Raw genomic sequence first — 56,527 nt, 5'->3', positions numbered from 1 at the left:
ACGCCGCCGACGTACTTGCCTTCCTGCATGGGCATGCCCTCGACGATCGCACCGAGGATCAGGCCCTGGGCGAAGGCGCAGAACACCGAGCCCAGCGCGAACGCCGCGCCCCAGGCCGGCTTGGCGCGCCGCGCCTTGAAGCGGAACTCGAAGGCGACGCCGCGGAACACCAGCGCGATCAGCATCAACAGCACCGGCAAATACAACGCCGACAGCACCAGCGCATACGCCTTCGGGAATGCGGCGAGCAGGCCCGCACCGCCGAGCACCAGCCAGGTTTCGTTGCCGTCCCAGATCGGCGCGGCGGTGTTCATCATGTGATCGAGCTGGCCCTCGTCCTCGGCGAACGGCGCCAGGATGCCGAGGCCGAGCACGAAACCGTCGAGCAACACGTACATCAGCACGCCGAAGCCGATCACGCCGAACCAGATCACGGGCAGCCAGTATTCCATCGTCCTACTCCATCGTGCTTGCATGAGCGCGCACGGCCTCGGCCGCCGCGCGCCGGATCGTGCCGTTCGCGCCTAAGCGCCGGCTTCGCTGGATTCGTCGGGCAGCGACAGCGGCCGCGCCGGGGTCTTCTCGCCCTGCTCGCTGCGCGGTGGCGGTTCGTGCGGATGCGGGCCCTTGCGGATCAGCTTGACCAGATAGCCGATGCCGGCGCCGAACACGACGAAGTAGACCACCGCGAACACGATCAACGAGGTCATCACGCTGGCGGCCGCGATCGGGCTGACCGCATCGGCGGTGCGCAGCAGGCCGTAGATCACGTAGGGCTGGCGGCCGATCTCGACCACGTACCAACCCGACAGCAAGGCGACGAAACCGCTCAGGGTCAGCACCCGCCAGCCCCACAGCGCCGCGCGCGATTCGTACAAACGCCCGCGCCACCACTGCCACAGCGAGAACAGCACCAGCAGCAGCATCGCCACGCCGAGCCCGACCATGACGCGGAAGGCGTAGAACACCGGCTTGACCGGAGGCCGCTCGCTGGCCGGAACCGACTTGAGCGGTTGGATGTCGCCGTCGAGGCTGTGGGTAAGGATCAGGCTGCCAAGCTTCGGCACCGCGACCTCGTAATCGTTGCGCTCGGCCTTTTCGTTCGGCACCGCGAACAGGATCAGCGGCACGCCTTCGCCGGGCGCGCCCGACTCCCAGTGCGCTTCCATCGCCGCGACCTTGATCGGTTGGTGCTCGCGCACGTTCAAACCGTGCAGGTCGCCGACGAAGACCTGCGCCGGCACCGTGATCGCGGCGAAGATCACCGCTGCCTTGAGCATGCGCTTGCCGGCTTCGACGTGCACGCCGCGCAGCAGGTAGGACGCGGCGACGCCGCCGATCACGAAACACGTGGTGATGAAGGCCGCCAGCACCATGTGCGCGAGGCGATACGGGAACGAGGGATTGAACACGATGGCCCACCAACTGTCGGGCTCGAACACGCCTTCGACGATCTTGTAGCCGGCCGGCGTCTGCATCCAACTGTTGGCCGAGATGATCCAGAACGTCGAGATCAGCGTGCCCAGCGCGACCATGCAGGTGGCGAGGAAATGCATGCGTTCCTTGACCCGGCTCCATCCGAACAGCATCACGCCGAGGAAGGTCGCTTCGAGGAAGAACGCGGTCAGCACCTCGTAGGACAGCAGCGGCCCGAGAATGTTGCCGGCCTGTTCGCTGAGCACCGCCCAATTGGTGCCGAACTGGAAGCTCATGACGATGCCCGAGACCACGCCCATGCCGAACGAGACGGCGAAGACCTTGGTCCAGAAGAAATACAGATCGCGCCAGAGCGTGTCGCGGGTGCGCAGCCAGCGCCATTCGACGAACGCCAGCCAGCTGGCCAAGCCGATGGTGAAGGCTGGAAACAGGATATGAAACGAGATCACGAAGCCGAACTGGATACGCGACAGCAACAGGGCGTCCACGTGTATTGCCTCCACGGCGCCACAGTGCGCCGGCCTGTTCATCTTGCGCCGCAGCCTGGGCGCGGTAAACGCGGATTACGGCGATTTCGTCGAATCACATAAACCGCAAAGGCGTGATCGCGACGTGTTCATACGGCGCGAAAACGGCACCCTTGCGACCGGCGACACCGGCAAGAACGCGTCGCCTCAAGGCCTGGATGAGATCGCGAACGCACCGGTCCGGCCCGGGAATGCATCACGAAACCGCCCGAAGCCGGCCGGCCTCGTGCGACAAAATGCGACACGAACCCGAACCGGGCGCGCAACGCCTGCGAGAGGCGATTTGCGCCGGCCCGGCGACGCGCGTGAGGCCGGTTTCGGCAAAGCCGACGCGCCGGCCCGGACAGGTCGCCGATTCATCCGCCGTGCCCCTCGCCGCAGCGGGCGATCATCGGCCTGGGGCATGACCAACGGCCGGCCCGGCGGGCGCTATCGGGCTGCTACCCTGCGCGGACTTTTGTCCCAGAGCCCGCTCGATGCGCCTTTCCTTCGTCACGCTCGCCGCACTGCCCTGCGCGCTGCTCGCTTCCACCGCCTTCGCCCAGGCCGCCGCGCCGCTGACCCTGGCCGACACCATGGCCAACCCGGACTGGATCGGAGCGCCGGTCGAACGCGCCTGGTGGAGTTGGGACGGCCAGCGCGTGCAGTACCAGCTCAAGCGCGACGATTCGATCATCCGCGACACCTGGCAGGTCGGCGTCGCCGGCGGCGCGGCGCAGCGCCTCGACGGTGCCGCACGCAACGACCTCGACGGCCCCACCCCGGCCTACGATGCCCAGCGCACGCGCATGGCCTTCGTGCGCAACGGCGACATCTTCGTGCGCGACCTGCGCAGCGGTGCGCTGACCCAGGTCACCCGCAGCAACGACGCCGAGTCGCGGCCGCAGTGGAGCCGCGACGGCAACCTGGTGTTCCGCGTCGACAACCAGTGGTACCAGTGGCGCGCCGGCCAGGGCCTCAGCCAGGCCGCCCAGGTCCGCGCCGAGAACGACCCGGCCAAGGCGCCGAAAGCCGACGACCTGCGCGAACGCCAGCTCGCCATGCTGCAGACCCTGCGCGAGGACCGCGCCCAGCGCGACGCCGCACGCGAGCAGGACGAGGCCTGGCGCCGCAGCGACGGCAGCCGCGCGCCCAAGCCGACCTATCTCGGCGACGACGTCGAGATCGTCGACAGCGCGCTCTCGCCCGATGCGCGCTGGCTGCTCGTCGTCACCCAGGCCAAGAAGGGCGATGCCGGCGCCGCCGGCAAGATGCCCAAGTACGTGACCGAATCGGGCTACGAGGAATTCGAGGAAGTCCGCACCCGCGTCGGCCGCAACGAACCGCTGCCGCAGAAGCTGTGGCTGGTCGAGGTGGCCAACGCCAAGGCCAGCGAACTCAAGTTCGGCGGCCTGCCCGGCATCGGCGAGGACCCGCTCGCCGCGCTGCGCAAGGCGGCCAAGAAAGACCCGCTGAAGGGCGAACGCCCGGTCCGCATCGAGACCGACGGCGACGGCAGCGGCGTCTCGATCCGCTGGAGCGACGACGGCCGCCAGGCCGCGGTGCTGGTGCGCGCGATCGACAACAAGGACCGCTGGCTGGCCTCGGTCGACCTCGGCAAGGCCGCGCTGCAGACCCGCCACCGCCTGACCGACGCGGCCTGGATCGGCTGGAACTTCAACGATTTCGGCTGGCTGCCCGACTCCGGCAAGGGCGAGAGCGAGCTGTGGCTGCTGTCGGAACAGAGCGGCTACTCGCACCTGTACGTCGCCAGCGGTAACGGCGCGCCGCGCGCGATCACCTCCGGCCGCTGGGAAGCCTCCGAGCCGGAACTGAGCGCCGACGGCAAGACCTTCTTCTTCCTGTGCAACCGCAAGTGGCCCGGCGACTACGAAGTCTGCGCGGTCGACCGCAACGGCGGCGCGGTGCGCGAAGTGACCGCGCTCGACGGCGTCGAGAACTTCATGCTCTCGCCCGACGGCCGCAAGGTACTGGTGCGCCATTCCGACAGTTACACCCCGCCGCAGCTCGCCGTGGTCGACAGCAGCGGCGAAAACACCGTCGCCCTGACCGACACCCGCAAGCCGGGCTTCCGCGCGCGCGAGTGGATCCAGCCCGAGTACGTGCAGGTGCCGTCCAAGCACGGCGCCGGCACGGTCTGGGGCAAGTTCTACGGGCCGAAGAATTACGAACCGGGCAAGAAGTATCCGATCGTGATGTTCGTGCACGGCGCCGGTTATCTGCAGAACGTCAGCGCGCGTTACCCGAACTACTTCCGCGAGCAGATGTTCCACAACCTGCTGGTCCAGGAAGGCTATGTCGTGCTCGACCTCGATTACCGCGCCTCCGAAGGCTACGGCCGCGACTGGCGCACCGCGATCTACCGGCAGATGGGCCATCCGGAACTCGAGGATTACCTGGACGGCCTGGAGTGGCTGGTCGCCAACAAGCAGGGCGACCGCGACCATGCCGGCATCTATGGCGGCTCCTACGGCGGCTTCATGACCTTCATGGCCCTGTTCCGCGAACCCGGCACCTTCAAGGCCGGCGCCGCGCTGCGCCCGGTCGCCGACTGGTCGCAGTACAACCACGAATACACCTCGAACATCCTCAACACCCCCGAGCTCGACCCGGAGGCCTACAAGAAGTCCTCGCCGATCGAATACGCCGGCGGCCTCAAGGATCACCTGCTGATCGCCCACGGCATGATCGACGACAACGTGTTCTTCAAGGACTCGGTGATGCTGAGCCAACGCCTGATCGAGCTGCGCAAGGACAAGTGGGAACTCGCGCCCTACCCGATGGAGCGCCACAGCTTCGTGCGGCCGGATTCGTGGTACGACGAGTACCGGCGTATCCATGAGTTGTTCGGTCGGACGTTGAAGTGAGCCGGAGCTAGGAACCCGTAACGCGTACGGAGGAACGAGGAACGAGTGGAGCCGGGCGCCCGCGACTGGTTTCTCGTTCCTAATTACTACTTGCTAGCTCCTCGTTCCTAAACCGCCTGCGGCCTGACGCCGCACGTGCCGGCCGACTCAGATCGAATCCGCACCCGGCAACGCCGTTAGAATGTCGCCATGAACGATTTCGACCGCGTACGCGACTATCTCTCCGGCCTGCAGGACCGCCTGTGCGCCGCCATCGAACAGGCCGACGGCGGCGCGCGTTTCGCCGAGGACCTGTGGCAACGCGCCGAGGGCGGCGGCGGACGCACCCGCATCCTGCGCGGCGGCAACGTATTCGAGCAGGCCGGGATCGGCTTTTCCGACGTCTCCGGCACGACCTTGCCGCCGTCGGCGACCGCGGCGCGGCCGGAACTCGCCGGCGCCTCGTGGCGCGCGGTCGGGGTGTCGCTGGTGTTCCATCCGCACAACCCCTACCTGCCGACCACCCACGCCAACGTGCGCCACTTCCGCGCCATGCGCGACGGCGAGACCGTGGCCTGGTGGTTCGGCGGCGGGTTCGACCTGACCCCGTTCTACCCTTTCGACGAAGACGTACGCCATTGGCACGGCACGGCGCGCGGGCTGTGCGAACCCTTCGGCGGCGACGAACGCTACCAGGCGCACAAGCGCTGGTGCGACGAGTACTTCTTCCTCAAGCACCGTAACGAGACCCGCGGCGTCGGCGGCCTGTTCTTCGACGACCTGCACGGCGACTTCGAACGCGACTTCGCCTATCAGCGCGCAGTCGGCGACGGCTTCCTCGACGCCTACCTGCCGCTGGTCGAACGCCGCAAGGACATGCCCTACGGCGAGCGCGAGCGACAGTTCCAGCTGTATCGCCGCGGCCGCTACGTCGAGTTCAACCTGGTGTTCGACCGCGGCACCTTGTTCGGCCTGCAGTCGGGCGGACGCACCGAGTCGATCCTGATGAGCCTGCCGCCGTTGGTGCGTTGGGAATATGGCTTCCAGCCCGAACCCGACAGCGACGAAGCGCGGCTGGCCGGGTATCTGGTGCCGCGCGATTGGCTGGGCGAAGCCGGCGCCTGATCCGACCGCTGTAGGAGCGGCGTGAGCGACCGGGATATTCGGCTTGCTGGCAATAGGCAGCCGTCGCCGCAACCGTAATTCGCGGTCGCGGCAGTCAAGGTACCGCGGACTCCTGCGGCTTGTGCAGAATCGTGATGTGGCCATTGGTCTCCAGCATCGCCACCGCGATGTCGTCGATTTCGGCGCAATCGTTCTCGCGCATCGCCTTGTCGAAATCGGCGCGACTGACCAGCTCGCGGCGCAGCACGTCGCGAAACACGTGGCCGTCGCGCGCGAGCACCACCGGCACGCCTTCGAGCACGCGTTCGATGCGGTCGTTGCGCGCGGCGAGATAGCCCACGCCCCAGTTCAACAACATCAGGGTCGCGGCCAGGATCAGGCCGCCGCCGACCGAGGTGTCGGTCCCGAGCAAGGCGTTCTGCACCGCGTTGCCGAGCAGCACGATCAGCAGCATGTCGAACGAGGTGAACTGGCCCATCGTGCGCTTGCCCGACAGCCGGATCATCGCCAGCAAGACGAAATAGACGATGCAGGCGCGCACCAGGTACTGCCACCACGGCATCGACAGATCGAAGGCGTCGGACATGGACAGGGCTCCGGAAGGCGAGGCCCGATTGTGGCCCGCCGGGCCGTGCATCGGGCGTCATCGCCTGGCGCGAGATGCGATAGCCGTCGCGGATCGGCGCTTGTTGATCATGATTCGCATTTGCATCCTTGGGACGAGGACCGCAGAATGCGCAGGCTTCGCCCGCCCGGGGTCCTCTAGCCAGCGCGAAGCCTTCCCTGCCCAGCGTCCGTCTGCGCCGTTCCGGCCGCAGGCGTTTGCGCGCCCAATCCGAAGGAACGCCGCCTCATGTCCGCCCCGTCTTCGCGTTTGCTGTCCGGTCTGGCCCTGCTGGCCTGCGCCCCGCTCGCTTACTCCGCCGAGGCCGGCGACGACGCACGCACCCTGGATTCGATCACCGTGGTCGCCGAACGCGAGCCGGGTAATTTCGATCTCGACCGCGGCGAGATCGAGCTGACTCAGGCCTCCGACCTCAGCGACCTGCTGTCCAACGAATCCGGCGTCGCCGTCGGCGGCGGCTCGCCGGTCGCGCAGAAGATCTACGTGCGCGGCTTCGAAGACACCCTGCTCAACGTCACCATCGACGGCGCCCAGGAACCGGCCGAGCTCTATCACCACCAGACCCGGGTCCAGATCGAACCGGAGTTCGTCAAGTCGATCGAACTCGACGCCGGCGCCGGCGCGGCCACCGGCGGCGCCGGCGCGCTGACCGGCGCGCTGCGCGTGCGCACCCGCGATGCCTTCGACCTGCTGCGCCCGGGCCAGGACGCCGGCTTCCTGGTCAAGGCCGCGGCCGGCCTCAACGGCGGCAACAGCTACAAGGGCGTGCTGGCCGGCTACGGCCGATTGTCCGAAGGCCTCGGCGTGCTCGCCACCTACGTCTATCAGGACGGCGGCGATTACGACGACGGCCACGGCGACCGGGTCAAGCCGACCGCGTACCGACACGAGCGCGCCCAGTTCAAGCTCAGCGGCCTGTTCGATGCGCACAGCTTCGACCTGTCGGCCGAGCACCTCGACGACACCGGCACGTATTACGAACGCCCGCACATGACCAACTTCAGCGGCCGCTTCGTCCTGTCCGACCACCAGATGCGCCGCGACACGGTGTCCTACGAGCACCGCTACGACCCCGACAGCGACGCGCTCGACCTGCGCCTCAACGCCTACCGCACCCGCAGCGAGTACCAGAATCGCCGCAACACCACCGGCCTGCTCTACAGCGCCGGCGAACAGACCAGCACCGGCCTGGACCTGCGCAATACCGCGCTGCGGCAGTCGTTGTCGCTGACCTACGGCCTGGACTACCGCAGCGACCGCCTGCATGCGCGCCAGCAGGCCACGCCGCCGCCGTTCTGGGGCCGCACCGAACAGACCGCCCGCGTGTTCGGCGTCTACGCCCAGGGCGACTGGGACGTGTCGCCGCAGTGGAAGCTGTCGGCCGGCCTGCGCTACGACGATTACCGCCACAAGGGCGTGTCCGGCGTCAGCGCCGGCGCCTCCAACGACGAGTCCAAGCTCAGCCCGAATCTGTCGATCGCGTGGACGCCGATCGAGCCGTTGAGCTTCCGCCTGGCCTATTCGGAAGCCTTCCGCGGCGTGACCATCCGCGAAGCCTTCTTCAGCGCGCTCTACACCCACCGCGGCGATCTCGAAGGCGAACGCGCCGACAACCTCGAATTCGGCGTGTCCTGGGAACGCAACGGCTACTTCGCCCGCGCCACCGCCTTCCGCCAGAACATCGAGCACTACATCTCGGCGGTGTACTCGGGCCAGGCGGCCTGGGGCTACTGGGAGAATATCGGCGACGCCAAGGTCGAAGGCTACGAGGCCGAGATCGGCAAGCGCTGGCAACGCACGGGCGTAAGCGTCGGCGTGTGGCAGTCGGACAATACCTTCGACGACCGTCCGCTCAACGACGCCGACCTCGGCCTGGGCACCGGCATCGGCCGCACCTGGACCGCGCGCTACGACTGGCAGCCCGTGTCCGGGCAAGCCAACTACGCGGTGCGCGCGCGCCTGGTCGAGGACGAGCGCAACAGCATCGCCGCCGATGCGCCCGACAAACCGGGCTACGCGGTGGTCGACCTGATGGCGAACTGGAATCTGCTCGGCGACGATCGTCTGAAACTCGGCGCCGCGGTCAACAATCTGTTCGATCGTTTTTATTACGACCACGGCAGTTACGGTTATCAGGCCGGTTCGAAAAGTTATATCGGTTTCCCGTCGCCGGGTCGCGAACTGTCGTTGTCGCTGACGTATCGATTCTGAGGATGCATCGATTCCGAGACGGCGCGCTTGCGTACGCATCGGCGATTAATAGCGCAGCTCTCGACGACGCCTTGCGGGGCGCGCTTAACGCAGGCCTGGCCTGCGTTAAGCGTATTCAGTAAACTTTCTGCCGCACAATAAAAAGCCCCGCAGGCAGGGGGGGCCGGCGGGGCTGGTGGAGCGTGACCTGGGGAGGGGTCGTTCGCTCCGGGGGATCACTCCAGGGGAGGGAGAGATCAGCGACAGACGTTGCATCTGTCGCGACCTATATGACCACTCCGCACATGGATAGTTCGTGAAGATGGGAGTTAATAAATTGTTGGATTCAGGACTGATTCATTAAACCAATTCCAGCAAAATCAATGGTTTCCGCATAATCAATGCGCTTCATCCCAATTAATTCCAACCCCGCTGTCGACGACCAACGGTACCCGCAGGCTGGCCGCCCCGGCCATCCGGCGTGAAGCCTCGCCGACCAGGGTCTCGACGAAATCGGCATCGACCTCGAACACCAGTTCGTCGTGGACCTGCAGGATCATCTTCGCCCGGCTCGCATGCGCGGCCAGCCAGGCGTCGATGTCGATCATCGCGCGCTTGATGATGTCGGCCGCGGTGCCCTGCATCGGCGCGTTGATCGCGGCGCGTTCGGCGCCCGCGCGCAGGCCCTGGTTGCTGGCCTTGATGTTCTCCAGATACAGGCGCCGGCCGAACACCGTCTCGACGTAGCCGCGATCGCGCGCATCCTGGCGGGTGCGTTCCATGAAATCGCGCACGCCGGGATAGCGGCTGAAATACAGCGCGATGTAGTCCTGCGCTTCGCCGCGGCCGATGCCGAGCTGGCGCGCCAGACCGAACGCGCTCATGCCGTACATCAGGCCGAAGTTGATCGCCTTGGCGGCGCGGCGTTCGTTGCCGCTGACCTCGTCGAGGGACTTCTTGCCGAACACTTCGGCCGCGGTCGCGCGGTGCACGTCGGCGCCGGACTCGAACGCGCGCACCAGACCGACGTCCTCGGACAGGTGGGCCATGATGCGCAGCTCGATCTGCGAATAGTCGCAGGCGACCAGGCGCCGGCCTTCGGGCGCGACGAAGGCGCGGCGGATGCGGCGGCCGTCGTCGGTGCGGATCGGGATGTTCTGTAGGTTCGGGTCGCTCGACGCCAGGCGCCCGGTCGCGGCGCCGGCCTGGTGATAGCTGGTGTGCACGCGACCGGTGTCCGGGTTGACCATCTCCGACAGCTTGTCGGTGTAGGTGCTGCGCAGTTTCGCCAGGCCGCGGTATTCGAGGATCACCCGCGGCAGCTCGTGCTGGTCGGCGATCGCTTCGAGCGCTTCCTCGTTCGTGCTCGGCTGCCCGGTCGGGGTCTTCACCAGCACCGGCAGCTTCAACTCGTCGAACAACAGCGCCTGCAACTGCTTAGGCGAATCCAGGTTGAAGGTGCGCCCGGCCAGCTCGGTGGCCTTGATCTGCGCGTCGAGCATGCGCTTGCCGAGGTCCTGCGACTGCCGGCGCAGCTCGTCGCCGTCGATCATCACGCCGTTGGCCTCGATGCGTTCGAGCACCGGCACCAGCGGCATCTCGATCTCGCGGTAGACGCGTTCGAGTTCCGGCTCGGCGGCCAGGCGCGCGCTGAGCACGCGGTGCAGGCGCAGGGTCACGTCGGCATCCTCGGCGGCGTAGCGGGTGGCGTCGTCGATGGCGACCTGCGAGAACGCAATCGCCTTGGCGCCCTTGCCGGCGACATCGGCGTATTTGATGGTGTCGTAGCCGAGATAACGTTTGGCCAGCGAGTCCATGTCGTGGCGGCTGGCGGTGGCGTTGTAGACGAAGCTCTCGAGCATCGTGTCGTCGGCATAACCAAGCAGGTCGACGCCGTGCCGGCGCAGCACGTGCAGGTCGTACTTGCCGTGCTGGCCGAGCTTGCGCCGGGCCGGGTCAGTCAGCACCGGACGCAGCGCATCGAGCACCGCGGTGCGGTCGAGCTGGGCCGGCGCGCCGGGGTAGTCGTGGCCGAGCGGGATGTATACCGCGCGCCCGGTCTCGGTGGCGAAGCTCAGGCCGACCAGGTTGGCGCGCATCGGGTCGAGCGAATCGGTCTCGCTGTCGAAGGCGAACTCGTCGGCCGCCTGCAGCGCCGCCACCAAGGCATCGAGCTGCGGCTGGGTGGTCACCGCCTCGTACTCGCCCTTGGCCGACAGGGCCGCGTCCGGGGCCTCGGCGCTCGCCGAGGCGCGCGCATGGCCGGCCGCGGTCGCGCGCAAGCCGGCGCGGTCGGCGGCGATTTCGTTGGCGGTCGCGTTGGCGCCGCCTTCGAGCTCGCGCAGCGCCTGCTTGAAGCCGTAGCGCGCGTACAGGGTGCGCAGCGCCTCGGCGTCGCGCTCGCGCAAGGCCAGTTGCTCGGGGCTGCGATCGAGCGCTACGTCGGTCTTGATCGTGGTCAGCTGGCGGTTGAGCGGCAGGCGATCGACCGCGGCGCGCAGGTTGTCGCCGATCTTGCCCTTGATCTCGCCGGCGTGGGCGATGACGTTTTCCAGGGTGCCGTACTCGCCGAGCCACTTGGCCGCGGTCTTGGGCCCGCATTTATCGACGCCGGGGATGTTGTCGACGCTGTCGCCCATCAGCGACAGCAGGTCGATGATCTGGTTGGGCTGCACGCCGAACTTGGCGAACACCGCCTCGTCGGAATCCATGCGGCTGCCGCTCATGGTGTTGACCAGGGCCACGCCCGGGCGCACCAGTTGGGCGAAGTCCTTGTCGCCGGTCGAGATGGTGACCTCGATGCCGGCGCTCGCGGCCTGCAGCGCCAGCGTGCCGATCACGTCGTCGGCCTCGACCCCGTCGATGCGCAGGATCGGCAGGCCGAGCGCCTCGACGATCGCGCACATCGGCAGCACCTGCGCGCGCAAGTCGTCCGGCATCGGCGGGCGATTGGCCTTGTACTGCGGGAAGAGATCGTCGCGAAAGGTCTTGCCCGGCGCGTCGACCACGAAGGCCACGTAGTCGGGCCGTTCGTTCAAGGTCGAGCGCAGCATGTTGACCACGCCGAACAATGCGCCGGTCGGTTCGCCGGCGTCGTTGTTCAGCGGCGGCAACGCATGGAAGGCGCGGTAGAGGTAGCTGGAGCCATCGATCAGGACGAGTCTTTTCATGCCGGCGATTCTACGCTGCCGCATCGCCGGGGCTGCGACCGTGACCGCGGATGCAGCGGCTTAACGGGCGCACAGCGTATGCTGTCGGCCTGAGACACGGAGAACCGCCATGCGCGCCCCCACCGCCTCGCCGGCCCGCAAAGCCGCCGGCCTGCTCGTCCTTTCCCTGATCGCCATCCTGCTCGCCGCCTGCGCCAGCACCGGCGGCGCCAGCGACGACCCGACCGCCGGCCTGCAGGGCGCCGACGTCCGCACCCGCACCGTCGAAAACGGCGACGTGATCGAGGAGTACCGCATCGCCGGCCAGCTGCGCGCGGTCAAGGTCACCCCCGCCCGCGGCCCCACCTATTACCTGGTCGACAACGACGGCGACGGCCGCCTCGACACCAGCAAGGGCGAAGGCACGGTCTCGCCGGTGTATTACAAACTCTTCAGCTGGTGAGCGGCTGAGAAGCGAATGGAGAGGAGTGAGGAGTGAGTTAGGCTCGCGGCCCTCCTACCGCTCCACTGAGACGTGAGGAATGCGCGTAAGCCCACGCTTGCGTTCACTCCTCACTCCTCATCGCTCACGTCTGCCTTCATGGATATCCGAACCATCGTCGGAGACACCGAACTGCGCGCCGTCTGGCCGCTGGTGTCGCAACTGCGCCCGCACCTCGACGAGGCCGGCTTCGTCGCCCAGATGCACCGCCAGATCGCCGAGGGCTGCCGCGCCACCGTGCTCTACGACGAACAGGGCGTGCCGCGCGCGTTCGCCTGCTGGCGGGTGATGGAAATGCTCGCCGTCGGCCTGCACGTCTATGTCGACGACCTGATCACCGACCAGGCCGTGCGCAGCCGCGGCTACGGCAAGACGATGCTCGACTGGCTCAAGGCCGAGGCCAAGCGCCTGGGCTGCGCGCGCCTGCAGCTGGATTCCGGCACCCATCGCCAGGACGCGCATGCGTTCTACCTGCGCGAGCGGCTGCGCATCGAGGCCTTTCATTTCGGCGTGAAGCTGGATTGAAGCCGGTTTGCACGAAAGTCTGAGTCGCGGCGCAGCCATCTTTGCAACGCCGCCACGAACTTCTGCCCCCTTTGAAGAAGGGGGCGGACGCCCGGCGCAACCGGCTGGGCCGATGCGAATCGTGGCGCGGGGGATTTGCTTGGGCCTCGCTGGCTGTTCGAGTTTGCTGGCAAAAGCAAATCTCCCCTTCCCCCCCTTTTTCAAAGGGGGGAACGGCTTGGGAGATCTCGGAGGGGGAACGGCTTGAGGTGAAACCTCAGCGCGCGTTTCCGGCTGAGCCCGCGGCAGTATCGGCGGCCGCCTTGTTGCGATAGCGCTCGAACCAACCCAGCGTATTGAGCACCTGTGCGAGTGTTTCGCTGGGCCGCGTGCCGATGCCGTGCGAGGCGCCGGGGATGCGGATCATCGCGGTGTCGACGCGGCGCAGTTTCAGCGCCGTGTAGTACTGCTCGGTCTCGGAGATGGGCGTGCGGTAGTCGTTCTCTCCGGTGATCAGCATGGTCGGGGTGACGACCTTGCCGACATGGGCCAGCGGCGACAACCTCCAGTACAGCTCCTGCGCCTCCCACGGCCCGCTCGGGAACCAATGCTGGGTGACGTAGGACGGCCCGTCGGAGGTCAGGGCGAAGCTGGTCCAGTTGATCACCGGCTTGGCGACCACGGCGGCGCGGAAACGGTCGGTGTGGCCGACGATCCAGGCGGTCAGCACGCCGCCGCCGGAACCGCCGGTCACGAACAACTGCTGCGGGTCGACATAACCCTGGGCGATGGTCGCGTCGACCGCGCTCATCAGGTCGTCGTAGTCGTGGCTCGGATAATTCTGGTGGATGTGGTCGGCGAAGGCCTGGCCGTAGCTGGTGCTGCCGCGCGGGTTGAGGTACAGCACGACGTAGCCGGCGGCGGCGTAGAGCTGGGTTTCGACCGCGAACCGCGGGCCGTAGTTCTGATAGGGGCCGCCGTGGATTTCCAGCAGCAGCGGATAACGCTTGCCCGGCTGGAACTGCGGCGGTTTGACGATCCAGCCCTGCACGGCGAGCCCGCCGGCCGAGGATTTCGTCCACAAGGTTTCGACCTCGCCCAGGCGCTTGCGCGCGAGCGAATCGGCGTTGAGATCGGTGAGTACGCGCGGCTTGCCGCCGCGTTCGACCACCGCGACATCGGCCATGCGCGAAGCGGTGCCATGGGTGTAGGCGACGCGGCCGTTGGCGACCGAGAAGCTGCCGCCGGGATAAGGCCGGCCGACCGCGGTGCCGCCGACGTCGCCGGTCACCGATTCGACCTTGCCGCCGCTCGCGGCGATCCAGCCCAGGTGGCTGACGCCGTCGCGGTCGTAACCGAAGTAGAGTCCGCGACCGTTGCGGTCCCACTGCGGGCTTTCGATGTCGTAGTCGAAGCCCCCAGTCAAGGCACGCGAAACGCCGCTGTCGAGATCGAGCACGTACAGGTGTGCGATCTGATAACTGCGCTTGCGGTCGTCGTAGCCGAGATAGGCGATCTTGCGTCCGTCCGGCGACAACACCGGCGCACGGTCGGGCCCTGTGCGATCGGTCAGCGCGACCGCCGCGCCGGTGGCGACGTCGACGCGGTAGATCTCGCTCTCGATCGGGTGGTACTCGTAATCGTCGCGATGATTGGACTCGACGAACAGCGAGCGGCCGTCGCGGCTCCAGGCCAGGGTCGAACCGTGCTGGAAATCGCCCAGGGTGACCTGGCGCGGCGTGCCGCCGTCGGCCGGCATCACGAACACGTGCTCGTAGCCGGGCTTGAGGTAACCGGCGCCGTCGGCGCGGTAGTTCATCTTGTCGATCAGCTTGACGTCCTCGGCCCACTCCGCGCCCTTGGGCTTGGCCGGCAACGTCGCCAGCGGCGTGGTGTCGGCGGCGACGTGCATGGTGAAGGCGAGCCAGCGCCCGTCCGGCGACCAGGTCAGCCCGTTCGGGCTTTCGGTGAGGCGGCTGATCGGCGCTTGCTGCCCGCTGTCCATCCAGCGCACCCAGACCTGGGTCGAGCCGTCGCGATCGGACACCCAGGCGATGCGGTCGCCCGACGGCGACCACGCCGCGGCGCCGTCGCTGGCCGCGCCGCTGGTCAGCGGCCGCTGCTGGCCGCTGTCGGCATCGACCAGCCACAGGTTGCTGCGCCTGCGGTCTTTCATCCGGTCGAAGAACTTGCGCTGGTAGACGATGCGGCGCCCGTCCGGCGACAACGCCGGCTGATCGGCCCATTCCAGATCGAACAAGTCGGCGGGTTGCAGATGGCGCGGGTCGCCGTGCAGGTCGGCGGCGGCGGCCGGCAGCGCGCTGACGGCTAGCGCGGCGGCGAGGACGAAACGCAAGGACATCGGCAGGCCCCGTTACGAATGAAGAAACCGCAGCCTAGGCCGCGGTGGCGACCGGCTCCCAGTGTCGTTGGTCGTGTCCGCCGGGCCTGCGTCCCAAGACCAACGGCAGGCGAGGAATCGCCGGCGAGCTGCTAGGGTGAGCGCCGTGTCCACAGGGGTGGCGACACTCAGGGAAGATGTCGATGGCTCGCGAATCCGCGCTGCGTTCGTGTTCGTCCCGCGGGCGGTGGTCCCGCTGGCGTTCGTACCGTTGGTGGTTGGCCAGCGTCTGCGCGGTCGCGCTGTGCGCCTGCGGCGAACCCGCCGCCGACGTCTCGCGCCCGCTCGGTTACGACCGTCTCGGCGTGCACATGAGCATTCCCGGCAACTGGAGCATGGCCGAAGACAAGCGCGTCGACGCCGTCCACTACATGATCGTGGAGAGCCCAGGCTCGGCGATGTTCGTCGCCATCGTGCAGGCCGACACGACCGCGGAACTGGAAGACTTCGCCCGCGACTTCTCCGCCGAGGCCGACAAGGCGACGCCGTCGGTGATGAGCGGACACAGCCGCTTCGACCGCTCCGCTTTTGCCGAGGGCACGATCCGCGAGCACTACACGCTGAGCCTGGGCGGAGTGAAGGTCCCGCACCGGCGCGAGTACCGCAAGATCACCGGCGCGCATCGGACCGCGTTCCTGATCACCCAGAGCGCCGACGAAGACCTGCCGCAGACCCAACCCGGTTTCGACCTGCTGCTGAAATCGTTCAAGCTCGCCGACGCGCCACGCGCGAGCCCGGGCGCAGCCCAGCACTGAAGCGGCGCGAGGCATAGCGGTGCAAGACTGACGATCGTCGACCCGATACCGTCGCGACAGCAAATCCCCCTGCCCCCTTTCTCAAAGGGGGGACGGTGCTGCGGGGTCGGCGTGGGAACGCGAGCGACGTCAGCCCGGACCGATGCCATTCGGCAAGACGCACGAAGCACGCGCCGATTGCGAAGGGGAGATTCCGCTCAGCGGCTGGACGCGCGCTTCGCCAGCGCGCGCGAGCCGTCGACGATACCGCGCACGACGAACAGCATCACCGCCGGGATCAGGCAGTGCAGGCCGACCCAGCAGTAGTTGAACAGCAGATTCATCCACAGGCCGGAATGGGCGTGATCGTTCGAAAACGCGATCAGGACCGGCAACGGCGCCAGCGCCACGCATTTCGCCAGCGCCGCCGCGACCGAGCGCAAGCGTTCCGGCAGCGCCGCCGCCGGGGCGAGGCAAAGCAGGCCGATGAAGTCCGACACGCCCAGCCAGGTGGGCAGGAACTGCGCCCAGTCCGGACGGATCGAGACCTTGGAGAACAGATAGATGTCGCGGAATACGAATACCGCGATCGACAGCGCCGACAGGCTCAGCAGAAATCCGATGGTGTTTCTTTTCATCTTGCACTCCATTGCTTGAGCGGCGGCTCGGTGGGACGGCGGCTTTGAACTGCAATCTTCGCGAAGGCGGGGGTGATGGTAAATAAGATCGCAGCGGCTCCTTCACATCGTCATCCCCGCGAAGGCGGGAATGACGATCGGGAGTGCCGCACCGGCCGTGACTCGCGTCGGCGCGCGAGCCCAGAAAAGCTCGCGTCTCCATTCCCGCGTCGAACGTCTAACTAGAACGGCTGCAGGTTCGCATAAGCCAGCACCAGCCACTTGCTGCCGGCGTCGTCGAAGTTGACCTGCACCCGCGCGTGCGCGCCGGTGCCTTCGTAGTCGGTCACGGTGCCGGTGCCGAAGCTGGCATGGCGCACCTGCGAGCCCAGCTTGACCGGCGGCGCCTCGATTGCGGCATGGCCGTAGTCGGCGCGGCGCGGGCCGGCGCCGTAAACCGGGCGCGACACCTGCACCTTCGGCCGTACTTCGTTGAGCAGCGCCGGCGGAATCTCGCGCAGGAAGCGCGAGGGCACCCCGTACATGTCCATGCCGTGGATGCGGCGGGTCTCGGCATAGCTCAGCACCAGCTTCTCGCGCGCGCGGGTGATGCCGACATAGGCCAGGCGGCGCTCTTCCTCCAGCCGCCCGGATTCCTCGGTCGAGCGCCCGCTCGGGAACAAGCCCTCTTCCAGGCCGCCGAGGAACACCAGCGGAAACTCCAGGCCCTTGGCGCTGTGCAAGGTCATCAGCTGCACGCCGTCCTCGCCGGCCTGGGCCTGGCCTTCTCCGGCCTCGAGCGCGGCGTAACTGAGGAAGGCGATCAGCTCCGGCATCGCCGCGGCCTCGTCCTCGTCGGTGCGGGTGAAGCGCGAGGCCACCGAGACCAGTTCGTCGAGATTGTCGGTGCGCGAATCGAGCTGGCCGCGCGATTCATTGGCGTAATGCTCGCGCAGGCCCGAGCGCTGCAGGATGTGATCGATCTTCTCCGGCAGCGGCATCTCGACCACGTCGCTTTCGAGCGTGTCGATCAGCAACGCGAACCCGGCCAGGGCGTTGCGGGCGCGCGCGGCGAGCCCGTTCTCCTGAGAGATCCGCCGCGCCGCCTCCCACAGCGAGACCGCGTCGGCGCGGGCGCGCTTGCGCACCTCGTCGAGGGTGCGCTCGCCGATGCCGCGGGTCGGCGTGTTGACCGCGCGTTCGAAGGCGGCGTCGTCGGCGCGGTTGGCGATCATGCGCAGATAGGCCAGGGTATCCTTGATTTCGGCGCGCTCGAAGAAGCGCTGGCCGCCGTAGACCCGGTACGGCACCTGTTCCGACAGCAGGGCCTCTTCGTAGGCGCGCGATTGCGCGTTGCTGCGGTAGAGCACGGCGACGTCGCCGTAGCTGCCGCCGTCGCGCACCCACTGGCGCAAGCGCTCGACCACGAAGCGCGCCTCGTCCATCTCGTTGTAGGCCGCGTACAGGTCGATCGCTTCGCCGTGGCCGGTGTCGGTCCACAGCTTCTTGCCGAGGCGGTCGGGGTTGTGGGCGATGACCGCGTTGGCGGCGTCGAGGATGTTGGCGCTGGAGCGGTAGTTCTGTTCCAGGCGGATGGTGCTGGCGCCGGGGAAATCGCGCAGGAAGCGCTGCACGTTCTCGACCTTGGCGCCGCGCCAGCCGTAGATGGCCTGGTCGTCGTCGCCGACCACGAACACGTGGCCGGAGTCGCCGGCGAGCACGCGCACGAAAGCGTACTGGATCGCGTTGGTGTCCTGGAATTCGTCGACCAGGATCTCGCGGAAACGTGTCCGGTAGTGCGCCAACAGCGCGGCGTTGTCGCGCAGCAACTCGTGCGCGCGCAACAGCAGTTCGGCGAAATCGACCAGGCCGGCGCGTTCGCAGCGCTCCTGGTAGGCCTCGTAGCAGCGCAGCATCACGTCGGCCCATTCGTCGCCGGCCGACTGGATGTTACGCGGACGCCGACCCTCGTCCTTCTGCGCGTTGATCCACCACACGATCTGGCGCGGCGGGAAGCGGGTCTCGTCGAGCTCCAGCGCCTGCACCACGCGCTTGACCAGGCGCAGTTGGTCATCGCTGTCGAGCACCTGGAAGCCTTCCGGCAGTTTCGCCTCCTGCCAGTGCAGGCGCAGCAGGCGATGGGCCAGGCCGTGGAAGGTGCCGATCCACATGCCGCGCGCGCCGTGGCGCAGCTGCGCGTCGACGCGGCCGCGCATTTCGCCGGCAGCCTTGTTGGTGAAGGTCACCGCGAGGATGCCGTGGGTCGGCACGCCGAAGACTTCGTTGATCCAGGCGATGCGGTGGGTCAGCACGCGGGTCTTGCCGCTGCCGGCGCCGGCAAGCACGAGGTAATGACCGGGAGGTGCCGAAACGGCTTCGCGCTGGGCGGGATTGAGTGCGTCGAGCAAATGCGATACGTCCATGCCCGCTATTGTAGCTGCGATGGATTCGGGAACCTTCGCAGCGCATCGCGTTCCAACGCAGACCATGGCCGCCCGCCTGCCGTCGTTGCCGACCCTGTTCGTCTGCGCCCTGCTCGCGGGCGCCCTGCTCGCCTGCAGCGCGGGCGCGTGCGCGGCGCCGGCCGTTGTTGCTCAGGACCCGGCCGTTGCTCGAAACGATGAACGGGTGATCCGCGTCGGCGATGCACGGCTGCGGGTGATCGTCGAGGGCGTGGCCGACCGCGAGCGCGTCGACGAGTTGCAGCGCTGGCTCGCCGAATGCGCCGACGCCGCCCTGACCGCCTACGGCCGCCTGCCGCTGCGCGAGGCCAAAGTGCTGATCCGGCAAAGCCGCGGCACGAGTCGAGGCAGCCCCCGCCAGGGCGGCCGCCGCGGCGATCCCAGCCCGGTGCCCTGGGGCCAGACCCGGCGCGACGATGGCGTCTCGGTGCTGCTGTACGTGCGCCCGGACGCCGGCATCGACGAGCTGCGCGACGACTGGACCGCCGTGCACGAGCTTTCGCACCTGTTCCATCCCTATCTCGGCGAAGACGGCCGCTGGCTCGCCGAGGGCCTGGCGAGCTACTACCAGAACGTGTTGCGCGCCCGCGCCGGCCAGCTCGACCGCGACGAAGCCTGGCGCCGGCTCGATGCCGGCTTCGAGCGCGGCCGAAACAGCGGCGCCGGTGCGCCGCTGGGCGAGATCGGCTGGAGCCGCGCCAGCACCATGCGCATCTATTGGGGCGGGGCGATGTTCTGGCTCGAAGCCGACCTGGCGCTGCGGCGCGAGCGTCGCCTCGACCTGGACACGGTGCTGTCGCGTTATTCGCGTTGCTGCCTGGATGGGGACCGCGAGGCCACACCGGAGGAATTCGTCGCCGAACTCGATCGGCTCGGCGGCGGCAAGGTGTTCACACAGTTGTTCGACCGTTATGCGGCGATGCGCGAGTTCCCGTCGAAACAGCCGGCGTATCGCGTGCTCGGGCTGGACAGCGTGGACGGCAGTCTGCGTTTTTCCGATCGCGCCGACGCAGTGCGGTTGCGACGCGCGATCATGGGGCCGCGAGCGGCCGCCACGCCCAGCACGCGCTGAGCGGACGGCCGCGTGCTCGCCCGGCTCAGTGCGCCGGCTTGCCCGGCTTCTGCACCGTGGTGCTCATCAGCTTGTCGGTCCAGGCGATGCCGATCGCCGAGACGATGAACAGGAAGTGGATGATCGCCTGCCACATCACGCCTTCGGAAGTCAGCTCGCTGCAGACCACCTTGGCCACCCCAGTGGACCCACCGTTGCTGGTCATCGCGGCGATCGCGCGAGCGAATTCGTAAGCCTCCGGCGTACCGCACCGGGGCAGGCCCAGATTGCCGGCGCCGATGAAGGTCTTGAGCAGGTGGATCGAGGAGATGCCGATGATCGCCATCGCCAGCTTGACCTTGAGCACGCTCGCATTGACGTGGCTCAACCATTCCGGCTGGTCCGGGTGGCCTTCCAGGCGCAGGCGCGAGACGAAGGTTTCGTAACCGCCGACGATCACCATCACCAACAGGTTGGAGATCATCACCACATCGATCAGGCCGAGCACGATCAGCATGATCCCCTGCTCGTCGAGCGTGGCCGCGTCCTGCACCAGGTGCATCAATTCCTTGACGAACTTGAAGACGTACACGCCCTGCGCGACGATCAGGCCCAGATAAAGCGGCAGCTGCAGCCAGCGCGAGCTGAAGATCAGCGCCGGCAGGGGATTGAGTCGGTTGCTCTTTGGATCGGTCATGCGAAGCCCGTAACTGAAGCGATATAGGGGGCCAAGAGTAGCCGGGCGGGGATGACGCCGCCACGTCGGGCCGGCCCGAGGGTTCAGCCGGAGCAGGCGCAGGCCTGGCTGCGACAGACGCGGCCGGCACACGCCATCCCATCGGCAAGGCCGCCGCGGCCGCGGAGCCGCACTTACACTGCGGCCTTTCGACGCGGAGTTGCCGATGATCGACCTCTATTACTGGCCGACCCCGAACGGCCACAAGATCACCTTGTTCCTGGAAGAGGCCCAGCAGGCCGGGGCCGGCCTCGACTACTCGATCAAGCAGGTCGACATCGGCGCCGGCGACCAGTTCAAGCCCGAATTCCTGCGCATTTCGCCGAACAACCGGATGCCGGCGATCGTCGACCATGCCCCGGCGGATGGCGGCGCGCCGATCAGCGTGTTCGAGTCCGGCGCGATCTTGCAGTATCTGGCGGCCAAGACCGGCTTGTTCCTGCCCGCGGGCCTGCGCAGCCGGGTCGAGGTGGAGGAGTGGCTGTTCTGGCAGGTCGGCGGCTACGGCCCCATGCTGGGCCAGAACCATCACTTCAACCGCTACGCACCGGAAAAGGTGCCGTACGCGATCGACCGCTATCAGCGCGAGACCGAGCGCCTGTACGGCGTGCTCGACCGGCGCCTGGCCGGGCGCGAATTCGTCGCCGCCGATACACTCAGCATCGCCGATTTCGCCTGTTACCCCTGGACCCGCGAGCACGAATGGCATTACGTCGACCTGATCCGTTACCCGAACGTGCAGCGCTGGCACGACGCGCTGTCGTCGCGGCCGGCGTTCGGGCGCGTCTACGAGATGGGCCAGGCCTACCGTGCCGACCGTACGATGACCGACGAGATGCGCCGGCATCTGTTCGGCACGCCGGCCCCAACCACCTGATGCCTCGCCGCCGAGGCCACGCTCCGGAATCCTCGCCCGCATGAACAACCGCCTGCCCCGCCGCCTCGCTCTATGTCTGCTCGCCATGTCGATCATCGCCACGCCCAGCTTCGCCCTCGCTGCCACGCCCGACGCCGCGCACAGCGCACCGGCGCCGGGCCGCCTGACCCTGGAAGCGCTGACCGGCGATGCGCCCTTGTCGGGGCCGAGCCTGGTCAAGCCGAAGATCGCGCCCGACGGCAGCAAGGTCGGCTTCCTGCGCGGCAAGCAGCGCGACAAGAACCGCCTCGACCTGTGGGCCTACGACATCGCCAGCGGCAAGACCGAATTGCTGGTCGATTCCGACGACGTGCTGCCCGGCGCGGAAGTGCTCAGCGACGCCGAGAAGGCGCGCCGCGAACGTCAGCGCATCGCCGCGCTGTCGGGCATCGTCGACTATCAGTGGTCGCCGGACGGCAAGCGCCTGCTGTTCCCGCTCGGCGGCGACTTGTACTTGTACGACCTGGATAAGTCGGGCAAGGCCGCGGTGCGCAAGCTCACCCACGGCGAAGGCTTCGCCACCGACCCCAAGCTGTCGCCGAAAGGCGGCCACGTCAGCTTCGTGCGCGAGCGCAATCTGTGGGTGATCGACCTGGCCGACGGCAAGGCGACCCAGCTCACCCGCGATGGCAGCGACACCATCGGCAACGGCGTCGCCGAATTCGTCGCCGACGAGGAAATGGACCGCCACACCGGTTACTGGTGGGCGCCCGACGACAGCGCCATCGCCTATGCGCGCATCGACGAATCGCCGGTTCCGGTGCAGAAGCGTTACGAGGTCTATCCCGACCGCACCGACGTGGTCGAGCAACGTTATCCGGCCGCCGGCGACGCCAACGTGCGCGTGCGCCTGCTGGTCGCGGCGATCGGCAGCCAGGCCGCGCCGCGCGAGATCGACCTCGGCAAGAACCCGGACATCTACCTGGCCCGCGTCGATTGGCGCGACGGCCAGCGCCTGACTTTCCAGCGCCAGTCGCGCGACCAGCACCTGCTGGAGCTGATCGAAACCGACCTCGGCAACGGCAAGCAGCGCACCCTGGTCAGCGAGCGCTCCAAGACCTGGGTGCCGCTGCACAACGACCTGCGCTTCCTCAAGGACGGCCGCCTGCTGTGGAACAGCGAGCGCAGCGGCTACGAGCATCTGTACCTGCTCAGCGACGACGGCCAGGCGACCGCGTTGACCTCCGGCGACTGGCCGGTCGACAGCGTGCTCGCGGTCGACGAAACCGCCGGCCAGGTCTATTTCGCCGCCGGCAAGGACTCGCCGCTCGACAGCCAGGTCTATCGCGTCGCCCTCGCCGGCGGCCCGATCGAGCGCCTGTCCAAGAGCGATGGCTATCACTCGGCCAGCTTCGCCCACAACGCCAATGTCTACGTCGACGCCTGGTCGAACCCGCAGACGCCTCCGCAGTTGGAGCTGTACCGCAACGACGGCACCCGCATCGCCGCGCTGATCGACAATAACCTCGACGACGCCGCGCATCCGTTCGCGTCTTACCGCGGCGCGCAGCGCCCGATCGAGTACGGCACGATTCCCGCCGCCGACGGCAAGACGCCGCTGCACTACAGCCTGATCAAGCCGACCGGCTTCGACCCGGGCCAGCGTTATCCGGTCGTGGTCTACGTCTACGGCGGCCCGGCCACGCAGACGGTCAAGCGCGCCTGGTCGCCGGACTTCAACCAGTACCTGGCCCAGCGCGGCTACGTGGTGTTCTCGATCGACAACCGCGGCACGCCGCGCCGCGGCGCGGCCTTCGGCGGCGCGTTGTACGGCAAGCAGGGGACGGTGGAGGTGGCCGACCAGCTCAAGGGCGTCGATTGGTTGACGTCGCAGCCCTGGGTAGACGGCAACAAGATCGGCGTCTACGGGTGGTCCAACGGCGGCTACATGACCTTGATGCTGTTGGCCAAGGCCAGCGACCGCTACGCCTGCGGCGTCGCCGGCGCGCCGGTCACCGACTGGGGCCTGTACGACACTCACTACACCGAGCGTTACATGGGCTTGCCGAAGGGCAACGTCGAAGGCTATCGCGAGGGCCGCGTGCTCGAGCACATCGACGGCCTGACCTCGAAGCTGCTGCTGATCCACGGCATGGCCGACGACAACGTCCTGTTCACCAACTCGACCGTGCTGATGAGCGCCCTGCAACAACGCGGCCAGCCATTCGAGCTGATGACCTACCCAGGCGCCAAGCACGGCCTGCGCGGCCGCGACAACCTGCATCGCCTGCGCCTGACCGAAGACTTCTTCGACCGTTGCCTCAAGCCCTGAGCGCACTGACGCCCACCGAATGGATGCCCTGCCATGAACACCTCCCGCCCCGCCGCGCCCTATCGCAAGCCCTGGGTACAGCGTCACTGGATCCTGACCCTGCTGCTGGCCTTGGGCGTGTTGTTCAGCCTGAGCATCGCGATCGGCGCATGGATGATGTATTCGGTCATGGACTCGATGCGCTACACCCCGCCCTTCATCGAGGCGATGGAGCGCGCACGCGCGAACCCGGAGGTGAAAGCCGCGCTCGGCGAACCGCTCGAGGGCCGCTTCGTGCTCGGCGCGGTCGAGCCGAAGGACCAGGGCGTGGCCAAGTTGTTCGTTTTCGTGCACGGCCCGAAAGGCAAGGGCGAGGTCCAGGTCGAGGGCGTCAACGAGCAGGGCACCTGGCGTTACAGCCTGATGCGCGTGAACATCGACGCGACCAAGACCTCGATCGATCTGCTGTGATCGCTGCGACCGGGGCCGCTTCGACCGGGACCGCTCGCGACGCATCACGGTGGCCGTCCATCGCGGCAACGCACAACGCCGCCCTCTCCCGCGTGCGGGAGAGGGCTGGGGTGAGGGCCGCTGCATCGTCCTGGGGACGCAATTGGGCGCCCACGGAAACGGCGCGGCCTGGCTCGAACTCGTCCTTCTCCGATCGATCTCGCCGCACCGCATGACCTTCGGCGCTTGGCCTGGGCCGCCGCCGCGCCGATGCTGGCCGCTTCAACCCAGTGAGCCACCTCATGAAGCCGCTCGTTCTCGCCGTCGCCCTGGCGCTGTCCGCGCCCACGCTCGCCATCGCGCCCGCCGGCGCCGCCCCGGCGCCCCAAACCGCGGCCAAGCCGGTTCCGGCCTGGATCGCGCAGAGCAACGAATACGCCAAGATCCTGATCCAGGCGCAGGGGCAATTCGCGCCCGAGCAGATGTCGTTCTTCGGCGTGCCCGGCTACGACGACAAGGTCAGCGACCTCAAGCCCGAGGTCGGCAAGCGTTTCCGCGCGGCGATGGCCGAAGCCAAGCGCGGCTTGCAGGCCAAGCTCGAAGTCGAGCGCAACGCCGACGTGCGCCAGGACCTGCAGATCATGATCCATGCCGCCGAGGACAACATCGAGGGCAGCGCGCTCAACGAGCGCCTGGTGCTGCCGTGGTTCGATGCGCCGCAGACCGTGTTCTCGGGCATGCAGGCGCTGCTGTCGGAGCAAACGCCCGAACGCCACGCCGCCGCGCTCGCGCGCCTCAACGCCTATGTCGGCCTGGCACCGGGCAGCGAACCGCTGACCGTGCTCGCGCGCCAACGCTACGAAGAACGCCTCAGCGATACCAACCTGCTGCAGCCGACCAAGCTCGAAGTCGAACAGGCGCTCGGTAACGTCGACACCTACGCCGCCGGCATCCGCAAGCTGTTCGAGAAGTACAAGATCCAGGGCGCCGAGCCGGCGCTGAAGGCAATGGAGACCCAACTGCGCGCGTACGGCCAGTGGACCCGCAGCACGGTGTTGCCGAAGGCGCGCAGCGATGCGCGTCTGCCGCCCGAGCTGTACGCTTACTCGCTCAAGCAGTTCGGCATCGACGTCGACCCGCAGTTGCTGATCCGCCGCGCCCAGGTCGAGTTCATGGAAACGCGCGCGGCGATGGCGCAACTCGCGCCCTTGGTCGCGCAAGCCAAGGGTCTGAAAGTCGCCGACCCGCAGGACTATGTGCAGGTGATGCGCGCGCTCAAGCGCGACACCATCCCCAACGACCAACTCGAACCGCGCTACCGCAAGGTCATCGACGCGATCGACCCGATCATCCGCAAGCAGCGGATCGTCGACGTGCCGCAGCGGCCGATGGTGATGCGCCTGGGCAGCGAAGCCGAATCGGCGGCGCAGCCGGCGCCGCACTTCCTGCCGGCGCAGCTGGTCGGCAACACCGGCCAGAAGGGCCAGTTCGTGCTGCCGCTGTCGGTGCCGAGCCCGGATGGCAAGGCCCTGCAGTACGACGACTTCAACTACGAGTCGGTGGCCTGGACCCTGTCCGCGCACGAAGGCCGCCCAGGCCACGAGCTGCAGTTCACCGCGATGGTCGAACGCGGGATCTCGCTGGTGCGTTCGATGTTCGCCTTCAACTCGGTCAACGTCGAGGGCTGGGCGCTGTACGCCGAAGCCGAGATGGTGCCCTACGAGCCGCTCGACGGGCAGCTGATCGCACTGCAGTTCCGCCTGCTGCGCGCGGCGCGCGCGATCCTCGACCCGATGCTCAACCTCGGCCTCACCGACCGCGCCAGCGCCGGCCGGGTGCTGTCCGAACAGGTCGGCCTGTCCGAGGCGATGACCAAGCAGGAACTCGACCGCTACATGTTCCGCGCACCGGGCCAGGCCGGCAGCTATTTCTACGGCTACAGCCGCATCCTGGAACTGCGCATGGAAACCGAACTGGCGCTCGGCGATCGCTTCGACCGGCTCAAGTTCAACAACTACCTGCTCGACCAGGGCCTGCTGCCGCCGGACCTGCTCGGCAAGGCGGTGCGCGAGGACTTCGTGCCGGCGCAGAAGCAGCGCTGAAGCGGGGAAGCGGCGCTCGCCGGCGAGGCATCAAGCGGCGCTCGCCGCTGACGGGGGCATCAAGCAACGAGGCCGCGGATCGCTCCGCGGCCTCGTTGCTTTGAGAGGTAGTGCTACGACACCCGTGTCGCGATGCTTCAATACACCAGCGACAGGCTCAGGGTTCGCAACACCACGACGTACCAGACCATCGCCACGCAGGCTGCGGCGACCGCGATCGTGCAGACACGGCGCAAACGCTGCGGCGACGCGCGCCACACCGCGCGGGCGTTGAGCACGGCGACCACCGCAGTCGCCACACTCGCCAGCCCCAGCAACTGGGCGACGCGGATCCAGGGATCGAGCGCGCCGTCGAGCATGCGCACTGAAGCGTCGATGCGGGTGATGATCCACAGCCACAGCAAGGCCAATACGATGTTGCCGATCAGGCCGAGGAAACTCAGCAGGCGCAGGCGGCGATCGCGCCCGGCCAGTACCAGTGGCCGCCGGAAGTGGCGGCGCACCAGGGCCGCGACCGGCCACAGCAGCACGGCCAGCGCCTGCACCGCGAGGGCGAGGCACAACAGCGGCAGCATCCAGCCCGGCGAACGCCAGCCGGGCACCGGCTGCAGCCACATCGCCGCCGGCACGTCGTCGCTGCTGACCGCGATCACCTGGTTACCGTCGAGCTTGGCCGCGAGCAGGCTGTCGCCGCCGACCTCGCGCCAGACATAGGGCTCGACTTCGCGCCAACGCTTGGACCGGCCGTCGGGCGTGCGGAACGCCGACACGCTCAGGGTGTCGTCGTCGTTGACGCCGATCTTGGCGCTGCCGAGCAGGCGCGCGATGGCGAGGAAGTTGCTGCTCGACGCGCGGCTGTTCTCGTAGCGGCCGGCGAGTTGCTCGGCATGCAGACGCGCCGTCGGCAGGGTCGGCTGCTGCGCCGCGCGCACCGGGAAATAACGCTGGATCACGCCCTTGATCAGGTCGCGATGCAGCGCGCGCCCGGCGCTGCCGGGGCCGTCGGCGGACACGAACAGGCCGAGCCCGTGCGCCGGCAGCAGCACCAGATTGCTCTGGAAGGCTTCGGTCGCACCGCCGTGGCCGATCGCCACCGGCCCACGGGTGTCGCGACGGAAGAACCCCAGCGCCATCGCATCCAGGCCCGGGATCGGCCGCAACGCGGTCGCATGCAAAGTCTGCAGGCTGTGCGGCTGCAGGATCGTCGCCGCGCCGGTACCGTGCTCGTCGAGCTGCGCGATCATGAAACGCGCCATGTCCAGGCCGGTCGCCGACAGACTGCCGGCCGGCGCCGGGTTGACCAGCTCGAACGGAATCGGCGCGCCGCCGGCGTTGCTATAGCTCTTGGCCATGTCGCCGGCCAGGCCCTTCGGCAGCGGTTGGCGGAAGCTCGACTGGCGCATGCGCAGCGGCACGAGCACGTTGGCTTCGATGTAGTCGTCGAACGGCTGCTTGCTGATGCGCTGAACGATGTAGGCGGCGAGCGCGGCGCCGTAGTTCGAATACGCCGGCACCTTGCCGGGCGCATAGACGCGCTCGGGCTGCACCTGTTTCAGATAACGCTCGAGCGGCAGCAGGCGCGATTCGTCGGCGGCGAACAGATGCTTGGCCGATTCCTCGAAACCCGCGGTGTGGGTCATCAGCTGGCGCATCGTCGCCGGCTGGCCGGCGTAGTCGCGGATCTTGAAGTCGAGGTAGCGGTTGACGTCGGCGTCGAGGTCGAGCTTGCCCTGCTCGACCAACTGCATCGCCGCAGTCCAGACGAACAGCTTCGAGATCGAACCCGGACGCACCAGGGTGCGCGCGGCGTCCATCGGCTTGCGCTGGCCTACGTCGGCGTAGCCGTAGCCTTTCGCCAACAGCACCTGGCCGTCGCGGACCACCACCACGACCGCGCCGGCGAGTCCGCCGCGCGCGATCGCCAACGGCACCAGGCCGTCGACATAGGCTTCCAGGTCCGGCGCGCTCAGCATCGGGATCGGCGCGACCGCACCGGGCTCGACCAGGATTTCGCTGGCGGCTTCATTGCCGCGGGCGAGCGAGGCTTCGAGCACAGTGCCGCCGTCGGCCAGGGCGCTCGCTTGCGCCACCGGCGCCGGGTCGACCGCATCGGCGATCGCGTCAGGCAGGGGTTCCGGCAACGGCGCGAAGCTGGCCGGTGCGTTCGCATTCGCGGCGGCGGCGGCCCCCGGCTGCGAGGTTTTGCTTGCGCTGGCCGGCTTGGCCGGCGCCGCCTTCACTGCGATGGCCGCGACCTCGGCATCGGCGGCGGCCGGGGTCTTCGCCGGCACCTTCGAAGGCACCGGTGAAGCACGCGTGGGCAGGGCCGAGTTCGTGCTGGCGCTCGCGGGCAAGGGCGCAGGAGCGGCGTCGCGCGCGGCCGCGGCACCCGACAGCGGCAGGGCGCGGGTGGTGGCCGGAAACGCCGACGACGCGGCTGGCTTGGCCTGGCCCGACACGGGCGGGGGAACGGGCGCCGAAGTCGGCGCGGCCTTGACCGGCTCGGGTTTGGGCTCGGGTTTGGGCTCGGGCTTGGGCTCGGGCTTGGGCTCGACCCTGGCTGGCGCCGGCTGGACCGTTTGCGGCGGGTCCGACTGGGCCGAAGCGCCGGTTGCGGCCTCGGCCGGCGGTGGCGACTGCGCCCACAGGGAACCGGCCAACATCATCACCGCGACGCCGGACACCGCGATGCCGCGCATCGAACGCTTGGACTTCATCTGACCCCCGAAAGCAGCTGCACCGTCGCCGGGTATTCCGCCGGCATGCGCTGCCGGTCGCTCCAGGCGCGGACGTTGGCGGCGAGTGTACGCGGTCGGGCCTGGGGTTCATTCGCGCTGGAGCTAGAGCAAATCCCCCCTGCCCCCTTTTTTAAGGGTGAATCAGTCGGGTGGTCATGCAATGGTCGGTCGGCTTTGCGGGAGTGCCCTGCGCCGGTGCAGATGCTGCAACTACCCGTAGCCGAGCGAAATCGCGATGGTGGTCGCAGTCGGTCCGGCTTCGAGCCTCGCCCGGTAACGCCGATTCGGCCCCGCCCGGCGCCAAGGAGGGTCTCGATCGGACCTGCTTCGAGCGGTCTCCGGCTGCGTTACCCCGATTTCCGGATCGGAAAATTATTTTCGATAAGTAAACAACGGTTGGCTTTCGCGGCTTGGCAAGGCCCGGGGGGCCGCCTAGAGTCGTCCATGACCCCTCTCGGCCGCCTTCATGCCCGCCAAGCGCAGCCAGAACGTAACCACGGCCGCACCCGCGGTCCCGAATCCCGGGATCGCGTTGCGGATGCTGCGCCGTCAGCGGGGCTGGACCCTGGCCGAAATCGGCGCGCGCACCGGGCTGCCGATCTCGACCTTGTCGAAGATCGAGAACGGCAAGATGTCGCTGAGTTTCGACAAGCTCACCCGCATCGCCCAGGGCCTGGAAGTCGACATCGGCGAGCTGTTCTCGTCGCAACCGCCGGGCGTCAACGAAAACTTCAGCGGACGCCGCAGCATCACCCGCGCCGGCGAGGGCTATGCGATCCGCACCGAGCACTACCACCACTTCTATCCGGCCTCGGAGCTGCTCAACAAGCGCCTGGTGCCGATCATCGCCGAGGTCCATGCGCGCTCGCTGGACGAGTTCGGCGACCTGATCCGCCACACCGGCGAGGAGTTCGCCCTGGTGTTGGAAGGCACGATCGAACTGCATAGCGAGTTGTATGCGCCGGCGCGGCTGGAGGTGGGCGATTCGATTTATTTCGACAGCGCGATGGGCCATGCCTACATCGCCGCGTCGGCGAGCCCGTGCCGCCTGCTCGCGGTGTGCTCGGGCAACGAAGCGCATCTGCGCGAAGCGCTGTCGCGCAAGATCGCCTCCGAACCGATCCGCATGTCCGCCGTGCGGCCGGCGAAGGCCCGCCGCAGCGCCAACCTGTGAGCGATCCGACCCGGGCGGCGAACGCTCGCGCGCAACGGCCTTTCGTCCAGGCAACTGCGGATAACCGTCACACAGGCCGCAAACGCCGGTCACGACGCCGGATTTTCCTATCGCGAAACTGCCGGGCGCCGGGTCGTTCGGCGGCAAAGGCCGCATCGGCGTCGCGCGTCGGCGTTCATGCGATGAAGCAGGTCGCGGTCCGCGCGGATCGGGCATTGGATTATCGCGTGGCGTTCGAGAACCTCGTCGTCGCCCGGCCCGCCCTGCCGGACTCGCTCAACTGACTCGCGCGAGCATGCGCTGGTTGCGCGTCAGCCGCGCCCAGCGCGCACCGATGTCGCTCATGCACACGTAGGCCGCTTCGCCGGCCAGGCGCCACATCATGCGCGGACTCAGGCTCAGGCGCGGCTCGGCCGCGCACAGCTCCCAGTCGTAACCGAGCTGGCGCGCGAACAAGGCGCAGCGCGCGAGGTGGTAGCGGCTGCTCAGCAGGGTCACGCGCGAGCGCATGCCGTCGCCGAGCATGACCCGGGCGTTGCGCAGATTCTGCAAGGTGTCGCGCGATTCCGATTCCAGTTGCATCGGCGCATCCGAGGCGAAGCCGCGCGCGAGCAGACCGTGACGCGCGAGCTCGGCTTCGCTGGGCTCGTCGGCGGCGCCGCCGCCGAGCAGCACGACGTTGCGTGGCGGACGCGCCCGCCACAACGACACCGCGCGATCCAGGCGCGCCTCGAAGTCCCGGTCCAGGCGCCCGCCCGGCGCATGCTTGCCGAACAGCAGCACGCATTCGCCGCGCTCGGGCCGACAGGGCGCATTGCGCGCGACCCGCAGCACGTGCACGAAGTAACCGACGTAGACCAGGCCGGCGCTGAGCACGCACGCGGCCGAGGCCACCGCGGCGACGTGCAGCACGTCGCGATCGCCCAACAGGGACAGGCGGTGGCCGAGACGGTTGGACATGGCAGCGGGCGCGACCTGCATAGGAAGGAAAACGAGAACGACGGTACGACGACTGCGGTATGAGGGCGGCGCGCCGCAGGCGCAAGCGCAACGCCGCGGCGCAGGCCCCGACGCAGGCCTATTCGATCGCCTGCGCATGAAGCATTCAGCCTCGCAGCGTCAGCGGCGGCACCTCAGGACCATGCGGCCATGGCCGCGGCGGTGCCCGAGCGCCCCTCGCTATACTGCGGGCGTTCCCCACCGCGCGATTCTACCCACTACGTGACGTCCCCACCTTTACCGATGCCGCCGCTGGCGATCCGCGCCTACACCGCGACCACCGCGCTCGGCCGCGGCCTGGACGCCCAGGCGAGCGCCCTGCGCGAACGGCGCAGCGGCCTGCGGCGCAACGATCTCGCCCCGCTCGCCGCCGGCGAGGCGCCGCTGGACTGCTGGATCGGCCGCGTCGAGGGTCTCGAAGAGGCCGCCCTGCCGGCCGAGCTGAGCCGCTGGGAATGCCGCAACAACCGCCTGGCCTGGCTGAGCCTGCAGCACGACGGCGTGCGCGAAGCGTTGGCCGCGGCGGTCGCCCGCCACGGCGCCGAACGGGTCGCGGTGATCATCGGCACCTCGACCTCGAGCATCGGCGCGACCGAAGAGGCGTATAGCCGCCTGGACAACGACGGCCGGGATTTCCCCGCCGATCTGGCCCGGCCGCATTTGCATACGCCGCACTCGATCGGCGCCTTCGTCGCCGCCGCGACCGGCTTGCGCGGCCCCTGCGTGACCGTCGCCACCGCCTGCTCGTCGAGCGCCAAGGTGTTCGCCCAGGCCGCGCGCCTGATCGCCGCGGGGCTCGCCGATGCGGCCCTGGTCGGCGGCGTCGATACCCTGTGCGGCAGCGTGCTGTTCGGCTTCAACTCGCTGCAGTTGGTGTCCGACCAACCCTGCCGCCCCTTCGATGCCGAACGCATCGGGCTCTCGCTCGGCGAGGCCGGCGGTTATGCGGTGCTCGAACGCCTCGACGACGGCGAACGCGCCGCGTTGGAGCTGCGCGGCTACGGCGAATCCAGCGACGCCCACCACATGTCCTCGCCGCATCCGGAGGGCCTGGGCGCGCGTTTGGCAATGGCCGACGCGATGGCCCGCGCCGGCATCGACGCGGCCGAGGTCGGCTATCTGAACCTGCACGGCACCGCCACTCCGGCCAACGACAAGATCGAAGCGCTGGCGATCGCCGCGCTGTTCCCCGACACCTTGCACGCCTCCTCGACCAAGGGCTGGACCGGGCACACGCTCGGCGCCGCCGGCATCGTCGAGTCGGCCTTCGCCCTGCTCGCACTCGAACGCGAGCATCTGCCGGGCACGCTCAACAGCATCGTGCCCGACCCGGCCAACGGTCCGCAGATCCGTTTCGATGCGGCCGACACTCGGATCCGTTACGCCATGAACAATTCCTTCGGCTTCGGCGGCAACAATTGCTCGCTGGTGTTCGCGCGCCCATGACCGCCGCCGATCTCGATTCGTCGACGAGGCGCTCGCCGATGCTCAGCGCCGTCATCGAAAGCGTCGGCTACTGGAGCCGCGGCCTGCCCTCGTGGGAGGCCGCGCGCGCCTTCGCCGTGCACGGCGAGCTGGTGGCCGACGCGCCCTCGCGGCCGTCGCCGCAATTGCTGGCGCCGAACGAGCGCCGGCGCGCGCCGGAAACCGTGGCAGTGGCGCTGGAAGTCGCGCTCGCCGCCTGCCAGGCCGCGAACCGCGACCCGGCCGAGCTGCCGTCGGTGTTCGTGTCCTGCCACGGCGACATGGCGATCACCGACTACATGTGCGCGACCTTGGCCAGCGCACCGCGCACGATCTCGCCGACCCGCTTCCACAACTCGGTGCACAACGCCGCCGCCGGCTACTGGACCATCGGCGCCGGCGCGATGCGTCCGGCCACCGCGTTGAGCGCGCTCGATGCCAGCTTCGCCCAGGGTTTGATCGAGGCCCTGGCCCAGATCGCCGCCGGCGACGAGGCCGTGCTGCTGGTCGGCTACGACGGCGCCGCGACCGGCCCGCTGCAGACGATGTGGCCCAGCGACGGCCTGCTCGGCGCAGCGCTGGTGCTCGCGCGCGCGCCGTTCGACGGCCCCGTGCGCGGACCGGTGCTGCGCGCCTGGCTCAGCGACGAACCGTCGTCGCCGCTCGAGGGCAAGCTGTCTCGCCGCGAAACCGGCAACGCCGGCGCCGCGATGCTGCCCTTGTTCGACGCCTTGGCCTCGGGCCATGATCGGCTCGCATTGCCGGCCGGTGTCGGCCGAACCCTGCGAGTGGAGCTCGCCCATGACTGAAAGACCCGTATCGCCAGGACGCGACGGCCAGACGCCAGGCACGGCGACACCGCACCGGACCCGTCCGGTGCGCCTGGATCGCCATAACGTCGCGGTGGTCGTTCCGGCGCTCAACGAAGCGCTGCGCATCCGCGACGTGGTCGAAGGCGCGCTGGCCCAATGCGCGCACGTGATCGTGATCGACGACGGCTCCGACGACGGCACCGCCGAACGCATCGCCGACTTGCCGGTGACCGTGCTGCGCCACGCGCAACGCCAGGGCAAGGGCGCGAGCCTGCGCGACGGTTTCGCCGAGGCCCTGCGCCGCGGCTTCCTCGCCGTGCTGACCATGGACGGCGACGGCCAGCACGCCGCCGAAGACATCCCGCGCCTGATCGACAGCGCCAACCGTTATCCCGACCACATCGTGATCGGTGCGCGCCTGCGCAAGCGCGCCTCGCAACCGACCTATCGCCGCCTGGCCAATAATTTCGGCGACTGGGGCGTGGCCTGGGGCACCGGCTACCAGATCGCCGACAGCCAGAGCGGCCAGCGCCTGTACCCGGCCGCGGTGATCGCCCTGGACGAGGTACCCGGCGAAGACTTCGTGTACGAGGCGCAGATCCTGATGTCGGCGGCGCAGCAGCTCGGCACCCGCTGCGTCTCGGTGCCGATCGAATCGCGCTACCAGAACCAGGATTCGCAGGAAGAATTCCGCGCCAGCCATTTCAAGCCCTTGCGCGATTTCAGCCGCATCACCAGCCACATCGTCGGCCAATGCCTGCGCCGCGGCGGCATCCCCGCGGTCTATCGCAGCATCCGCGCCAACCCGCCCTTGATCGACGATCCGAGCGGCGAGTTTTCCGGCGAGGCCGCGCACAAGGCGCAGACTCATACGCGTTGATGTTGCGCTGATGCGGCAAGAGATATTCGCAGTAACGCTGCGCGCGCCTCAGTTGCGCGGCGGGTTGACCGGCGGCGCCGGCGGGCCCGGGTCGTTCATCGGCGGCGGATTCAATACGTAGATCGCCACGCCGCGCGCGAACTTCTGCCGCGGGCTGATGCTGACCCCGACGCCGCCACCGCTATAGTGGCGCCCGCCGAAACTGCCGCCGCCGGCACCGACGCTGACGCCGCTGCCGCCGTAGCCGTCTTCGGTGCCCTGGAACAACACGCCGTTGGCGCCGAGCTTGGCCGCTTCGGCGCGCAGTTTGCCGACCACCGAATCCATCTTGTTCTGCTCGCCGTAGGTGAACGCGCCGCTGTTGCTTTCGAGCAGGGCGATCTCCTCGTAGCGGCTCGGCGGCGGCACGAAATACACCCGCACCTGCGAGACCGGCACCGGCGGCCGCGGCTGGCCGGTGATCACATGGGAACTGGCGCAGGCCGACAGGGCCAGCGCGAACATAGCGATGAACAGGCTGCGCGACATCGGAGGTCTCCCATACGGCCTTCGCGGCGGATCGGCTCATGCTACGCCCGCCGGCCCGGCATCGGGTGAGCGCCCGGTAAGCGGTCGCCCGTCGGCGACGATCGGACGGCAGCGGCGCTGCCGGACCGCGCCCGCGAGTTCGGAAAGAACGCGGCATCGGCGCACCGCCGCTTCAACGGCCGCCTGTTGGATCTTGTCCGCATTCGGACACCTGTCACCCACGCCCCGCCGCCGGCGTGATCTGATGCGCCCGCGAGCCCGGGCGCCCCGCATCGACCCAGACATCGACCCAGCCATCGCGTCGGCCAGCCCCTTCCGCCAGCCGCCCGAACACCGAACGCCGTCTTCTTGCCGACGGCGTGCGGCGCCTTGGCTCGCACTCATCGTTATGCCACGCGTCTCAATGGAGTGAACCATGCGTATCAGGAATGCATTGCTGCTGTCCCTGCTGGCCTGCGCGCCGGCCAGCGCAGCGATCTACGCGCCGCCCCCGGCCTACTACCCGCTGTATCAGACTTACAACCCGACCATTACCGATTACTTCTACACGCTCAATTACCACGAGGCCTACGGCGCCGTCGGCTATCAGGGGCCGAGCGTGTTCACTTACCTCGAGAAGACCCCGCAGCCGTCGACCGTCGCGCTCAAGCGTTATTGGAAGGGGTCGCCGCAGAACGACCACATCTATCTCACCGATCAGTTCCCGGAGGAGATCGGTTACGTCCTCAGCAACGGCTACGTCTACGAAGGCATCGAAGGTTATATCTACACCCAGCCGATGCCGGGTTCGCTGCCGGTGCATCGGCTCAACTACAACTACGGCAACGGCGATCTGGTGCATAAGTACGCGACCAGCGAAGCCGAACGCCAGGCGTTGGTGCAGCAGGGCTGGGGCTACGACCGCGTGCAGGGTTATGTCCCGTACCAGAGCGCGTTGTTGCAACCCAACGGCACCGTGCTCAGCGGCTATCCCGCCCTGCCCGGCGGTGCCGTCGTGGCGCGCCGCTGCGATCCGGTCAGCACGCCGAACTTCTGCGACAGCCCCCAACATCCCAACCGCGAGCCGCACTATCGCAACAATTTCTACGGCTATCGCGGCGTGTCCAGCACGGTCAAGCCGGCCGGCAGCAACGTACAGAAGATCCAGTTCGACGTATGGTCGCCGGACTTCTTCATCGGCTCCGACGAGCACATCGTGATCGGCGTGCACGGCGGGCTGACCGTCGGCACCGAGCAGATCACCCTCGAAGGTCTCGGCATCACCCTCGGCCAGTCCCAGATGTGCGGCGACGGTGTGTCCCAGGTCGAAGGCTTCTGGCTCGCGCCGGGCACGACCTACGGCTACGGCGGTTTTCTGGCGTCGACCTGCCCGGCCCGCACCTCGGACCCCAACGGCAAATACCTCGCGCCGATCCCGATGGAAAACCATCATCCGTATCGCGTGGTGATCAAAGTCTCCGACGCGGGTTCGATCCAGTACTCGGTGCTCGACGGCTACACCCTGGCTTCGATCCAGGGCCAGACCTTCAACGCCGTCAACCAATATCCGGGCGGCATCAGCGGCTTCCCGAACAAGACCGGTTACTACATCGCGCCGTCGACCACCTCCAAGCGCGACTACACCTTGTACCTCAGCAACCTCAGCGTGAGCTGGCAGAACGGGTTCTGATCGCAGCGCGTCCGATAACGTGGCGCCGTCCGTCCGGCGGTCCGGGCGGACGGTTCTGCGAGCGCTGGGACGGCCCCGGTCAGGCGCCTGCCGGCTCGGCCTTGCTCGCCTCCGCGGGCGCCTCTTCGTCGGGCTCGCGCTTGCCGGTCGGGCCGCCCACCGCCTGATCGCGATTGGCGGTCAGGTAAGTCGCGATCATCTCGCTGACGCGGACATTCATGGCATTGTCGGTGCCGCCGAAGGAATAGGCCGCGCCCCAGGCATTGGCGTGCTGGTAGAACTCCGGTTCGGCGACGACCTCACCGCTGCCGGCATCGCTGAGCTTGACCGTCACCAGGATCGCCGAGCCGCCGGCGAGCGCGCCGCCGAAGAATCGTTTGCCGCCACTGATGAAGCGGATGTGGCGGATGTGCGGTTCGATCTTGAGCGTACGCGGCGCCGCCGTAGCCGCCGGCCGCGCGTTCCACTCGCTGAGGATCGGCGGCACGCGCAGATCGACATTGGCCTGCAAGCGTTCGCGCGCGATCTCGTTGCTTTTCTGTCCGGCGTAAGGCGCGTCCATCGCGATCGGCACCAACTCGAAACGGTCGTACGCTTTCAACGCGACCGATGGCGGCGGGTTGTCGTCGTTGCGCGCTTCGACGTACTTGACCATCGCGCCGCGCGCTTGCACCAGCAGCGGGGCTACTGCCGTCGCCAGCAGGCAGACGGCTGCCACCGCATGCGTCCATCGCTTCATCGTCGAATCCCCTGAGTGTCGGCTGCACGAGCCGTCCCGTGTATGCGCCGGCAGTATGCGACGAGGTTCCGGACTCGAAAATGTGTGCCGGGCCGCACGCCTCAGCCCATGCCGCCATTGATCCCGATCACTTGGCCGTTGATGTAGCCGGCCACATCCGAACACAGGAAGGCGACCAGCGCGGCGACTTCGTCGGCGCGGCCGGCGCGGCCGGCCGGGACCATCTGCTTGATCGCCTCCGCAGTGAACGTGCCGTCGGCCATGCGCCCTTCGATCACGCCGGGCGCGACCACGTTGACGGTGATGCCGCGGCTGGCCATCTCGCGCGCCAACGATTTGGAGGCACCGTGCAGCGCCGCCTTGGCCGCGGCGTAGTTGGTCTGGCCGCGGTTACCGAGCACCGCCGCCACCGAAGACACGTTGACGATGCGCCCCCAGCGCGTGCGCGCCATCGGCAACAACAGCGGTTGGGTGACGTGGAAGAAACCGTGCAGGGATACGTCGATCACCCGCTTCCACTGCGCCAGGCTCATGCCGGCCATCGGCGCGTCGTCGTGGATGCCGGCGTTGTTGACTACGCCCTGGATCGGCCCGGCTTCGAGCAGGCCTTCCAGCGCGATGCGCGCCGCCTGATCGTCGGCGACGTCGAAGGCGATCGCCGAGGCCTGGCCGCCGGCCGCCTCGATCTGCGCGACCACTGCCTGGGCGCGTTCGAGGTGCTGGTTGGCGTGCACGATCACCTGCCAACCGGCTGCCGCCAGTGCGACGCAGATCGCCTGACCGAGGTCGCCGCTGCCGCCGGTGACGAGGGCGCGGCGCGGCGAGGGGTGCGAGATGGACATGCGGACGACTCCGAGCGGCAAAGCCCGATTGTCCCCGCCCCGCCGCCGTGGCGAAAGCCACGCGGCGGAGCGGGGAGTCGCCGCTCCTGGCCAGCCGGTCTGAGGCACGGCTTCCGGCTCAGGTCGAAACGAGGAAACCGTCCGGGTACGGCGGGTCGCCCTCGCGGCCGTGCAGGTTGTCGATCTGCACCAGACGGTGCTCGATCGCCTGCCCCTGTCCGTCGCAGAGCAGGTGTTGCTCGCCGCGCCACACCGCCCAGGCGCGCTCGTCGCCGTCCTCGTCCTCGCCGTCGACGGCAACCACCCACCATTCCAGGGTGCGCTGCGCATCCGGCGCCAACCGCATCGTCGCCGACGCGTCGAAGTCGAGTTCGATCCGGCCTTCGTCGGTAGCGGTGCCGAGCCATTGGGCGAAGATCGCCGAGCGTCCACCGGCGATGCGGAACATGTCGACCCAGGTATCGGCCGGCATGTCTTCGTCGTAGGGCCGGTCGCAGCGCTCGATCCAGTGCAAGCGCGCGCCTTCGCGGCGGCCGAGGAGGATGCGCAGACGCAGGCGATGGCCGATGCGGCCTTCGTCGACGGCGCGGTGCGCGCCGAGGTCCTCGAAATGGAACTGCAGCGACATGCACGAAGCTCCCGAGCGCGATACGGCACGGCCGCCGCATCTGCACTAGGAAACGCCGGCGCCGGCGGGGTGTGAATGCAGACGTGGACGATGCACTTCAGGGCGAGCCTGGCTCGCGGTGCTTATGCCCCAAGCCGCGACCGCGCCGCGACCGCACCGTGATCGGGGGTTCGATGCCCGCTGCGCGGGGCCGGCGCAGGCTCAGTCCGGCCGCGCCATTACCGCGGCACGCCCCTGCGCGATCAGCACGCCGGCGTGGTGCAGCTCGAACTGGTACTGCCAGCTCTCGCCAGTATCGATCAGCTTGTGCGCACGGCCTTCGATCGCACCGGCCAGGTCGTCGATGCGCGCGAGCTGCAGTTGCACGCCGCGCAGCGCCACCAGCACGCCCGGCTTGGCCACGCCGCCGTCACGGCGCGCGAGCAGTCCGCCGTGCACGGCCATGGCCTGGGCGCCGTATTCGCACAAATGCACGGCGTGCAGGCGCCCGTCGCGACGCAGCGGATGGGCGGGATCGCGATGGCCGTCGGTACGCAGCACGATGCGTTCCTCGTCCCATTCGACGACTTCTTGCCACAGGCACATCAGGCCCTGGTGCGGGATCAGCGCGGCGATCGCCTCACGCGTGCGCATCGCCGGCCTCCATCGCCGCCGGTTCGCGCACGATCAGCAAGGCCAGCACGAAGTTGAAGACCACGCCGAGTGCGACCGTACTGCCGATCGCGCGCAACACCGGTATCGACGACAGACCGAGCAACGCGAACACCAGCAGCGTGGTCAGGCTGCACACGATCACCGCATGCAGGGTGCGCAGTTGTTCGGCGCGGTCGTCGCCGGCGTGGTCGAAGAACAAGGCGTAATCCAGACCCAAGCCGGCGGCGAGGATCAGCGAGACCAGATGGAACAGGTTGAGTTCGACGCCGAGGCCGCGCAGCACCGCCAGGATCAGCAGGCTGCTCAAGGCCATCGGTGCGAGCACGCGCAGCACCCGCCGCGGCGAGCGCAGGGCCACCCAGACCGCGGCGGCGAGCAACACGCCGGCCAGGCCCAAGGCCATCAATACGCGGCCGCGGTAATCGGCGACCAAGGATTCGGAGGCTTGCTTGAGATCGAGCAACTGGCCGCCGTGACGGCGCACCACCGTCGCGACCGCGGCCGGGTCGTTGAGCCCGGTCAGCGACACCAGCGCGGTGGCGTGGTCGCCGCGCTGCAGCAGCAGGCCTTCGACGCTGACCGCGAGCGGCGTGCCGGCAAGGTCGCGCGGAGTCAGCGGCGGCGCCTGCCGTGCGCGTTCGACGTCGGCGAGGAAATCGACGAAGGCGTCGCTGCGGAACGGCGTCGCCGCGACGGCGGTGTCGAGCGCGCTGCGCAGGCTCGCCGCATCGGGCAGGCGCTGCTGACGTTCGCGCTGGGTCTTGGCGCTGGGCAGATAACGCGCGGCGAGGTCGTAGCCGGCGATCGCGCCGCGTTGGCGCAGCGCCGGCAGTTCGGCCAACAAGGCTTCCGAGGACTGCAGCGCGGCCTCGGCGTCGCGGCCCTCGATGGCGATGACGTAGCGCACGTCGGGCGCGCCGAGTTCCTCGCGCAGCTGCGCGTCGCGCGCGAGCGCAGCGGCCGGCACCGGGGTCAGCTTGGCCAGATCGTTCTGCCAGAAGGCGCCCGGCACGAACAGGATCACCGCCAGCGCCAAGGCCGCGATCAACGACACGCCGGCCACGCCGAGCCGCGGCCAGCGCGCCAGCCGCGTCCACAGCCGCGCCAGCGCCGGCGAACCGGCGGCGTCGCGCGGCGCCGGGTCGATCAACCCCGGCAATACGAAGCGCGTGGCAAGCGCGGCAGTGGCGAGGCCGACGATGGTGAACACCGCGAGCTGCTGCAGGCCGTCGACGCCGGACACGAAGAAAGTCAGGTAGGCGATGCAGGTCGAGGTCACGCCGGTGCCGAGGGTCGGCCACAGGCTGCGCGCACTCGCCCACGGCGACAGGCCGGGACGCTGGTGACTGAACAAATGGATCGGGTAGTCCTGGACCACGCCGATCAAGGTGAAACCGAAGGCGACGGTGATGCCGTGCACGCCATCGAACAGCGCGGCGACTGCGCCGAGCCCGGCCAGGCCCGCGGTCGCCAGCGGCAGGCCGCCGAGCAGCGGCGCCTTCCAACTGCGGTAGGCCAGCCACAGCAACAGTACGAACACCAGGCTGTCGATGGTGCCGATCAGACTCGCCTCGCGCTGGGTGCGCCCGCCGATCTCGACCGAGAACGCGCCGGGGCCGCTGACGGTCAGCCGCGCCGGGCTGTTGCCGCGCGCTTGCGCGAAGGCGGCGTGGATCGCATCGAGCGCGCCTTGTTGGCCGGTCGGGTCGAACCCGGCCGCGCGCGTCTCGATCGCCAACAAAGCCTGCTTGCCGGCGCGATCGAACCACACGCCGTGCACGGTCTGCGGCGCCTGCGCCGGTTGCCAGGCTTCGGCCAGGCGCAGCATTTCCAGGGTCGGATCGCTCGGCAGCAGCGGCTCGATCAACTCGCCGGCCGGAGAACCGAGGTCTTGCACGCGGGTGTCGAGTTGCTCGCGCAGATAGGCGCTGTCGAGCGGCTGTTCGTCGAAAGTCGGGGTCAGCAGATAGCGATAAGGGCGCAAGCGTTCCGGCACCGCGTCCAGGCCCTGCGCCGCGCCGTTGGCGACCAGCTTGAACTGCGCTTGCACGGCGAGGCGTTCGCGCAACGCCGCCGATTGCGCGGCGAGGGTCGCCGGCTCGTCGCCTTCGATCGCCAACAGCAACAGACGCGAGCCCGGGCCTTCGCCGAGTTCGTCGATCAGCAGTTTCTGCGCCGGCGTCTGCGCGCTCGGCATGAAGCGACGCAGGTCGCCGCTGAGCTGCAGGCGGCTGCCGATCGCCCAGCCGGCGACCGCGAGCAGGGCCAGCCACAGCAGGGCGAGACCGAGACGGCGTGCGGGCGTCATCAACGCGCCGCGCCGTGGCCGCGGCACAAGGCCGCGAGCTGGCTCGCGTCGGCGACGCCGGCCGCGGCGCGCGCGGCGCTGGCCAGCAAGGTGCGCTGTTGTTCGTTGCCGCGCGCCGGCCGGGTCTCGATGCAACGCAGCTCGTCGTCGCGGCCGAGCAGGACGATCTCGCGCACGCGTGCGGCCAGGCCCGCGTCCTTCGGGGTCAGGCTGATGCTCCACTGCCGGCGCGTGCCTTCGGCGGCCAGGCGGTAATGCTGTTCGAGCAGGGCGCGGTCGCCGCCGAGCAAGGCGCCGAAGCTGGCCTGCAGCGCGACCAGCTCGGGCGCGCGCGCCAGCGAGAAGCGCTTGGCCGGTTTGCCCGGGCGGACGATGCCGACCTCGCCCTGACCCGGCTTGGCGCCGGTGCGGATGGTGGTGGTCTCGGCGTACGGCGCGCGCACCTCGCGTACCAGGGTGGTCGCGTCCGGGCGGCGGTACTCGCCCGACAGGCGCAGCGGCGCCTTGAGCAGGGCCGAGCCGCGCACTTCGACGAAGTCGGTGCGGGCCGGCACCGGCTGCGCCAGGCGCGGCAGGATCCAGTCGGAATCGGCCGCGACCGCGGCCTCGGCGGCCGACGCCCCGGCCGGCACGGCCTGGACGGCGGCGGCCTCAGTAACCGGAGCGGCGCGCAGCGACCCGGCGCCGAGCATCAGCGCCAGAGTCCACATGCAGGGCTTGTTGAGCGTCATCGGCATGCCAGAAATCGTAGAAGTTGAACCAGTTATAGGGAGCGCTGCGGGCTTGCGACTGCAGGCGCTCGGCGTAACGCTGGACCAGCGCGGCAAGGATCGCCGGGCGGTTATGCCGCTCGATCGCCACACCCTCGCTGAACGTCTCGAACACCAGGTCGTAGCGCGCACCGCCACGGTACAGGCCGAAGGCCAGCACCACCGGCACTTTCAGCGCCGCCGCGATCAGCCACGGCGCGGTCGGGAACTCGGCGGGCGCGCCGAGAAAGGACGCAGCGGTGCGCGGCTCGTGCGGCGCAGCGCGGTCGACCAGCAAGGCCACGATCGCGCCTTCGTCGGTGGCCTGCTTGATCGCGAACACGATCGAGGGGCCGTCCTGGCCGGCGTCGATGACGGTGCGCGCGATCTGCGGGTCCAGCGCATCGAGCATCTCGGTCAGGGCCGGGTTGTGGCCGCGGTCGAACACCACCCGCAGTTTCAGGCCGGGCCGACTGCGCGACAGCACCCGCAAGGCCTCGAAGCTGCCCAGGTGCGAGCCGAACAGCAGCAGGCCCTGGCCGCGGTCGAGATAGGGTTCGAGTTTGTCCAGGCCGTCCACGCGCACCTCGAACGGCGCCATGCGCCCGCTGAGCATGTACAGGCGGTCGAGGATGGTCGCGGCGAAGGTGTGGATGTGGCGGGCGATGTCGAGCAGGCGCGGCCGACGATCGAGCACCCGCGCCAGGTAGTCGCGCGAGGCGCGCCGCTCCGGGCCGCGCACGGCCAGGAAGTAGGCGACGATCGGATACAGGGTCAGGCGCGCGATCGAGCGGCCGCCGCGACGGGCGATGAAGCCGATCAGGCGGAAGGCCAGCCGGCCGCCGCCCTCGGGGCGTTGCTTCCAGTGCTCGCCGCTCATGCCGAGGCCTCCGCGGCGGCCGGCTCGGCGACGACTTCGCCGCTGGCGAGCAGGTCGTCGCCGCGACGTACGCGAAAACGCCAGCGCGCCGCGCCGAGCGTTTCCAGTTCGACCTGCGCCGATTGCTCCGGCAGCAGCGGCTGCAGGAACTTCACCTGCGGCAGGCGCAACCCGCTCAGCGGTCCGTGCGCGGCTTCGACCGCGGCGATCACCTGCTCCAGCAGAACCACGCCGGGCACCAGCGGGCGGCCCGGGAAGTGCCCGGGCAGGCAGGGATGATCGGACGGGATCGCGAACGGCATACGGGCGGGGCGGCGGGGTCGGCGGCTGGGGCGAGGGTCACAGGATAAAGCACGCGCATTCAGCGGGGCGTCGAAATGCGACGACGGCCCTTGAAATATGCGCGATCGCAGTGTGCGGCGGTGCCCAAACGCCGGACCTGCGCGACACCGGCCAGACCGCGGCGGCGGGCGGCGCGGAGCGGCGATCTCAGGAGAACAGCTCGCGCCAGAAGCGCGGGCCGAGCTTGGCCATGCGGTGCATGAAGTCGAAGAAACCGCTCTCCGGCCGCACCGGGAAACGGCGTTGCCGCACCAGGTACTCGCCGGCGAACATGCCGCCGACGATGCCGTAGTTGATCAGGTTGGCGAACCACGACCATTGCTCCTGGCTGATCGCGACCGGCGGCACCTGGCCCAGGCGCGCCAGCACGCCGTCGGGCACGGCGATCATCGCCAGGGCGCCGTTGACCAACGCCAGCAGCGTCAGCACCAGTGCCCACAACGCGGTCAGACGGCGGGTGTAGCGATACAGCTCGGGCGACAAGGCCGACACCGGGCCTTCGTGCAGGGCCGCGACGATGCGGGTGATCAGGGCCTCGCGCGGCGCGCGCAGGCTGCGCCCGAACCACCACGCCAGCCAGCCGTTGAACAGCATCGGCGGGGCCAGCAACAGCATCTGCGCGTACGGGGTGAAGGCCGATGCGGCCAAAGCCGCGAGCAGCGCAAGGGTCGCTGCCCAGGCGCGCCAACGCATGCCCAGCAGGCCGTCGATGGTGACGAACACGACCAGGTCGGCCAGGGCCAGCGCCGCCAACGCGCCGCCGCCGTCGTGGCTGGCCCAATGCGCCAGCACCGGGTAGGCGATCGCCAGCAACAGGCGCGCCAGGGCGCTGGACGAAGAAGGGTTCACGTCGGTTCCGAGGACGGGCGCAGGCGCTGACGGTTCGACACCGCGCCGGCCGCCAGCGTTCAGGCGGCCCGCTGCTGCTCGATATGCGCCGACAGCGCCCGCAGCGAAGCGAAGATGCGGCGGTTCTCGTCGCTGTCGGAGCGCAGCTGGAAGCCGTAGCGCTTGGTGATCGCCAGGGCCAGTTCCAACGCGTCGATCGAGTCCAGCCCGAGGCCTTCGTTGAACAGCGCCGCTTCCGGATCGATCTGCTCCGGTGCCACGTCTTCCAGGTTCAGGCTCTCAACCAGCAGCTGCGCCAGTTCGCGTTCGGCGGGGCTTTGTTCAGACATCGGGCGATCCGGTCACGGTGGGACAAGGGGCGCAACGATCCGCCATCGGCGCCGCAGGCGCAACCGGCGGGCGCGGCCGGCCGCTCCATCGGCCCCGACCCAAAGCCGCTGTCGCCCGCCGCGGACCTGCGTTATCAGGCACTTGAGGCAGTGTGCCGAAGCGGCGCGACGACGCCTGCGACCCGCCGCCGCTGCGCAGCGGGTCGAGGCGGCAGGCTATCATTTGCGCATGAATCCGCCCGACTCCGCGCCCGACGCGGCCGCACCGACGGCCACCGCTGCCTCCAGCACGGCCAGCCCCTCCCACGCCGCGCAGACGATCGACACCGACGTCCTGGTGATCGGCGGCGGCCCGGCCGGCACCACCGCGGCGACCCTGCTCGCACGCAAGGGCTGGAAGGTGTTGCTGCTGGAAAAAGGCAGCCACCCGCGTTTCCACATCGGCGAGTCGCTGCTGCCGATGAACCTGGCCATCCTCGAGCGCCTCGGCGTGCTCGAACAGGTGCGCGCGATCGGCATCCACAAGCCCGGCGCCGAGTTCCCGATCGACGCCGAGCGCTACAACACCTTCCGCTTCGAGCGCGCGCTCAACCCGGTCTACGGCTACGCCTTCCAGGTCAAGCGCGAGGAATTCGACGAACTGCTGTTCCGCCACGCCCAGGCCAACGGCGTCGATGCGCGCGAGCGGGTCAAGGTCGAGAAGATCGAGTTCGGCGCCGACGGCCGCCCGGCGGTGGTCCACGCCCGCGGCGAGGACGGCAGCGAGCTGCGGGTGCGCCCGCGCTACCTGGTCGACGGCAGCGGCCGCGACACCTTCCTCGGCGGCCAGCTCAAGCTCAAGCAGAAGAATCAGCTGCACCAGTCGGCGGCGATCTTCAGCCACTTCACCGGCGTGCAGCGCCGCGACGGCGAGGACGCCGGCAACATCACCGTGCAGCGTTTCGCCCACGGCTGGATGTGGCTGATCCCGCTGCAGCGCGACGTCATGAGCGTCGGCGCAGTGTGTTTCCCCGACTACCTCAAGCAGCGCCGCGGCGACAGCGAAGCCTTCCTGATGCAGACGCTGGAGTCCGAGCCCTCGGTGTGGCGGCGCATGCAGGGCGCGCAGCGCTGCGGCGAGGTCCACGTCACCGGCAATTATTCCTACACCTGTTCGCGCATGACCGGCCCGGGTTGGGTCATGGTCGGCGACGCCTACGCCTTCGTCGATCCGGTGTTCTCCTCCGGCGTCTACCTCGGCATGAACAGCGGCGAACAGGCCGCCTCGGTGGTCGACGGCGCCCTGCGCGAGCCGGCGCGCGAAACCGAACTGCAGACCGCGATGGTCAAGCGGCTCAAGCGCGGCCTGCGTCATTTCCAATGGTTCATCTATCGCTTCACCACCCCGGTGATGCGCGAGCTGTTCAACGCCCCACGCAACTATTGGCAGATCGAGCAGGCGGTGATCTCGATGCTCGCCGGCGACGTCTTCGACAACCACGAAGTGTTGCGCCGCCTGCGCGTGTTCCGCTTCGTCTATGCGATGACCGCGCTGCGGATGGCGCCGCAGGCGCTGCGCGGCTGGTGGCGGCGCAAGCGTCAGGTCGGTGTGGATTTCCGCGGCGACACCCTGCAACGGGGCAACCCGTGAGCGCGGCCGAAGCCATACTGGCGATGCCGCCGCAACTGCAGGTCGACTACGTCGCGGCCACGCCGGCCGAGTTGCTGGACCAGGACGACACCCTGGCGGTGTTCGGCTTCGGGACCGAAGCGCCGCAGCACGACGACCCGCGTTATCTGCAGGTGGCCCTGGAGCCGTTCGGCGACCGGCGCCTGGAGCGCTGGCGCGGCCGCGGCCCGGTGATCAAGGGCCGCGACGGCGACCTGGCCTGGTCGGAAGACGGCGCACTGCAGTTCGGCGTGATCGAATTCGACGAACCCGAACCGCTGCCGGGCGAAGCCACCAACGGCGAGATCGCGCGCGCCGCCGAATACCTGTACCGCAAGCTGCTCGCCTTTACCGAAGCGCGTGGTTATCCGCATTTGTTGCGGATCTGGAATTATCTCGACGGCATCACCCTCGGTCACGGCGACGAAGAGCGCTACCGCTTGTTTTGCGTCGGCCGCGCCAAGGGCCTGGGCGATTTCGACATCGCCCGCCTGCCGGCGGCGACCGCGATCGGCCGCGTCGACGGCGCGCGCCGCCTGCAGGTGTATTGGCTGGCCTCGCGCACGCCCGGCACGCCGCTGGAAAATCCGCGCCAGGTCAGCGCCTATCGCTACCCGCGCCAGTACGGTCCACAGCCGCCGAGCTTCGCCCGCGCCATGCTGCCGCCGCAGCCGGCGGCGATGCCGCTGCTGTTGTCGGGCACCGCGGCGGTGGTCGGCCACGAGTCCAAACACGCCGATTCGGTGTTGGCCCAGCTCGACGAGACCCTGGCCAACTTCGACAGCCTGCTCGGCGTCGCCCGCCAGCGCCGGCCGCAGTTGTCGAGCGCGTTCGGCGCCGGCTCCTGCCTGAAGGTGTACGTGCGCGACGTCGAGGAGATCGACAACGTCGCCGCCGCGCTCGACCGTCGCTTCGGCGATCGGGTGCCGCGCATCCTGCTGCACGCGGCGATCTGCCGCTACGAGCTGCGTGTCGAGATCGACGGCTCGCACGGCTGAAAACCCGCCACGCGGTGTTCACCGCTCGCAATCGGCGATAAATCGGCGAAACCGCTGCTCGAGGGCGCAGCCGCGGCGCCGCTTCGGCGGCGCTTTCATTAGTCCCGGCCACCTTCGGCACTTGAAATCGGCCCGGTAAACGCTACGTTGCGCATGTGGCCAAACGGGCCGACTGCGGAGTACGACACGATGGGATTGATCAGCCTGCTCTGGGGCATCGTCGCGCTGCTGTGGATGATCCTCGCCCTGATCCCGCTGCTGGGCTGGGGCAACTGGTTCCTGATCCCGTTCGCCGCGGTCGGCGCGATCATCGCCGCGATCGGCGTGCTGTTCACGAGCTCGGAAAAGAACGGCCGCGCCAAGACCGGCCTGCTGCTCAACGCCATCGTGATCGTGGTCGGCGTGGTCCGCCTGGGCATCGGCGGCGGCGTCATCTGAGCGCGGCCGCGTGAGCGGCGGCTGCATCTGAGCCCGCGCCTGAGCGGGGGCGGCATTCGCGTCCGTTCGCCTAAACGGCGACTTCATTCGAGTCCGCGCGCCTGAGCGGCGACACTTGCACCGCTCAGCGCGACACGGCCATGCAGCGGCGCGATCGTCGCGCCCGATCTTGCGCCATCGATGTTCCGGGCCGAAACCTTGGCCCGGAACGTTCCTGGGCGCGAGGGTCCGAGTCAGGCCTGGTCAAGTCCGGTTTTCGGACGCGCGGCGAGCAGCGCCCGCGTATGCGCGTGCTGCGGCGCGCGCAGCACCTGCGCGGTCGGCCCGGTCTCGACGATGCGGCCGGCTTCGAGCACGGCGATGCGCTCGGCCACCGCCGCGGCAGCGGCGAGGTCGTGAGTCACGAACAACAGGGCCAGGCCGCGTTCGCGCTTGAGCCGCGCTAGCAGCGCCAGAATCGCCGCGCGGTGATGCGCGTCCAGGGCCGACACCGCCTCGTCGCAGACCAACAGCTCGGGGTCGGTCGCCAGTGCACGCGCGATCGCGATGCGCTGACGTTGGCCGCCGGAGAACTGGTGCGGATAACGATCGAGCATGGCCTCATCGAGGCCGACCGCCTGCATCAACGCAGCGGCATGGCGGCGGCGCGCGGCGGCATCGCCACGACCGTGGATGCGCAAGGGCTCGGCCACGATCTCGGCGATACGCAGGCGCGGATCGAGCGAGGCGTAGGGGTCTTGGAACACGACCCCGGTACGCGCGCGCAAGCGGCGTAAGGCGCGTGCGTCGAGATCGCCGAGGTCGGTGCCGTCGATCGACACCCGCCCCTGTGCGCCGCGCAACAGGCGTAGCAACACGCGGCCGAGCGTGCTCTTGCCGCTGCCGCTCTCGCCGACCAGGGCCAGGCCCTCGCCGCGACGCAATTCGATGTCGACGCCGTCGAGCGCGCGGTGCGCGGCGCGCGGATAGCGCATGCGCAGGCCCTCGCCACGCAGCAACACCGGCGCCTCCGACGCGCTTTCCGGCAAGGCCTCGATGCGGTCGGCGGCGAGCAGCTCGCGCGTATAGGCCTGGGTCGGCGCGGCGAACACCGCCGCGGTGTCGCCGCGTTCGACCACCGCACCGCGCTGCAGCACCAGCAACTGCTGCGCGTAGGCGCCGACCAGCGGCAGGTCGTGACTGATCAGCAACAACGCCAAGCGATCTTCGCGACGCAGGCGGTCGAGCAGGTCGAGAATGTCGCGGGCGATGCGCGCATCCAGGGCCGAAGTCGGTTCGTCGGCGATCAGCACCCGCGGCTGGGTCGCCAAGGCCAGGGCGATGGCGATGCGTTGGCGCTGGCCGCCGGAAAACTGGTGCGGATAGCGCCGCAGCGCGTTCGCCGGGTCCGGCAGTTGCACGCGTTCGAACAGGGCGAGGGCACGTTCGCCTGCGGCCGCGGCCGACAGGCCGCAGACCGCGCGCAGGGTTTCGACCAGTTGCGCGCCGACCCGGCGCAGCGGATGCAGGGCCGCGAGCGGATCCTGCGGCACCCAAGCCAGGCTGCGGCCGCGCAGGCGCGCGTGCGCGGCGCCGCCGAGGACGATGCTTTCGCCGTCGACGCTGAGCCGCCCTTCGCCGTGCAGCTCGGGCGGCAACAAACCCAACAAAGCCAATGCGGTCAGGCTCTTGCCGCTGCCGCTCTCGCCGACCACGCCGAGGCATTCGCCGGCCTGCAGTTGCACATCGAGCGGGCCGAGCAAGCCGCGCGTGCGCGTCGCCACCGTCAGCGCCTGCAGGCGCAGCAGCGCGCTCATGCGGCCGCCGCCTCGACCTTGGCGGCGCCGTCGCGGGCCTCGCTGCGCACGTCGAGCCAGTCGCGCAGGCCGTCGCCGAGAAACTGGAACGCGGCCAGGGTCGCGACCAGGAACCCGGCCGGGAACAGCAAGGTCCAAGGCGCGCTGTCGAGTTCCTGCACGCCTTCGGCGAGCAGGCCGCCCCAACTCGACGAGGGCTCGTCGATCGACAGGCCGAGGAAGCCGAGGAAACTCTCGACCAGGATCGCCTGCGGCAGGATCAGGCCGAGGTAGACGAACGCCAGCGGCAACAGATTCGGCAGCACGTGCCAACGCAGGCGTTGGCCGAAACTCGCCCCGGCCGCCTGCGCAGCGAGCACGAACGGCGCCTCACGCAGGCGCGCGGCCTCGGCGCGCATCACCCGCGCCAGGTCGATCCAGACATACCCGCCGATCGCCGCGAGCAGCAGCCACAACGAGCGCTCGAACAAGGTGAGCAGCAGAATGACGACCAGCAGAAACGGCAGCGCCGAGAACACGTCGAGCACCCGCAACATCGCGCGCTCGACGCGGCCGCCGGCCAGACCGGCGATGGCGCCGTAGCCCAGGCCGATGACCAGGGCGACCACGCTGGCGAGCAAGCCGATGCCGAGCGAGAGCCGGCCACCGGCGAGCGTACGCGCGAACACGTCGCGACCGATCGCATCGGTGCCGAACCAGTGCCCGGCCGTGCCCGGCCGCACCGACAGCGCGTCCCAGTCGGGCAGGATCGGCCCGTAGCGACCCAACGCCGGCGCAAGCCAGCACGCGGCGGCGAGGACGGCGAGCACCGTCAGACAGGTACGAGCGAGCGGCGGAAGCGAGGCGAGAGAACGCATGGGCGCTCATCCTAACGGCTTCGTTGGCGAACGGGTCCGGCAGAGCGGCGGCGTACCCGTTTCCTATTTCTTATCGACCTAATCCATTGCCTCCCCGGAGCATTCCCCCCTTTGGAAAGGGGGGCCAGGGGGGATTTGCCTTTGCTCCTGCTCCGGCCGGATCACCGCGACCTGCCCGCAAATCCCCCGGCGCAGCCAGAGCGTCGTCTTGCTCCCCAACGCAGGCGCCAGCCCCCTTTTGCAAAGCGGGCGAATCATCTGCGTGCCCCAGGCCGTGTCTGAGTCTGCCCGGAGCATTCCCCCCCTTGAAAAAGGGGGGTAGGGGGGATTTGCCTTTAGCTTTTGCTTCGAACCCCCAACGCCACCCGCCCGCACATAGCCCCAGGTCATAAGCAGATGAAGCAATACCTTTTCCCCTGAGCCACCGGTCGCGGCCACATTCCCTACATGGTGAATAGGAAATGCTGACGATGAAGGCCAAATACGCACTACGCGCAATGTGCGCGCTGGCGCGTGCCGACGGTGGCCGGCTCCGGGGCGGTCGGCTGCAGGCGCGCACGATCGCCGAACACAGCCGCGCACCCGGCAAGTTCCTCGAAACCATCCTGGTCGATCTGCGCCAGGCCGGCTTCATCGACAGCCGGCGCGGCCAGAAGGGCGGCCACGCCCTCGCCCGCCCGGCCGACCAGATCATGATCGGCGACCTGATCCGCGCCATCGACGGGCCGCTGGCGCCGGTGCGCTGCGCCAGCGTCAGCGCCTATCAGCCCTGCGCCGACTGCCCCGACCCCGACGCCTGCAGCCTGCGTTCGCTGATGCGCGAGGCACGCGACGCGATCTCCGACGTGCTCGACCGGCGCAGCCTGCACGAACTCGCCCAGGCACCGGGTTCGAGCCTGGCCGCGCTGGCCGGAGACGGCCCGTGAGTCGGCGGGTGCCGGGCGAGCGCGGTGCCGGCCAACGCGAGTCGACCGAACCGCGCCGCCGCGAACGCGCCATTGCGCGCCAACCGAACGTCGACGCCGCCCGGCCCGAGCCCGCGGTCGACCCCGAGATCAACATCGTCAACCTCAGCGACAGCGAGTACCAGTTGCTGAGCGCGGTGCGCGAACTCGGCCAGGGCCAGATCGAAGTCGTCGTGCACAGCTCGCGCATCGTCCAGATCACCCGCAGCCAACGTCTGCCGGTGACGCCGACGCGGGCACCGCGGCCGTGAGCCGCGCGCGCTGTCGACGCCAGTAATCCATCCCCGCGGCCGTCGCCGCGGCCGCTCGACCTCCACCCACCCGCTATCGGCCCGATCGATGGGCCCGCCGACTGTCCAGTCACCGCTGAAGGAGCACAATATGCAAACCCGGGTTCGACTTGCGAACGCAACGCCTACCGCGACCACTTGGCTGTGGGGCGCGCTGGCCTGCGCACTCGCCTTGCCGGCCCAGGCGCAAACGGCTCCGCCGACGGTCGAAGAACTGGCCAAACGGCTGCGCGCGATCGAACAACGCCTGGGTGGCGGCGAAGCCGGTGCTGGCGCGGCCGTCGCCAACGCGGCCGTCGACAGCGGCAACCTGGCCGATCTCGACCAACGCCTGCGAGTGATCGAGCGCCGCCTGGAACTGCAGGCCGAGGAAAGCGCGGCCAAGGCCGCGAGCACGCCGACGCTGACGCTCAGCGCGAGCAAGGGGCTGGCGGTGAAATCGCCGCCGCCGGGCGACGTCGAACTGAAGTTCAAGGCGCTGGTGCAGGCCGACGGCCGCTTCTTCATCGGCGACGACAGCGTGCCGCAGAGCGATAGCTTTCTGTTCCGCCGCATCATGCCGACCATCGAAGGCAGTTGGGGCCCGCTGGTCGGCTTCCGCCTGACCCCGGAGTTCGCCGGCGACAGTGCGACCATCGCCGACGCCTACCTCGATCTGAAGTTCGACCCGCGCGCGACCGTACGCATCGGCAAGTTCAAGAGCCCGGTCGGGCTGGAACGCCTGCAGTCCAGCGGCTCGACCGCGCTGATCGAACTCGGCCTGGCCTCGGAACTCACCCCGAACCGCGACCTCGGCGTGCAACTGCAAGGCGAGTTCGCGCAGTCGACGGTGTCGTACGCGCTCGGCGTCTACAACGGCGCGGTCGACGGCCGCGACAGCCCGACCGTCAATCCCGACAACGACTTCGAACTCGCCGGGCGTTTGTTCTTCGAGCCGTGGAAGAACCACAGCAATGCGCTCTCGGGCCTGGGCTTCGGCCTCGCCGGCAGCCGCGGCGACAAGCAGGACAGCGGCAACAACTTCCTGCCGCGCTATCGCACCCCGGGACAGACCCAGTTCTTCAACTATCGCGGCACCGCGCTGGCCGACGGCGCGCACACCCGCTGGTCGCCGCAGGCCTGGTACTACCGCAACGGCTTCAGCCTGCTCGGCGAATACGTCAGCTCCAGCCAGGAGGTGCGCGTCGGTGCGGTCGCCGACGAACTCGATCATCGCGCCTGGCAACTCACCGGCGGCTACGTGCTGACCGGCGAGGACGCCGGTTACAAGGGCGTGGCCCGGCCTAACCAACCGTTTACGGTCGGTGGTGCAGGCTGGGGCGCGTTCGAACTGGTTGCACGCTACGGGCGCCTGGAGATCGACGATGCGGCCTTCCCGCGCTACGCCGATCGCAACGCCGTCGCCGCCGCGGCCCGTTCCTGGGGTTTGGGGTTGAACTGGTACCTGACCGGCAACCTCAAGCTCGTCGCCAACTACACCCAGACCGAATTCGATGGCGGTGCCGCCGCGGGCCGCGACCGCGAAGACGAGAAGGCCTTCTTTACCCGCGCCCAACTCGCCTTCTGACCCGCCGCGCGATCGTTTCCGCCAACACGAATCGAACCTCACCGCGCAGAACGCTCTCGCCCAGTTCGCCCCACGCACAGGACTTACCGATGAAAACCACCTTCCGCCTGATGTTGCTCGGCCTGGCCCTCTCCGCCGCCTGCGCATCGGCCAAAGACGCCGAACTGCTCAACGTGTCCTACGACCCCACCCGCGAGTTCTACGCCGAGGTCAACCAGGTGTTCGCCGCGCAGTGGAAGCAGCAGACCGGCGAAACCCTCAACCTGCGCGCCTCGCACGGCGGCTCGGGCAAGCAGGCGCGCTCGGTCGTCGACGGCCTCGAAGCCGACGTGGTGACCCTGGCGCTGGCCGGCGACATCGACACCATCGCCAACGCCAAGCAGTTGCCGGCGAACTGGCAGACGCGCCTGCCGCACCAGAGCTCGCCCTACACCTCGACCATCGTATTCCTGGTGCGCAAGGGCAACCCGAAGGGCATCAAGGACTGGGGCGACCTGACCCAGGCCGGCCTCGGGGTGATCACGCCGAACCCGAAGACCTCCGGCGGTGCGCGCTGGAACTACCTCGCCGCCTGGGCCTGGGCCTCGACCAAGTACCGCGACGGCGACAAGGTCGTCGACTACCTCACTCAGTTGTTCAAGAACGTGCCGGTGCTCGATACCGGCGCACGCGGTTCGACCACGACCTTCGTCGACCGCGGCATCGGCGACGTGCTGTTGGCCTGGGAGAACGAGGCCTTGTTGACCCTGGAGCAGCCGGCCAATCGCGGCAAGTACGAAATCGTCGTGCCGAGCCTGAGCATCAAGGCCGAACCGCCGGTGGCCTGGGTCGACAAGAATGTCGACAAACACGGCACCCGCAAGCAGGCCGAGGCCTATCTGCGCTTCCTCTACACACCGGAAGGCCAGCGCCTCGCCGCCAAGCACGGCTATCGTCCGGCCGAGCCGGACAAGGTGCCTGCGGCCGAACTCGCCAAGTTCCCGGCGGTGAAGCAAGTCACCATCGACGGCGCATTCGGCGGCTGGAAGAAAGCCCAGGCCGCGCATTTCTCCGACGGCGGTTTCTTCGACAAGATCTATCTGCCGAAGTAAGCCCGCACACGACGGGACTTCGATGGCTTGCCTCGCGAGGGGCAAGCGGCCGGCCTCGCCCATCGCGACGCCGGCACGAGCCGCGACACCGCACGGTGCCGCGGCTCTTTCACTTCTGCGATTCGTAAACGCATCCGACGTCGCGTCTGCATCCGAGATTGGGGCGATGCGCGCATCGTTCGCGTGTCCGCGATCACGGCCGCAGCGATCGCGAGCGAAGGCGAGATCGGCCGAGACCTCGCCGAACCGTTGTTTTCGCGACCGCCGACGTCTGCGCACTACGCGCTTACGTGTCGGACTCGAAGCATTAATTCCCGTGCTCATCACAGTTATCCGTTCGTGCACGGATAAGTACATGGACACGCCGAATGCGCATTGCATACTCGCCGCGCATCGCAACGAGCCTGTGCCGACAGTCGCGTCATGGGTCCGCATCGTCATCGTTCGGTCATGAACGATGGGTTGTGCGGCGCATGCGAGGTCCGCATCGCCGCGGGCGGCATTCGCTACGGCCCGCTGGCTGCTGCGTCGATCGATACACGGGGCTTCATCATTCGCCATCGCTGCGTCGGCCCGCCCCGGACGCGTAGACGCTGCGACGGGCGCTTTCATCCTGGAACCGGTCCATGCGCAACGCCCAGATCGAAGACCTGCTGCCGCTGTCGCCGTTGCAGCACGGCTTCCTGTTCCACGCCCTGTACGACCAGGAGGTGCAGGACAGCTACGTCGTGCAGATGGTGTTCGCGCTCGACGGCGCGCTCGATGCGGCGGTGCTGCAAGCAGCAGCGCAGGCGTTGTTGCGGCGCCACGCCAGCCTGCGTGCGGCCTTCGTCCACCACAAGATCAAGGAGCCGGTGCAGGTCATCCAGCGCGAGGTCGAACTGCCGTGGCGTGAGGTCGAGCTGGGTGGTTTGCCTGCGGACGAGCGCGCCGCAGCCTTGGCGCGTGCGATCGCCGACGACCAGCAGCAGCGCTTCGAGCTGACCCGCGCGCCGTTGCTTCGCTTCGTGCTGGTGCGCGAGTCGGCGACGCACCACTACCTGGTGTTCACCAGCCACCACATCCTGCTCGACGGTTGGTCCTCGCCGATCCTGTTGCAGGAGTTGTTCGCGCTGTACCGCAACGGCGCCGACGTGCAGGCGCTGCCGCGGGTTACGCCGTACCGCGATTACATGCGTTGGTTGACCTCGCGCGACGCCGCCGCGGCGCGCACGGCCTGGCGCGATGCCTTCGCCGGCTTCGAGGAGCCGAGCCGGATCGCGCCGGCGACCACCGCGCCGGCGGTGCCCGACACCGTGCGCATCGACCTGCCCGACGCACTCGTGCAAGCGCTGACCCGGCTCACCCGCGGCCTCGGGGTCACCCTCAACACCGTCGTGCAGGCGGCGTGGGGATTGCTGCTCGGTCGGCTGAGCCATCGCCGCGATGTCGCCTTCGGCACCACCGTGTCGGGCCGGCCGCCGGAACTGACCGGGGTCGAGCAGATGGTCGGCTTGTTTATCAACACCTTGCCGCTGCGGCTGCAATGGCGGCCCGACGAGTCGGTGCGCGAGCTGCTGCTGCGTCTGCAGCACGAACAATCGGCACTGCTCGATCACCAGCATCTCGGCCTGACCGAGATTCAGCGCCTGGCCGGGCACGGCGAGTTGTTCGACACCTTGGTGGTGT

Annotated in this window: 46 protein-coding genes and 1 pseudogene (1 of these 47 cut by a window edge); 24 read left to right on the top strand and 23 right to left on the bottom strand. The window is 68.8% G+C overall.

What is annotated here, in order from left to right; all coding sequences use genetic code 11:
* Window positions 1-452 carry the beginning of a cytochrome d ubiquinol oxidase subunit II gene (gene cydB, locus ACTOWK_RS06670; RefSeq protein ID WP_441329401.1) on the bottom strand. The gene continues 553 nt to the left of window position 1, outside the view, so only the first 452 of its 1,005 coding nucleotides appear in the window; its start codon is at window positions 450-452; its stop codon lies off the left edge, out of view.
* A 72-nt stretch (window positions 453-524) separates the two neighbouring features.
* The gene (locus ACTOWK_RS06665) at window positions 525-1,925 is read right to left on the bottom strand and encodes a cytochrome ubiquinol oxidase subunit I (RefSeq protein WP_441329400.1); all 1,401 of its coding nucleotides are present in this window, start codon (window positions 1,923-1,925) and stop codon (window positions 525-527) included.
* A 515-nt stretch (window positions 1,926-2,440) separates the two neighbouring features.
* On the opposite strand from ACTOWK_RS06665, the gene ACTOWK_RS06660 reads away from it, so the two are divergent.
* Both ACTOWK_RS06660 and hemF read left to right on the top strand, forming a co-directional pair.
* Window positions 2,441-4,831 (top strand): prolyl oligopeptidase family serine peptidase, encoded by a 2,391-nt coding sequence (locus ACTOWK_RS06660; RefSeq protein WP_441329399.1) that lies wholly within the window; start codon window positions 2,441-2,443, stop codon window positions 4,829-4,831.
* A gap of 189 nt (window positions 4,832-5,020) precedes the next feature.
* Window positions 5,021-5,935, top strand: a complete 915-nt coding sequence (gene hemF / locus ACTOWK_RS06655; protein ID WP_441329398.1) for an oxygen-dependent coproporphyrinogen oxidase — start codon at window positions 5,021-5,023, stop codon at window positions 5,933-5,935.
* Window positions 5,936-6,029: 94 nt separating this feature from the next.
* Here the strand turns inward: hemF and ACTOWK_RS06650 are convergent, their stop codons facing one another.
* Window positions 6,030-6,521, bottom strand: coding sequence for a DUF421 domain-containing protein (locus ACTOWK_RS06650; RefSeq protein WP_441329397.1), 492 nt, complete (start codon window positions 6,519-6,521; stop codon window positions 6,030-6,032).
* A 267-nt stretch (window positions 6,522-6,788) separates the two neighbouring features.
* On the opposite strand from ACTOWK_RS06650, the gene ACTOWK_RS06645 reads away from it, so the two are divergent.
* Window positions 6,789-8,771, top strand: a complete 1,983-nt coding sequence (locus tag ACTOWK_RS06645) for a TonB-dependent receptor domain-containing protein (RefSeq protein WP_441329396.1) — start codon at window positions 6,789-6,791, stop codon at window positions 8,769-8,771.
* Window positions 8,772-9,148: 377 nt separating this feature from the next.
* On the opposite strand, the gene polA is transcribed toward ACTOWK_RS06645, so the two are convergent.
* On the bottom strand, window positions 9,149-11,920 hold the full coding sequence (polA, locus tag ACTOWK_RS06640; protein WP_441329395.1) for a DNA polymerase I: 2,772 nt from the start codon (window positions 11,918-11,920) through the stop codon (window positions 9,149-9,151).
* A 109-nt stretch (window positions 11,921-12,029) separates the two neighbouring features.
* On the opposite strand from polA, the gene ACTOWK_RS06635 reads away from it, so the two are divergent.
* Both ACTOWK_RS06635 and ACTOWK_RS06630 read left to right on the top strand, forming a co-directional pair.
* A complete protein-coding gene (locus ACTOWK_RS06635; protein ID WP_441329394.1) occupies window positions 12,030-12,362 on the top strand; it encodes a DUF2782 domain-containing protein in 333 nt (110 codons plus the stop codon).
* A gap of 138 nt (window positions 12,363-12,500) precedes the next feature.
* Window positions 12,501-12,926, top strand: a complete 426-nt coding sequence (locus ACTOWK_RS06630; RefSeq protein ID WP_441329393.1) for a GNAT family N-acetyltransferase — start codon at window positions 12,501-12,503, stop codon at window positions 12,924-12,926.
* 256 nt (window positions 12,927-13,182) lie between these two features.
* Here the strand turns inward: ACTOWK_RS06630 and ACTOWK_RS06625 are convergent, their stop codons facing one another.
* Complete coding sequence (locus tag ACTOWK_RS06625; RefSeq protein WP_441329392.1) at window positions 13,183-15,267, bottom strand: prolyl oligopeptidase family serine peptidase; 2,085 nt, start codon at window positions 15,265-15,267, stop codon at window positions 13,183-13,185.
* Window positions 15,268-15,449: 182 nt separating this feature from the next.
* On the opposite strand from ACTOWK_RS06625, the gene ACTOWK_RS06620 reads away from it, so the two are divergent.
* Window positions 15,450-16,061: a hypothetical protein gene (locus ACTOWK_RS06620; RefSeq protein WP_441329391.1), complete on the top strand. Its 612-nt coding sequence runs from the start codon at window positions 15,450-15,452 to the stop codon at window positions 16,059-16,061.
* A 197-nt stretch (window positions 16,062-16,258) separates the two neighbouring features.
* Here ACTOWK_RS06620 and ACTOWK_RS06615 read toward each other — a convergent pair whose 3' ends face one another.
* Together ACTOWK_RS06615 and uvrD are read right to left on the bottom strand one after the other, a co-directional pair.
* Complete coding sequence (locus ACTOWK_RS06615) at window positions 16,259-16,678, bottom strand: hypothetical protein (RefSeq protein WP_441329390.1); 420 nt, start codon at window positions 16,676-16,678, stop codon at window positions 16,259-16,261.
* 221 nt (window positions 16,679-16,899) lie between these two features.
* On the bottom strand, window positions 16,900-19,080 hold the full coding sequence (uvrD, locus tag ACTOWK_RS06610; protein ID WP_441329389.1) for a DNA helicase II: 2,181 nt from the start codon (window positions 19,078-19,080) through the stop codon (window positions 16,900-16,902).
* Between the two features lie 64 nt (window positions 19,081-19,144).
* On the opposite strand from uvrD, the gene ACTOWK_RS06605 reads away from it, so the two are divergent.
* Complete coding sequence (locus tag ACTOWK_RS06605) at window positions 19,145-20,191, top strand: hypothetical protein (RefSeq protein WP_441329388.1); 1,047 nt, start codon at window positions 19,145-19,147, stop codon at window positions 20,189-20,191.
* 25 nt (window positions 20,192-20,216) lie between these two features.
* Here the strand turns inward: ACTOWK_RS06605 and ACTOWK_RS06600 are convergent, their stop codons facing one another.
* Window positions 20,217-20,867 (bottom strand): TIGR00645 family protein, encoded by a 651-nt coding sequence (locus ACTOWK_RS06600; RefSeq protein WP_441329387.1) that lies wholly within the window; start codon window positions 20,865-20,867, stop codon window positions 20,217-20,219.
* 205 nt (window positions 20,868-21,072) lie between these two features.
* Here ACTOWK_RS06600 and ACTOWK_RS06595 point away from each other — a divergent pair, with 205 nt between their 5' ends.
* From ACTOWK_RS06595 to ACTOWK_RS06580, 4 genes and pseudogenes are all read left to right on the top strand, one after another.
* A complete protein-coding gene (locus ACTOWK_RS06595) occupies window positions 21,073-21,783 on the top strand; it encodes a glutathione binding-like protein (RefSeq protein WP_441329386.1) in 711 nt (236 codons plus the stop codon).
* A gap of 160 nt (window positions 21,784-21,943) precedes the next feature.
* Window positions 21,944-24,094: pseudogene (locus tag ACTOWK_RS06590) on the top strand (S9 family peptidase); the annotation flags it as partial.
* 33 nt (window positions 24,095-24,127) lie between these two features.
* Window positions 24,128-24,544, top strand: a complete 417-nt coding sequence (locus ACTOWK_RS06585; protein ID WP_441329385.1) for a cytochrome c oxidase assembly factor Coa1 family protein — start codon at window positions 24,128-24,130, stop codon at window positions 24,542-24,544.
* A 281-nt stretch (window positions 24,545-24,825) separates the two neighbouring features.
* Complete coding sequence (locus ACTOWK_RS06580; RefSeq protein ID WP_441329384.1) at window positions 24,826-26,625, top strand: DUF885 domain-containing protein; 1,800 nt, start codon at window positions 24,826-24,828, stop codon at window positions 26,623-26,625.
* Between the two features lie 137 nt (window positions 26,626-26,762).
* Here ACTOWK_RS06580 and ACTOWK_RS06575 read toward each other — a convergent pair whose 3' ends face one another.
* The gene (locus tag ACTOWK_RS06575; protein WP_441329383.1) at window positions 26,763-29,342 is read right to left on the bottom strand and encodes a serine hydrolase; all 2,580 of its coding nucleotides are present in this window, start codon (window positions 29,340-29,342) and stop codon (window positions 26,763-26,765) included.
* Window positions 29,343-29,829: 487 nt separating this feature from the next.
* Here ACTOWK_RS06575 and ACTOWK_RS06570 point away from each other — a divergent pair, with 487 nt between their 5' ends.
* On the top strand, window positions 29,830-30,537 hold the full coding sequence (locus tag ACTOWK_RS06570; RefSeq protein WP_441329382.1) for a helix-turn-helix domain-containing protein: 708 nt from the start codon (window positions 29,830-29,832) through the stop codon (window positions 30,535-30,537).
* 276 nt (window positions 30,538-30,813) lie between these two features.
* On the opposite strand, the gene ACTOWK_RS06565 is transcribed toward ACTOWK_RS06570, so the two are convergent.
* Window positions 30,814-31,497, bottom strand: coding sequence for a YdcF family protein (locus ACTOWK_RS06565; RefSeq protein WP_441329381.1), 684 nt, complete (start codon window positions 31,495-31,497; stop codon window positions 30,814-30,816).
* A gap of 282 nt (window positions 31,498-31,779) precedes the next feature.
* Between ACTOWK_RS06565 and ACTOWK_RS06560 the strand changes: the two genes are divergently transcribed.
* From ACTOWK_RS06560 to ACTOWK_RS06550, 3 genes are read left to right on the top strand one after another with little or no spacing between them, the layout of a single operon-like run.
* Entirely contained in the window at window positions 31,780-32,982 is a 1,203-nt protein-coding gene (locus ACTOWK_RS06560) for a beta-ketoacyl-[acyl-carrier-protein] synthase family protein (RefSeq protein ID WP_441329547.1), read from the top strand.
* Window positions 32,983-33,020: 38 nt separating this feature from the next.
* Window positions 33,021-33,809, top strand: coding sequence for a beta-ketoacyl synthase chain length factor (locus ACTOWK_RS06555; protein ID WP_441329380.1), 789 nt, complete (start codon window positions 33,021-33,023; stop codon window positions 33,807-33,809).
* Entirely contained in the window at window positions 33,802-34,692 is an 891-nt protein-coding gene (locus tag ACTOWK_RS06550) for a glycosyltransferase family 2 protein (protein WP_441329379.1), read from the top strand. The genes ACTOWK_RS06555 and ACTOWK_RS06550 overlap by 8 nt, the downstream gene beginning before the upstream one ends.
* A 48-nt stretch (window positions 34,693-34,740) precedes the next feature.
* Here ACTOWK_RS06550 and ACTOWK_RS06545 read toward each other — a convergent pair whose 3' ends face one another.
* Window positions 34,741-35,220, bottom strand: coding sequence for a hypothetical protein (locus tag ACTOWK_RS06545; RefSeq protein WP_441329378.1), 480 nt, complete (start codon window positions 35,218-35,220; stop codon window positions 34,741-34,743).
* A gap of 415 nt (window positions 35,221-35,635) precedes the next feature.
* Between ACTOWK_RS06545 and ACTOWK_RS06540 the strand changes: the two genes are divergently transcribed.
* The gene (locus ACTOWK_RS06540; RefSeq protein WP_441329377.1) at window positions 35,636-36,889 is read left to right on the top strand and encodes a hypothetical protein; all 1,254 of its coding nucleotides are present in this window, start codon (window positions 35,636-35,638) and stop codon (window positions 36,887-36,889) included.
* 79 nt (window positions 36,890-36,968) lie between these two features.
* On the opposite strand, the gene ACTOWK_RS06535 is transcribed toward ACTOWK_RS06540, so the two are convergent.
* The 10 genes from ACTOWK_RS06535 to ACTOWK_RS06490 all read right to left on the bottom strand — a co-directional run bounded on the left by ACTOWK_RS06535 (window position 36,969) and on the right by ACTOWK_RS06490 (window position 45,209).
* Window positions 36,969-37,628, bottom strand: a complete 660-nt coding sequence (locus tag ACTOWK_RS06535; protein ID WP_441329376.1) for a hypothetical protein — start codon at window positions 37,626-37,628, stop codon at window positions 36,969-36,971.
* Between the two features lie 101 nt (window positions 37,629-37,729).
* On the bottom strand, window positions 37,730-38,470 hold the full coding sequence (gene fabG / locus ACTOWK_RS06530; protein WP_441329375.1) for a 3-oxoacyl-ACP reductase FabG: 741 nt from the start codon (window positions 38,468-38,470) through the stop codon (window positions 37,730-37,732).
* A 118-nt stretch (window positions 38,471-38,588) separates the two neighbouring features.
* Entirely contained in the window at window positions 38,589-39,098 is a 510-nt protein-coding gene (locus ACTOWK_RS06525; protein ID WP_441329374.1) for a hypothetical protein, read from the bottom strand.
* Window positions 39,099-39,299: 201 nt separating this feature from the next.
* A complete protein-coding gene (locus ACTOWK_RS06520) occupies window positions 39,300-39,731 on the bottom strand; it encodes a phosphotransferase (protein WP_441329373.1) in 432 nt (143 codons plus the stop codon).
* Window positions 39,718-42,060: an MMPL family transporter gene (locus tag ACTOWK_RS06515; protein ID WP_441329372.1), complete on the bottom strand. Its 2,343-nt coding sequence runs from the start codon at window positions 42,058-42,060 to the stop codon at window positions 39,718-39,720. The genes ACTOWK_RS06520 and ACTOWK_RS06515 overlap by 14 nt, the downstream gene beginning before the upstream one ends.
* Window positions 42,060-42,797, bottom strand: coding sequence for a LolA-related protein (locus ACTOWK_RS06510; protein WP_441329371.1), 738 nt, complete (start codon window positions 42,795-42,797; stop codon window positions 42,060-42,062). Before ACTOWK_RS06510 ends, ACTOWK_RS06515 begins: the two co-directional genes overlap by 1 nt.
* A complete protein-coding gene (locus ACTOWK_RS06505; protein WP_441329370.1) occupies window positions 42,712-43,689 on the bottom strand; it encodes an LpxL/LpxP family acyltransferase in 978 nt (325 codons plus the stop codon). Before ACTOWK_RS06505 ends, ACTOWK_RS06510 begins: the two co-directional genes overlap by 86 nt.
* Complete coding sequence (locus tag ACTOWK_RS06500; RefSeq protein WP_441329369.1) at window positions 43,686-43,991, bottom strand: hypothetical protein; 306 nt, start codon at window positions 43,989-43,991, stop codon at window positions 43,686-43,688. Before ACTOWK_RS06500 ends, ACTOWK_RS06505 begins: the two co-directional genes overlap by 4 nt.
* A gap of 187 nt (window positions 43,992-44,178) precedes the next feature.
* A complete protein-coding gene (locus ACTOWK_RS06495) occupies window positions 44,179-44,880 on the bottom strand; it encodes a ketosynthase (RefSeq protein ID WP_441329368.1) in 702 nt (233 codons plus the stop codon).
* 59 nt (window positions 44,881-44,939) lie between these two features.
* Entirely contained in the window at window positions 44,940-45,209 is a 270-nt protein-coding gene (locus tag ACTOWK_RS06490; RefSeq protein ID WP_031371265.1) for a phosphopantetheine-binding protein, read from the bottom strand.
* Between the two features lie 229 nt (window positions 45,210-45,438).
* On the opposite strand from ACTOWK_RS06490, the gene ACTOWK_RS06485 reads away from it, so the two are divergent.
* The 3 genes from ACTOWK_RS06485 (at window position 45,439) to ACTOWK_RS06475 (ending at window position 48,293) form a co-directional block, all read left to right on the top strand.
* On the top strand, window positions 45,439-46,839 hold the full coding sequence (locus ACTOWK_RS06485; RefSeq protein WP_441329367.1) for an NAD(P)/FAD-dependent oxidoreductase: 1,401 nt from the start codon (window positions 45,439-45,441) through the stop codon (window positions 46,837-46,839).
* Window positions 46,840-46,862: 23 nt separating this feature from the next.
* Window positions 46,863-47,855 (top strand): chorismate transformation enzyme, FkbO/Hyg5 family, encoded by a 993-nt coding sequence (locus tag ACTOWK_RS06480; protein WP_441329546.1) that lies wholly within the window; start codon window positions 46,863-46,865, stop codon window positions 47,853-47,855.
* A gap of 189 nt (window positions 47,856-48,044) precedes the next feature.
* Window positions 48,045-48,293 (top strand): hypothetical protein, encoded by a 249-nt coding sequence (locus tag ACTOWK_RS06475; protein ID WP_441329366.1) that lies wholly within the window; start codon window positions 48,045-48,047, stop codon window positions 48,291-48,293.
* 233 nt (window positions 48,294-48,526) lie between these two features.
* Here the strand turns inward: ACTOWK_RS06475 and ACTOWK_RS06470 are convergent, their stop codons facing one another.
* Together ACTOWK_RS06470 and ACTOWK_RS06465 are read right to left on the bottom strand one after the other, a co-directional pair.
* Complete coding sequence (locus ACTOWK_RS06470) at window positions 48,527-50,089, bottom strand: dipeptide ABC transporter ATP-binding protein (protein WP_441329365.1); 1,563 nt, start codon at window positions 50,087-50,089, stop codon at window positions 48,527-48,529.
* Window positions 50,086-50,946, bottom strand: a complete 861-nt coding sequence (locus ACTOWK_RS06465; RefSeq protein WP_441329364.1) for an ABC transporter permease — start codon at window positions 50,944-50,946, stop codon at window positions 50,086-50,088. Before ACTOWK_RS06465 ends, ACTOWK_RS06470 begins: the two co-directional genes overlap by 4 nt.
* Before the next feature lie 470 nt (window positions 50,947-51,416).
* Here ACTOWK_RS06465 and ACTOWK_RS06460 point away from each other — a divergent pair, with 470 nt between their 5' ends.
* The 5 genes from ACTOWK_RS06460 to ACTOWK_RS06440 all read left to right on the top strand — a co-directional run.
* Complete coding sequence (locus tag ACTOWK_RS06460; protein ID WP_441329363.1) at window positions 51,417-51,872, top strand: RrF2 family transcriptional regulator; 456 nt, start codon at window positions 51,417-51,419, stop codon at window positions 51,870-51,872.
* Window positions 51,869-52,162 (top strand): DUF2292 domain-containing protein, encoded by a 294-nt coding sequence (locus ACTOWK_RS06455; RefSeq protein ID WP_441329362.1) that lies wholly within the window; start codon window positions 51,869-51,871, stop codon window positions 52,160-52,162. The genes ACTOWK_RS06460 and ACTOWK_RS06455 overlap by 4 nt, the downstream gene beginning before the upstream one ends.
* A gap of 130 nt (window positions 52,163-52,292) precedes the next feature.
* The gene (locus ACTOWK_RS06450; protein WP_441329361.1) at window positions 52,293-53,768 is read left to right on the top strand and encodes an OprO/OprP family phosphate-selective porin; all 1,476 of its coding nucleotides are present in this window, start codon (window positions 52,293-52,295) and stop codon (window positions 53,766-53,768) included.
* Window positions 53,769-53,857: 89 nt separating this feature from the next.
* Complete coding sequence (locus ACTOWK_RS06445) at window positions 53,858-54,859, top strand: sulfate ABC transporter substrate-binding protein (protein ID WP_441329360.1); 1,002 nt, start codon at window positions 53,858-53,860, stop codon at window positions 54,857-54,859.
* 626 nt (window positions 54,860-55,485) lie between these two features.
* Window positions 55,486-56,527, top strand: a 1,042-nt coding sequence (locus tag ACTOWK_RS06440) for a condensation domain-containing protein (RefSeq protein WP_441329359.1), incomplete at its 3' end; no start/stop codon positions are given.

This window comes from Lysobacter sp. CA196 (assembly GCF_052078695.1).
Taxonomy (GTDB): domain Bacteria; phylum Pseudomonadota; class Gammaproteobacteria; order Xanthomonadales; family Xanthomonadaceae; genus Lysobacter.
The sequence above is the reverse complement of the archived record's forward strand: the minus strand, read 5'-3'. Positions and strand labels throughout refer to the sequence as shown.

Bases quoted from the DNA above. Each gene is read 5' to 3' on its own strand.
- ACTOWK_RS06660 (WP_441329399.1), top strand. From the start codon at position 2,441: ATGCGCCTTTCCTTCGTCACGCTCGCCGCACTGCCCTGCGCGCTGCTC.
- hemF (WP_441329398.1), top strand. From the start codon at position 5,021: ATGAACGATTTCGACCGCGTACGCGACTATCTCTCCGGCCTGCAGGAC.
- ACTOWK_RS06650 (WP_441329397.1), bottom strand. From the start codon at position 6,521: ATGTCCGACGCCTTCGATCTGTCGATGCCGTGGTGGCAGTACCTGGTG.
- ACTOWK_RS06645 (WP_441329396.1), top strand. From the start codon at position 6,789: ATGTCCGCCCCGTCTTCGCGTTTGCTGTCCGGTCTGGCCCTGCTGGCC.
- polA (WP_441329395.1), bottom strand. From the start codon at position 11,920: ATGAAAAGACTCGTCCTGATCGATGGCTCCAGCTACCTCTACCGCGCC.
- ACTOWK_RS06635 (WP_441329394.1), top strand. From the start codon at position 12,030: ATGCGCGCCCCCACCGCCTCGCCGGCCCGCAAAGCCGCCGGCCTGCTC.
- ACTOWK_RS06630 (WP_441329393.1), top strand. From the start codon at position 12,501: ATGGATATCCGAACCATCGTCGGAGACACCGAACTGCGCGCCGTCTGG.
- ACTOWK_RS06625 (WP_441329392.1), bottom strand. From the start codon at position 15,267: ATGTCCTTGCGTTTCGTCCTCGCCGCCGCGCTAGCCGTCAGCGCGCTG.
- ACTOWK_RS06620 (WP_441329391.1), top strand. From the start codon at position 15,450: ATGGCTCGCGAATCCGCGCTGCGTTCGTGTTCGTCCCGCGGGCGGTGG.
- ACTOWK_RS06615 (WP_441329390.1), bottom strand. From the start codon at position 16,678: ATGAAAAGAAACACCATCGGATTTCTGCTGAGCCTGTCGGCGCTGTCG.
- uvrD (WP_441329389.1), bottom strand. From the start codon at position 19,080: ATGGACGTATCGCATTTGCTCGACGCACTCAATCCCGCCCAGCGCGAA.
- ACTOWK_RS06605 (WP_441329388.1), top strand. From the start codon at position 19,145: ATGGCCGCCCGCCTGCCGTCGTTGCCGACCCTGTTCGTCTGCGCCCTG.
- ACTOWK_RS06600 (WP_441329387.1), bottom strand. From the start codon at position 20,867: ATGACCGATCCAAAGAGCAACCGACTCAATCCCCTGCCGGCGCTGATC.
- ACTOWK_RS06595 (WP_441329386.1), top strand. From the start codon at position 21,073: ATGATCGACCTCTATTACTGGCCGACCCCGAACGGCCACAAGATCACC.
- ACTOWK_RS06585 (WP_441329385.1), top strand. From the start codon at position 24,128: ATGAACACCTCCCGCCCCGCCGCGCCCTATCGCAAGCCCTGGGTACAG.
- ACTOWK_RS06580 (WP_441329384.1), top strand. From the start codon at position 24,826: ATGAAGCCGCTCGTTCTCGCCGTCGCCCTGGCGCTGTCCGCGCCCACG.
- ACTOWK_RS06575 (WP_441329383.1), bottom strand. From the start codon at position 29,342: ATGAAGTCCAAGCGTTCGATGCGCGGCATCGCGGTGTCCGGCGTCGCG.
- ACTOWK_RS06570 (WP_441329382.1), top strand. From the start codon at position 29,830: ATGCCCGCCAAGCGCAGCCAGAACGTAACCACGGCCGCACCCGCGGTC.
- ACTOWK_RS06565 (WP_441329381.1), bottom strand. From the start codon at position 31,497: ATGTCCAACCGTCTCGGCCACCGCCTGTCCCTGTTGGGCGATCGCGAC.
- ACTOWK_RS06560 (WP_441329547.1), top strand. From the start codon at position 31,780: ATGCCGCCGCTGGCGATCCGCGCCTACACCGCGACCACCGCGCTCGGC.
- ACTOWK_RS06555 (WP_441329380.1), top strand. From the start codon at position 33,021: ATGCTCAGCGCCGTCATCGAAAGCGTCGGCTACTGGAGCCGCGGCCTG.
- ACTOWK_RS06550 (WP_441329379.1), top strand. From the start codon at position 33,802: ATGACTGAAAGACCCGTATCGCCAGGACGCGACGGCCAGACGCCAGGC.
- ACTOWK_RS06545 (WP_441329378.1), bottom strand. From the start codon at position 35,220: ATGTCGCGCAGCCTGTTCATCGCTATGTTCGCGCTGGCCCTGTCGGCC.
- ACTOWK_RS06540 (WP_441329377.1), top strand. From the start codon at position 35,636: ATGCGTATCAGGAATGCATTGCTGCTGTCCCTGCTGGCCTGCGCGCCG.
- ACTOWK_RS06535 (WP_441329376.1), bottom strand. From the start codon at position 37,628: ATGAAGCGATGGACGCATGCGGTGGCAGCCGTCTGCCTGCTGGCGACG.
- fabG (WP_441329375.1), bottom strand. From the start codon at position 38,470: ATGTCCATCTCGCACCCCTCGCCGCGCCGCGCCCTCGTCACCGGCGGC.
- ACTOWK_RS06525 (WP_441329374.1), bottom strand. From the start codon at position 39,098: ATGTCGCTGCAGTTCCATTTCGAGGACCTCGGCGCGCACCGCGCCGTC.
- ACTOWK_RS06520 (WP_441329373.1), bottom strand. From the start codon at position 39,731: ATGCGCACGCGTGAGGCGATCGCCGCGCTGATCCCGCACCAGGGCCTG.
- ACTOWK_RS06515 (WP_441329372.1), bottom strand. From the start codon at position 42,060: ATGACGCCCGCACGCCGTCTCGGTCTCGCCCTGCTGTGGCTGGCCCTG.
- ACTOWK_RS06510 (WP_441329371.1), bottom strand. From the start codon at position 42,797: ATGCCGATGACGCTCAACAAGCCCTGCATGTGGACTCTGGCGCTGATG.
- ACTOWK_RS06505 (WP_441329370.1), bottom strand. From the start codon at position 43,689: ATGAGCGGCGAGCACTGGAAGCAACGCCCCGAGGGCGGCGGCCGGCTG.
- ACTOWK_RS06500 (WP_441329369.1), bottom strand. From the start codon at position 43,991: ATGCCGTTCGCGATCCCGTCCGATCATCCCTGCCTGCCCGGGCACTTC.
- ACTOWK_RS06490 (WP_031371265.1), bottom strand. From the start codon at position 45,209: ATGTCTGAACAAAGCCCCGCCGAACGCGAACTGGCGCAGCTGCTGGTT.
- ACTOWK_RS06485 (WP_441329367.1), top strand. From the start codon at position 45,439: ATGAATCCGCCCGACTCCGCGCCCGACGCGGCCGCACCGACGGCCACC.
- ACTOWK_RS06480 (WP_441329546.1), top strand. From the start codon at position 46,863: ATGCCGCCGCAACTGCAGGTCGACTACGTCGCGGCCACGCCGGCCGAG.
- ACTOWK_RS06475 (WP_441329366.1), top strand. From the start codon at position 48,045: ATGGGATTGATCAGCCTGCTCTGGGGCATCGTCGCGCTGCTGTGGATG.
- ACTOWK_RS06470 (WP_441329365.1), bottom strand. From the start codon at position 50,089: ATGAGCGCGCTGCTGCGCCTGCAGGCGCTGACGGTGGCGACGCGCACG.
- ACTOWK_RS06465 (WP_441329364.1), bottom strand. From the start codon at position 50,946: ATGCGTTCTCTCGCCTCGCTTCCGCCGCTCGCTCGTACCTGTCTGACG.
- ACTOWK_RS06460 (WP_441329363.1), top strand. From the start codon at position 51,417: ATGAAGGCCAAATACGCACTACGCGCAATGTGCGCGCTGGCGCGTGCC.
- ACTOWK_RS06450 (WP_441329361.1), top strand. From the start codon at position 52,293: ATGCAAACCCGGGTTCGACTTGCGAACGCAACGCCTACCGCGACCACT.
- ACTOWK_RS06445 (WP_441329360.1), top strand. From the start codon at position 53,858: ATGAAAACCACCTTCCGCCTGATGTTGCTCGGCCTGGCCCTCTCCGCC.